Source organism: Hydrogenophaga sp. IBVHS1, from assembly GCF_002127265.1.
GTDB lineage: Bacteria > Pseudomonadota > Gammaproteobacteria > Burkholderiales > Burkholderiaceae_C > Hydrogenophaga.
Window position 1 is genome coordinate 616,062 of sequence record NZ_NFUU01000003.1, and the last position, 56,640, is coordinate 672,701.

Genomic DNA, 56,640 nt, shown 5'->3' on the forward strand with positions numbered 1-56,640 from the left:
GCACGTAACCGCGCCGCTGCAGATCGCCGAGCAGGCGGTGGCAGGCGCTCAAGGGCATGTCGAGTTCTGACGCCATCGACGCCAGCGGCAGGCCGTCCGGGTGGGCGGCCAGGTGTTCGAGCAGGGTCAGTCCACGATCGAGTGCAAGGCTCATGAGGCAATTAATTTCATATAAAGGAATGTCTTTCCAATTCGGAAACACTTTCCTTGTGGAGATCAAGAATTCACGCGGTTGGCGGACCTGATCGGGCGAGCCGCGATGAAAACACGGAGACGGCGGTTTGCGCAAGCCCCGACCCGGCGATGGCCGGATTCGTCGTTGCCCGCTGGCCCCCTCTTTCCCTCCCAAGGATGCTTTTTTCCATGACCGACACCGTCTACGTTCTCAACGGACCCAACTTGAACCTGCTGGGCGTGCGCGAGCCGCACCTGTACGGCAGCACCACGCTGGCCCAGGTCGAGCAACTGTGCCGCCGGGTCACGACCGAGCTGGGCCTGGGCTGCGAGTTCCGCCAGTCCAACCACGAGGGCGTGCTGGTGGATTGGGTGCAGGAAGCGCGGGAGAAAAGCGTCGCACTGGTCTTCAACCCGGCCGGGCTGTCTTTTCGTTCGATTCCGTTGCTGGACGCCATCAAGACGCTGGAGCAGCCCGTCGCCGAAGTCCACATCACCAACATTCACCGCCGCGACCCGCTTTATCAGCACTCCCTGATCTCGCAGGGCGCCACCGGCGTCATCTGCGGCTTCGGCCCCTATGGCTACGAGATGGCGCTGCGGGCGGTGGCCCAGCGCCTGGCTGCGGCCGCATGATCTTCCTCAAGACCCCGTTCACCCCCAACCACACAGGAGACATCACCATGAACAGCTCACCCAACCGCCGCTCGGTGCTGTGCGCAGGCGCCACCCTTGCCGCCACCATGGCCCTGCCGGCCTGGGCACAGACGCAGCCGACCTTGCGCTTTGCCGCCGTGTTCTCGGACAAGGACATCCGCGCCGACATGATGAAGATGTTCGCCAAAGACATTGAGTCCGACTTCAAGGTCGAGGTGTTCCTGAACTCCACCCTGTTCCGCCAGGGCACCGAGCTGGTGGCCCTGCAGCGCGACAACCTGGAGATGGGCAACATCGGCCCGCAGGACATCTCCAAGCAGATCCCGGCCTGGTCGCTGCTCACCTCGGCCTACCTGTTCCGCGATGCCAACCACCTCACGCAGTTCTTCGCCAGCGACATGGGCGTGCAGATGAAGAAGATGGTGGAAGACCAGCTCAAGGTGAAGATCCTCGGCCCGACCTTCTTCGGCACCCGTCAGGTGGGCCTGAAGCCCAAGAAGAAGATCAATGTGCCAGCCGATCTGGCGGGCGTGAAGCTGCGCATGCCACCCGGAGACAGCTGGCAACTGCTGGGCCGCTCGATCGGCGCCAACCCCACACCGATGGCCTACGCCGAAACCTACACCGGCCTTCAGACCGGATCGATCGACGGGCAGGACAACCCGCTGCCCAACGTGCAGAACATGAAGTTCTTCGAAGTGATGTCGCAGATCGTCATGACCTCGCACCTGGTCGGTTACGACCTGCTCACCGTCAACATGAAAACCTGGCAAAGCATGTCGCCCGCGAAGCAGCAGGCGTTTCAGGCCGCCGCCGACAAGGCCATCGCCTGGAGCACGGCAGAGCACCTGAAGCGCGAGGCCGAGCTGGCCGAAGGCTTCAAGCGCCAGGGGCTGGACGTTTACACCCCCAACGTGGCGGCCTTCCGTGAACATGCGCAGAAGATCTACCTGGCGTCGGAGGAAGCGAAAAGCTGGCCAGCCGGCATGCTCGACAAGATCAACGTCATGAAGTGAAGCGGTTGATGTTCGGCACCCTCGCGTCGGCCCTGCGCCGGTTCGCCAATGGGGTGGCCGCTGGCTTGCTGGCGGTCATCTTCGTGGCCTTCATGCTGCAGATCGTCCTGCGCTACGTCTTCAACTGGCCGGTGGGATGGACGACGGAGATCTCGCTGCTGGCCTGGCTCTGGCTGGTGCTGTGGGGCGCGGCCTTCGTGTTGCGAGACCAGGAAGAGATCCGCATCGATTTCATCACCGCCAACGTGAGACCGCGAGCGCGCATGGCGATGGGCATGGTCGGCTCGATCTGCGTGGTGGTGCTGTTCGGCATGCAATTGCCCGCGGCCTACGACTACGTGAGCTTCATGAAGGTCGAGAAGAGCTCCTACCTGAACACCCGGTTCGACGTGCTGTTCTCGATCTACATCGTCTTCTCGGTGGCGGTCATTGCCCGAAACCTCTGGAACATCGTGCAGCTGGCCCGTGGCAAGGACCCGGCCGCCGACGCACCCCTCACACCTGGCTCCGCACTGTGAACTTCACCAGTCCGTTTTCTCTTGCGCTCGGCACCATCCTGGCGCTCAGCCTGCTGGGCGTGCCCGTGGGACACGCCATGATCGGCGGCTCGGTCCTGTACCTGTACCTCAAGGGCATGGACATGGGCACGGTGGCCGAGCAATTGCTCAACGGCACCTACCAGAGCTTTTTGCTGCTGGCGATCCCGCTGTTCATTCTGGCCGCCACCATCATGAGTTCGGGCAGCGTGCTCGACCGCCTCATGCGTTTCTGCAATGCCATCGTCGGGCGCTTTCCCGGCGGCCTTGCCCAGGTGAACGTGTTGCAGAGCATCGTGTTCGCCAGCATGTCGGGCTCGGCGCTCGCCGATGCGGCGGGCTCAGGCAAGCTGATGCAAGTGATGATGACCAAGGACGGCAAGTACACCCGAGGCTTCGCCGCCGCGCTCACCGCCGCTTCATCGGTCATCGGTCCCATCCTGCCGCCGTCCATTCCCATGGTGCTCTACGCCCTGGTGTCGGGCACGTCCATCGGCTACCTGTTCATTGCGGGCGTGCTGCCCGGGCTTCTGCTCGGCGGCGTGCTCATGGGGTTGATCTATTTCCTCGCCAAGCACCGGAAGTTTCCGGTGGAAGACAAGGTGCCACTGCGCGAGATGCCGCGCATCACGCGCGAAGCCCTGCCGGCCTTGATGTTGCCGGTGGTGTTGCTGGGGTGCCTCTACACCGGCATCACCACACCCACCGAAGCGGCGGGCCTGGCGGCGGCCTACGCGCTGATCATCTCCGTGGTGCTCTACCGCAGCATCGGCTGGGGCGACATCTACGAATCCCTCATCTCCAGTGCGCGGGTGAGCATCTCCATCGGCATGCTGATCGCGGGCGCGCTGGTGTTCAACTACGTGATCACGGTGGAAAACATTCCCGCCACCCTCAGCACGGTGCTGAAGGGCCTGGAACTCTCCCCGCTGGGTTTCCTGCTGCTGGTGAACCTGATCCTTCTGCTGCTGGGGTGCTTTCTCGAAGGCTCCACCATCATTCTGGTGATCTTGCCGGTGCTGCTGCCCACGGCAGTGGCGCTGGGTGTGGACCCCGTGCACTTTGGCGTGGTCGCCGTGCTCAACATCATGATCGGTCTGGTGACACCACCCTACGGCCTGCTGCTGTTCATGATGACCAAGATCGCCGACATCTCATTGACCGAACTGGTGCGCGAGATGGTGCCCTTCCTGGTGGTCATGATCGGCGCGCTGGCGCTCGTCACGCTGTGGCCGGACATGGTGCTGTTCCTGCCGAGGCTGGCGGGTTACTCGGGCTAGCCTCTCATCGGTACTGTGCGGCCGAGATGAACTCCTTGAAGGTTTCGCACCACACCACCACGGTGTTGTAGGCCGCCAGGTCCACGCCGGGGGGCAGCGGCACAACGAAGTTCTCGAACGTCTTCACGTCGCCCACGCGCAGCATCTGGTTTTTCAGCGGCAGGAACTCGGCCTCGGTCTGCACGAAGGTGGGCGAGAGATACAGCTTGTAGTCCGGTCCCGGCGCCAGTCGCCCCATGAGCGAAACCGCCTCCGGCCCGACCGACACCGTGCCTTCGCCCCAGTGCAGGGCATCGCTGCCGGTGAGGTCGCGCCGGAACTGGGCGGTGAAGCGCGCTTTGCTGGCGAGTTCGCTGACCACAGCCACCTCGGGCGCTGGCGGCGCAATGAGGATGGGCAACAGGTAGACCCCCGCCGCAAATCCTGCGAGAGCCACCAGAGCATGCGATGCGAGCAGAAGCAGGGCTTTTTTCATGTGCGGTTTGTACACCAGGCTGGCGCGCGCTGCGCAGGCGCGGCTTCTAGAATGACGCGTTTTTCATCAGGCTTTCCATGCTGCGCTACCTCACCGTTCCCGTCACCGCCTTTGCCCAGAACTGCTCGCTCGTGTGGTGCGATGAAACCAAGGACGCTGCCGTGATCGATCCCGGTGGTGAGCTCGATCGTCTGCTGGCCGAAGTGCAACGCCTGGGCCTGAACCTCAAGGCCATCTGGCAGACGCATGCACACATCGACCACGCGGGCGGCACCGCCGAACTCGCGCGCCGCCTGAGCCTTCCCATCATCGGCCCGCACCCCGGCGACCAGTTCTGGATCACTGGCTTGCCGCAGCAGGGCGCGATGTTCGGATTTCCGCCCGCCGAAGCCTTCACGCCCACGCGCTGGCTGGCCGACCGCGACACGGTGCAGATCGGGCGCTGTGCGCTGGATGTGCGGCACTGCCCGGGTCATACACCCGGGCATGTGGTGTTCCATTCAGCGGAGGCGAAGCGCGCTTTTGTGGGCGACGTGCTGTTTGCCGGCAGCATTGGCCGCACCGACTTTCCGCAGGGCAATCACCAGCAGTTGCTCGACAGCATCAAGGAGCGCCTCTGGCCGATGGGCGACGACACGGTGTTCATTCCTGGCCATGGGCCGGAGAGCACGTTTGGTGAGGAACGGCGCAGCAACCCCTATGTCAGGGATTGAGCTCCGCCGCTTCGCGGGTCGCTGCCCCCCGAGGGGGCTGATCCGGCTTGGGGCGGCCCGGCGCCGGATCTCAGCTCTTGCGGGCCTGTTCGTACAGGCCCTGCACGCGTGGCACGTTGCTTTCGAGTTCGCGGATGCGGTCGGGGCCGCTGGGGTGGGTGGAGAGAAAGCTGGCGTTCGAGCCGCCGCTGTTGGCCGCCATCTTCTGCCACAGCGTCACGCTGGCGCGGGGCTGGTAGCCCGAGCGGGCGGCGAGTTCCAGGCCCACCAGGTCGGCCTCGGTCTCGTCCTCGCGGCTGAACTTCAGCGTGAGCAGCTGCGTGCCCAGGTTGGCCGCAATGTCGCCGAGCTGCCCCAGACCGAACAACTGCGCGGCGATGGACAAACCGATGCCGGTGGCGTTGCTCTTGGCCACACGGGCACGCGCGTGTTCGCGCAGCGCGTGCGCCATTTCGTGGCCCATGATCATCGCGGTCTCGTCGTCGGTGAGCTTGAGCTTTTCGAGAATGCCGGTGTAGAAGGCGATCTTGCCGCCCGGCATGCAGAAGGCATTGACCTGTTCGCTCTGGATCAGGTTGACTTCCCAGCGCCAGGAGGTAGCGCGCTTGTTCCATTGCGGCGAATGCGGAATGAGGCGGCGCGCAATGTTGCGCAGCCGTTGCACCTGCGGATTGCCGTCGGGCACGAGCAGCTTCTTGGCGTTGGCCTCGCCCATCATTTGCGAATACTGCTTGCCCGCTGCGCTTTCCAGCTCCTCGGCCGGCACCAGGTTGCGCAGCGCCGACGCCTGACCCACGTCCACCTGCGCAGCGGCGGGCAAGGCGGCGCCGGCGGCCGCAGCGCCACCCGCCAGCAGAAAGGCGCGTCGGGCCGACCACAGGTGGTCAGGGCGGTCCGGGGACGCGTGGGAAGTTTTGAAGTCGCAGATAAAGCACATGCGTGAATAATAGTCAAAGCCGGGCGGTTGCGCCCGCCCGAGCAAACCCTCTCCCTGCCGACCGCCCATCCATGCCTTCAACCTCCACCGGCCAAGCCGCTGCCGACACCGAACCGACGCCGGCTCGGCCCACCTGGGGCGAGACCCTGCGCGTGTACCTGGAGCCCGCCAGTCTGCGCATGTTCGCGCTGGGGTTCTCGGCCGGTCTGCCGCTGCTGCTGGTGCTGGGCACGCTGAGTTTTCGCCTGCGCGAGGCCGGGCTGGACCGCACCACCATTGGCTACCTGAGCTGGGTGGGCCTGGCCTATGGCTTCAAGTGGTGCTGGGCACCGCTGGTTGACCGCCTCCCCATCCCCTTGCTCACGCGCTGGATGGGGCGCCGTCGCAGCTGGCTGCTGTTGTCGCAGGTGTTGATCATGGTCTCGCTCGTGGGCATGGCCATGACCGACCCGCGCACCGAGCTCACGCTGGTGGTGTGGTGCGCGCTGGCGGTGGCCTTCGCATCCGCCACGCAGGACATTGCGCTGGACGCCTACCGCATCGAGTCGGCCGACATGCGCCACCAGGGCGCACTGGCCGCCACCTACCAGACGGGCTACCGCCTGGCCATGATCTGGGCCGGTGCTGGCGTGCTGTGGATCGCTGCCCGTGCCGAGGTGGCGCCCGTGAGCACTGCGGGCGCCGGGCCCGGGGTCCTGTACCAGCAAGCGGCGTGGAGCACGGCCTACCTGGTGATGGCCGCGAGCATGCTCGTGGGCGTGCTCACGGTGCTGTTCTCGCGCGAGCCCGTGCGGGTGGCGCTGCCGCCCGCACGCAACGCCGCCGAGTGGCTGCAGAGCGCGCTGGTGGAGCCCTTCGCCGATTTCCTCAAGCGTTATGGCAAGCAGGCGCTGCTGATCCTGGCGCTGATCGGCGTCTACCGGATCAGCGATGTGGTGATGGGCATCATGGCCAACCCGTTTTATGTGGACATGGGCTACACCAAGGACGAGGTGGCCGCCGTGACCAAGATCTACGGCGTGATCATGACGCTGGTGGGTGCCTTCATTGGCGGCGCGCTGTCGCTCAAGCTCGGTGTGATGCGCGTGCTCATGCTGGGCGCCATTCTCTCCGCCGCGAGCAACCTGCTGTTTGCCTGGCTGGCGGGGCATGGACACGACGTGGTGGCGCTGATCTTCGTGATCTCCGCCGACAACCTGAGCGCCGGGGTGGCCTCGGCCGCGTTCATCGCCTACCTGTCAGGGCTCACGAACGTGCAGTACTCGGCCACGCAATACGCCCTGTTCAGTTCCATGATGCTGCTCGCACCCAAGTGGCTGGCAGGATACTCAGGCGCTTTTGTTGACACGTACGACTACCCCACCTTCTTCGTCGCCACGGCGTGCCTGGGGGCGCCGGTGCTGTTGCTGATCTGGCTGGCCACGCGCTTGGCGCCGGTGCAAAAACCGCCCGGGCGCTGATCAACCGGCGAGGGCTTTCAGCAGGGCCTTCAACTCGGGTTTCTGCACTTTCCCCAACGCGGTCTTGGGCAGGGCATCGACCCTTTGCCAGCGGCGCGGCCACTTGTAGCGCGCCAGTCGCCCGTCCAGGAAGGCCTGCAACGCAGGCATCCATTCTTGCTGCGCCGGATCTCGCAGCACCACCACGGCCACCACCACTTCCCCCCAGCGAGCGTCGTCCTGGCCGACCACCGCGCACTCGGCCACCAGCGGGTGTTGCACCAGCAGGTTCTCGATCTCGGCCGGGTAGATGTTCTCGCCACCGGAGATCACCATGTCCTTGGCGCGGCCGACCACGGTGTAGCTGCCGTCCGGCGATTGCAGGGCCAGGTCGCCGGAATGGAAGAAGCCGTCGGCGTCGCAGGCTGGCAGGTCCGGCCAGTAGTGCTCGACCACGTTGGCCCCGCGCACCAGGATCTCGCCCACCTCGCCTGGCCGCACGGCGCGACCTTGCAGGTCGTGCAGACGAACCTCCACGCCCGGTGCGGCCCAGCCGCAGGAACCCAGGTGATCGAAGGCGTGCGCGCTGGGCAGGGCGATGGAAAAGGGACCGGTCTCGGTGCTGCCGTACACGTTGCACATGGGCACGCTGCGCGCATGGCAGGCCTCGATCAGTGTGGCGGGCAGCAGGCTGGAGCCGGCCCAGATGGCGCGCAGGCAGGAAAGGTCGGCCTCGGCCCATGCGGGTTGAGCCGTCAACGCCTGCAGCGTGGCGGGCACCTGCAAGGTGAGCGTGGGCCGTTCCAGGCGGATGCATTCCAGCGTGGCCTGGGGATCGAAACGTGTGAACAGCAGCACTTGCGCGCCCACCGACAGTGCCGGCAGCGTCTGGATGCACAGGCCACCCACATGGAACAGCGGCAACGCGCTGAGCACCGTGTCGGCGGGCGTCATGTCCTGCACCTGGGCTGCGATCGCCATGTTGGCCAGCAGGTTGCGCTGTGTGTGCACGGCGCCTTTGGGGCGGCCGGTGGTGCCCGAGGTGTAGACGAGCAACACGGGCCTGCTGGCCGCGTCGGCGATCTCGGCAATGGTCACGCTTGCCTCTTGTGCGTCCAGTGCGCGCACAGAGCGCGTGGGCAGCGCCAGCGCTTGCGCGGCTTGGGCGAAGTGCTGGTCGTGCACCAGCAAGGCAGGGCGGCAGTCGTCGAGCAGCGACTCCCACTCTGCGGGCGACAGCCGGTGGTTCATGGGAACCAGCACGCCCCCGAGCCGCGCCAGCGCCATCAGCAGCGCGATCTGGGCCGGGTGGTTCAAGCCGAGCCAGGCGATGCGGTCGCCGGCTTGCACCCCGACCTGGGTCAGGCGGGCCGCAAGCGTGTGCACACGCCGAACCAGCGCGGGCCCGCTCAGGCTGCCCCAACGCGAATCAGCCACCGGGCCACCGGGCTCGAACCAGCGCAACAGCGGCCGCTCGGAGGGCTGCAAGGCCAGCTGGTCCAGCAAGGCGTTGAACGATGCGGCGGGTAGGGGCGTCATTCACATTACTTTACGTGACTCCCCAGCAGCGTTCACACGCGGCTGTCAGCATGTCAGGTCCCCATGGACACCGCTACACTGAAACCATGACCTCTCCCCTGCTGATGATTGAAGACGACGCGCGCCTGGCGCAGATGGTGATCGAGTACCTCGGCCAGTCGGGTTTCGAAGTCACCCACGCCAACGACGGCGAACAAGGCCTGGAACAGTTGCAGCTCATCCAGCCCGAGCTGGTGATTCTCGATCTCATGATGCCCGGCATCGACGGCCTGGAAGTCTGCCGGCGCATTCGCGCGCTGCCGGGTCAGGCAGCGCGCGTGCCGGTGCTGATGCTCACCGCCAAGGGCGATCCGATGGACCGGGTGATCGGCCTGGAGATAGGGGCCGACGATTACCTGCCCAAGCCGTTCGAGCCGCGTGAACTGCTCGCACGCGTGCGCGCCGTGCTGCGCCGGCGCAGCGACCCCGGCCAGGCCAGCGCCTCTCGCACCACGCCGGTGTTGCGTTTCGGTTCGCTCGACATCGACCGCGATGCCCGCACTGTGCAGGTGGCCGGGAAGTCGTGCGAGCTCACGTCCTACCAGTTTGATCTGCTGGTCGCCATGGCCGAGCGAGCCGGGCGTGTGCTCACGCGCGACCAGATCATGGAGGCGGTGCGCGGACGCGAGCTGGAGGCTTTTGATCGCTCGATCGATGTGCACATCGGCCGCATCCGCAACGCGATAGAGGTCGACAGCAAGGACCCCAAACGGATACTGACGGTGCGTGGCGTGGGCTACGTGTTCGCCAAGCAACAGGACTGAGACGGATGGGAAGCCTTTTCGGCTCCAGGCTGTACGTCCGCATCTGGCTGGCGGTGGTGTCTGCCGTGACGGTGCTCACGCTGGTCGTGGGCTGGCTGTGGCAGCAGGCGCTGGAGCAGGACCGGGCCGAGCGCGATGCGCGCGTGATGCGCACGGTGGTGGTGCGGGACGGCGCGCGCGACGTGGTGGGCGAGGCGCCGGCGCGCGCTGTGCGCATTCCTGGCGAGGGCTGGGAGTTCGAGGTGCTCATGAAGGACGGGCGCACGCTGTATGTGCTGATTCCACGTTCCAACCAGGCACAGAACAATCCGGGACGGCGGGCGCCCGAATGGCTGCAGACGCCCACCGGTTTTGCGTGGTTGCTGGGGCTGGTGGCGCTGGCGGTGGCGCTGGGCGCCTATCCCATCGTGCGGCGCCTGACCAAGCGCCTCGAAATTCTGCAGAAGGGCGTGGAGCGCTGGGGCGCGGGCGATCTCTCCACCCGCCTGCCGGTGCAGGGCCAGGACGAAGTGGCTTTCCTCGCCAGCCGCTTCAATGCTGCGGCTGAGCGGGTTCAGACGCTGCTGCAGTCGCACAAGAGTTTGCTGGCCAACGCCTCGCACGAGCTGCGCTCTCCGCTGGCCCGCATCCGCATGGGTCTGGAACTGCTCGGGCGGGGCAGTGACAACCCGACACAACGCGCAGAGATCGCGCGCAGCATCGACGAACTGGACCAGTTGATCGACGAAATTCTTCTGGCCAGTCGGCTCGACCTGCGCGACGCCAGCGACGCTTCGGCCCTGGGCCCGAAGGAAGAAGTCGACCTGGTGGGACTGGCGGCCGAAGAGTGCGCTCGCACCGGGGCCGATCTGGACATGGCTCCGGGTGCCTCGTCGGCGCTGGTGCAGGGGCACGCCCGGCTGCTGCGTCGCGTGCTGCGCAATCTGCTGGAGAACGCCCGGCGCTACGGCAAGCCCGTGGCGATGGACCACAGTGATGAGCCCGAAGTGCGCCTGTGCATCGCCGCGCCCGATGCCGCGAGGCCCGGGCGTGTGGTGCTCTGGGTGGAGGACCGTGGCCCGGGTGTGCCTGCCGCCCAGCGCGAGCGCATCTTCGAGCCGTTCTACCGGCTGCCGGGTGCGAGCGAACGCGAAGGCGGCGTTGGGCTGGGCCTGGCATTGGTCAAAACGATCGTGGAGCGCCACGGTGGCGAGGTGCGCTGCGAAGACCGGCCAGGTGGCGGCGCCCGGTTCGTGGTGGAACTCCCCGTTTGAGCTGCGCACCGCCCATCTGCGGAAATCCGCCGCTTGCCGAATCGCTTCACCGCCGCTTGAATACTTCAGATTGATGAATTCATTGGGTTTTTTTGGGTTTTATTACCCAGGCGAAATGGATGCATTCCCCCAAATGGGGGATGTGCGAAACGCATGCGGCAGCGCACAATCACGCCGTTGCTGTCACAACTTTCAATCAACGACAGGGTAGATGGGCCGAGCGCCACGCCCCGCGTTGAAACCAGGTCTCCCAACGACGTCCCTTCAAGGACTTTCCAAAGCCACCGCAAGGTGGCTTTTTTTTGGTCAGGAGGTAGCGTGTTCGCGCAAGGGCGCGGGCGAGGAAGCCACCCAGTTGGCCCCATCGCCAGCGGGCTCGTAGCCGTGAACATGCGCCTGGAGCATGGCTCGCAGCGCGGTCACGTCGTTGGCCGTCATGGCCTGATCGAGTGCGCTGAGTACGTCCTGCAATTCGGCCCAGGGAAGGCAGTCTTCCAGCGCCCGCATGATGCGCGCATGCTCGGTGGGCTGGGCGTTGTCGCCAATCAGCAGTTCTTCGTAGAGCTTCTCGCCAGGTCGAAGCCCGGTGATCTGGATCTCGATATCGCCATTGGGGTTCTGCTCGTTTTTCTCCCTCAGCCCCGAAAGTTCGACCATGCGCCGTGCCAGGTCGATGATGCGCACCGGCTCGCCCATGTCGAGCACGAAAACATCGCCGCCCTGGGCCATCGCGCCCGCCTGGATCACCAGCTGCGCGGCCTCGGGAATCGTCATGAAGTAACGGTTGATGTCCGGATGCGTGAGCGTGATAGGCCCGCCGTTGCTGATCTGCTCCCGGAACAGCGGCACCACCGAGCCGCTGGAGCCCAGCACGTTGCCGAACCGCACCATGGCAAAAGTGGTGCTCTGGCCCGGCTCGGCCGACAAGGCTTGCAGCACCATCTCGGCAAGGCGCTTGCTGGCCCCCATCACGTTGGTGGGGCGGACCGCCTTGTCGGTGCTGATCAGCACGAAGTGGCTGGTGCCCGCGGCCTGCGCGGCGCGGGCACACACCCAGGTGCCCCAGACGTTGTTGCGCAAGCCCTGCACCGGGTTGTGTTCGACCAGGGGCACGTGTTTGTACGCGGCGGCGTGGTAGACCGTATCGGGTTTCCACGCCTGCATGAGTTGCGTCATGCGAGCCTCGTCCTGAACGGAGGCGAGCAGCGGGAGCAGGGTGATGGACGGGAGGGCGGTCTCCAGCTCCCGATGAATCTGGTACAGCGCGAACTCGGAGTTCTCCACCAGCAGCAACGTGCGGGGCTGGCAGTTCGCGATCTGGCGGCAGAGTTCGCTGCCGATGCTGCCGCCAGCGCCAGTGACCATCACCACCTTGTCGCGGATCAGGCGATGAAGCAGCGTCTCGTCGGGTGACACCGCATCGCGGCCCAGCAGGTCCTCGATGTCGAGCTCACGCACATCGCTCATGGTCACGCGTCCAGCGGCCAGATCGGACATGCCGGGCAGCGTGCGCACATGCACCGGCATGTGGCTCAGCCCGGCGAGAATTTCCTTGCGCTGGTCTCGGGTGATCGAGGGCAAGGCCAGCAACACATCCGTCACGCCCAGTTCCTGGATGAGGTATTCCAGCTCGCCGGGTGAGTACACCGTGCGGCCATCCAGGCTGTTGCCTTGCAGTTGCACGTCGTCATCCAGGAAACCCAGCAAGCGGTATTCGCTGCTGCGCGACAGGGCAGCAGCCAGTTGCCGGCCTGCCTGGCCGCCACCGTAAATCAGCACGCCGGGCATGCGCGATTTCTGCAGGATGGTTCGGTACAGGCCGCCGAGCCAGTAGCGCACGGCCACGCGCGTGAGGCCGATGCTGACCAGCAGCAGCATCGGTTGAATCAGCCCCACGGTGCGCGGAATCCCCGGCACGCTCACCACGGTGAAGATGGTGGCGTAGAAGATGGTGTACAGCGCCATGGCTTGCGCCAGGCTCACCATGGCGTTCCAGCCGGAAAAACGGAAGATCGCGCGGTACATGCCGAAGCGCACGAAAAGTGGCAATGCAATGGCAATGGCGCCCAGCACCGCCCACCAATGTGCAGGCTCGAGTTGCACCCAGTGTTCAAGGCGCAGGCACAGCGCCAGCCACACCGTGAGCACGCACAAGGCGATGTCGACCACCAAGGCCATCAAGCGCTTGGCCTCGCGCGGCATGTCCAGCAGCGTGACAGCTGCAATCCCCCGGGATTCCCTTTGGTTCATTTTTTTTAATGGGCCACGCCATCGCGGCGCAGCACTTTGGCCAATGTCATGCAGAGTATGCGCACGTCAAAAGCGAGACTTTGTTTCCGAATGTATTCAGCGTCGAGCGCCACTTTTTGTGGAATCGGAAGCTCATCGCGCCCGTTGACCTGTGCCCAACCGGTGAGACCCGGCACCAACTCGTGCACGCCCAGCTCGGTGCGCAGCGCCACCAGATCGTCCTGATTGAACAAGGCTGGACGTGGACCGACGAAGCTCATGTCACCCCGCAGGATGCTCCAGAGCTGAGGTAGTTCGTCCAGACTGCTTTTGCGCAGAAAGGGCCCGATGGGCGTGAGGTACTTGCCCGGCTCCTTCAGCAAGTGCGTGGCCACGGCTGGTGTTTCCAATCGCATGGTGCGGAACTTGGGCATGCGGAAGATGCGGTTGTGGCGACCAACGCGATCGCTCCAGTACAGGGCCGGGCCCCGGGAGGAGAGCCGCACGGCCAGCGCGATGAGCAGGATGGGCGCGAGCAACGCCAGGCTTGCGAGAAGGGCAAGTGCCAGATCGAACAGCCGCTTCATGTAGCCATCCCCTCAACCGCGCGCTTCAGGCCCACGTCAACAGAGATGGGCGGTGTCCATCCCAGCGTCTGGCGGGTGTGGGTGATGTCGACCTGAAGGTTGCCGAGAAGGCGTCGCGCAACATCGCTTTTGCCCAGCACCGTCGCTCCCATCATCAGCCAGCCCGGCGGCACCGGGAGCAGCCGCGCGGGCTTTCCCATGGCAAGACCCATGCGGCGCAGCAAATGGGTGGTGGAAAGGTCCTCGTCGTCGCTCACCAGAAAAGTCTGGTTCGCTGCGGCCGGATGCTCAACGCAGGCGATGAGCAGATCGACCAGATTGTCCAGTGCCACCAGACTGCGGCGGTTGTCCGTCACGCTGCCCAGTGGCAGGGGCACGCCACGCCGTAGCACGCGCAGCAGGCTGGCAAAGTTTGCCTTGACGCCCGGGCCATACACAAGTGGAGGGCGAACCGTCACGATGTCCAGACCAGTCTGGGCGGCCAGGCGCTGCAGGCCCAGTTCGGCCTCCAGTTTGGAGGTGCCGTATGGATCCACAGGCGCTGGCGTGTCTTTTGCCATGAAGGGGTGGTTTGCCAGGGTGACTTCGCCGTTGACTTTGATCGAGCTGACGTACACGAAGCGACGCACCCCAGCTGCGGCGGCCTGCCGCGCCAGTTCCAGTGTGCCTTCCACGTTGATGCGGCGGAACTCGGTCAGTGGGTCTTCTGCGGTTTCCGACATGACATGAACACGCGCTGCGGTGTGGACCACGGCCTGGCAACCCGCCAGCGCCTGCGTCCAGTCGGTCTGGCTGCTCAACGGGGCAACGACGACAGTGTCCCAGCCCTCGGGTTGGGCACCGGGCTGACGCTGCGCGCCGCGCACGGACCGGCCCATCGCTGCCATCTGGCGGCAAACGGCGCGACCGACGAAACCGCTCGATCCTGTGACGAGAACGGTCATTTAGGGGAACCCTTGTGTGAATGCAGGCGGACAGCTTCAGCCAGATATTGCTCCAACCTATCCATGAGCGTGTTCCTGTCGAATTCGTTCTCGGCGAACGTTCGGCCCCGCGCGCCCATGGCGGCCCGTTCTTCAGGCGGCATCGCTGCCATGCGCTGCACCGCTGCAGCGAGGCCTGCGCCATCGCCGGCGCCACAGGCAATGCCTGCATTGGCCGTGCGGATGATATCGGCGCCTTCACCATCCAGCATGCCAAGAACTGGAATGCCCGACATGAGGTAGGACTGCACCTTGCCTGGAATGGTCAGGCTGAACACCGGGTCTTTCTTCAGTGAAACGAGGAGGGCGTCGGCGTGTGCATAGAAGGAGGGCATGCGCTCGACGGGGTGGCGTCCCAGCAGCAGCACCTGGCAGTCCAGACCGCGACCCTTCACCTCGGCCTCCAGCCACGCCGATTTGCGGCCGTCGCCGACGATCAGCCAGCGCACGTGCGCCTGATCGCGCAGTCGTTCGGCGGCATCGAGCACCGCAGGCAGGTCCTGCGCCTCGCCCACATTGCCAGCGAACAGCACGCTGAAAGTGCCTGGCACAGATGGCACCTCCGGTGCGGGTACGGCATCTGATTCGGCAAACACATCCTCCGACCAACTCGGAAAGTAGCGAATCTTGCTTGGGTCCTGGCAGTACTTCGCGATGCTGGTTCCGAAACCGCGAGACTGTCCCAGCACCAGCGTACAGCGGTTGTAGATGAAAGACACCAAGCGACCCACCCAACCCAGGATGCGCGGCGACCGAACCACGCCGATCGCAGACAAGGTTTCTGGCCAAAGGTCCAGCACCCAGAGCACCACTGGCGCGTGTTTCATGCGGCCCGTCAGGATCGCGGGCAAACCGACCGTGATGGGGGAGGGTTCGAAGACGAAGATCGCGTCGACCCCAATGCCGCGGAGCCGCCAAGGACCGACCAGGCAAGCGCCGGCGACAAAACTGGCGTAGTTCAGCATCAATCTCAGCGCGCCCTGCGCTCTAGCCAGCATGGGGACACGCACCACCCGTGCGCCTTGGTATTGATCGAAGCTTGAGGGATCGCTCAGGAATTCGGGAAAGAGGCTGCCCGATGGGTAGTTGGGTTTGCCCGTGAGGATCGTGACTTCATGGCCCCGCTGCCTCCACTCCTGCACCAGGTCGTTGATGCGGAAGTTCTCGGGCCAGAAGTACTGGCTGACGACAAGGATGCGCAAGGCGGGCTCAGGCTTACTTTTTCCAGACCACGCGATTCACGTAGTCGGTGTAGCTGTGGAGGATGCGAACGACCTTGTCGGACACGTTGGGCATGCTGTAGTCGGCTACCCGGCGCAACAGGCGTTGCGGGCCTCGCGGCTGACCCTCCAGGATCGCCAGCGCCTGCATCACGCGGATTTGTTCCAGCCCCACCATCATGACGGCCGCTTCTTCCATGCCTTCTGGGCGCTCGTGCGCTTCGCGCAGATTGAGCGCCGGAAAGTTGAGGATGGAGGATTCTTCATTGATGGTGCCGCTGTCGGACAGCACGGCCTTGGCCTTGATCTGCAGTTGGTTGTAGTCTGTGAAACCCAATGGCTTGAGGAGACGCACCAGGGGATGAAAGGCCACGCCCTTGTTGTCGACCCGCTTCTGGGTGCGCGGGTGCGTCGAGACGATCACCGGTAGCTGGTAGTGGCTCGCCAGCTGGTTCAGCACCTCCACCAGTTTCGAGAACTGAACGTCGGAATCGATGTTCTCCTCGCGGTGCGCACTGACCACGAAGAACCGGCCTTCCTGCAGGCCCAGTCTTTCGAGCACATCGGACGCTTCGATTCGACCCCGGTAGTGCGCCAGCACCTCCGCCATGGGACTGCCAGTCTTGATGACCATGTCCGGGGGAAGACCTTCGCGCAACAGGTATTCGCGCGCAATGCTGCTGTAGGTGAGATTGATGTCGGCTGTGTGGTCAACGATGCGACGGTTGATCTCTTCGGGGACCCGCATGTCGAAGCAGCGATTACCGGCTTCCATGTGGAAGATGGGCACCTTGCGACGCTTCGCAGGAATCACCGACAGGCAGCTGTTCGTGTCGCCAAGCACCAGCAGCGCATCGGGTTTTTCGGTAGCAAGAACCCCGTCCACGGCCGCAATGATCTTGCCGATCGTTTCAGCCGCGTTCGCTCCGACGGCATTGAGGAAATGGTCTGGCTTGCGAATGTCCAGGTCGTCAAAGAAGATTTGGTTGAGCTCGTAGTCGTAGTTCTGGCCGGTGTGCACCAGGATGTGTTCGCAGTGTTCATCCAGGCGCGCCAAGACGCGCGACAGCCGAATGATCTCCGGCCTGGTGCCTACCACCGTCATCACCTTGAGTTTTTTCATGACGGAGCCTTTCAGACTGGACAAGCGAATGTATCCGGGCGTTCGCGATCGAAGATTTCGTTGGCCCAGAGCATGACCACCAAGTCTCGCTCGCCCGTGTTGGTGATGTCGTGCGTCCAGCCGGGCACGGTCTCCACCACCTGGGGAGCATCCGAATCCGTGTGCAATTCATGGGTTTCGCCTGTGAGCATCTGCCGGAAGCGGAATCTGGCCTGGCCCTGGATCACCAGGAATTTCTCGGTTTTGCTGTGGTGGTAGTGGCCGCCGCGCGTGACGCCTGGCAGCGCCGTGAAGAACGAGAACTGACCGCAGTCCGGGGTTTTGAGCATCTCGACAAAGACACCTCGTGCATCTGCGTGTCGGGGCACGGCATAGGCAAAGTCCGTGGGTGGCAGATAGCTCACATAAGTCGAGTACAACGCTCGCGTGAAGCCGGTGCCCACGCGATCCGTCAACAACGTGAGGCGGCTCCCCTTGAAGTTTGCAATCATGTCGGCCACGTCACCAACGGTGGTGCTGTATTGCGGCGCAAGGGTGGCGAATCCTTGGGCGTCGATCGACGCCTGGGCACCATCCATCAGTTGAACGAACCGGGCGATGACATCGTCGACATACACCAGGGTCAGTATGGCAGCGGGGTCGTTCACCTGGATCGGCAACTCACGGGCGGTGTTGTGGCAGAAGGTCGCGACTGCCGAGTTGTAGTTGGGCCGGCACCATTTGCCGAACACATTGGGCAGGCGGAATACGTGCACGGCCGTGCCGTGCTGGCGTTGGAGGTCGAACAGCGCAATTTCTGCTGCGCGCTTGCTGCGGCCATACGGGTTGTCGTTTGCGGCCTGGGTCGAGGACGTGTGGATCACCGTAATGCGCCGTTCACCGGCGCGCTGCGCGATCGCCTGGCACAGCGCGCGTGTCAGGTCTGCGTTCCCGGCAGCGAATTCTTCGGGGTTCTGGGGACGATTGATGCCGGCGAGGTGGAACACCACGTCCACGTCTTCGAGCAGGTCAGGCAGATCCGCGGCCTGCTGGTCTCTCGTGAACGTGACCACCCCCACGTCCTTGCGCTCGGCGAGGTGCAGCAAGAGGTTCTTGCCGATGAAACCCTGGGCTCCGGTGATCAAGACCTTCATCGCCTCACTCCTCGGCCACCGCCGCTTCGCCTCGGACTATGCGTGACATGAAGTCCAGCTTCAGCAGCAGGGCCTTCATGCCTTCCACATCGAGCCGCGTGGTGTTGTGCGAGTGGTATTCGTCCGCATGCAGGGCCTGCGTCAAGCGCTCCTCGCCTTCGTCCACATATTTCGCGTAGTTCAGATCTCGCCCGTCTGCGGGGACGCGGTAGTAGTCGCCCTTATCCTGCGCACACGCCATTTCCTCGCGACTGAGCAAGGCTTCATACAGCTTTTCTCCATGCCGGCTGCCGATCACACGCACCGGGTGATCGGGCTTGCCCAGGAGCTGCAGCAGCGCCTGGGTCAGCACCTCCACCGTGGCTGCAGGTGCTTTCTGCACAAAGATGTCGCCGTTGTTGCCATGCTCGAATGCATAGAGCACCAGGTCCACAGCATCGGACAGGGTCATCATGAAGCGCGTCATGGCAGGGTCGGTCACGGTGATGGGCTTGTCGCCGCGCACCTGGTCGACGAACAGCGGGATGACCGATCCCCGCGAAGCCATCACGTTGCCATAGCGGGTGCCGCAGATCACCGTGTGGGTACCTTCGAGATTCCGACTGGCAGCAACCATCACTTTCTCCATCATGGCCTTGCTGATTCCCATGGCGTTGATCGGGTAGACGGCTTTGTCGGTGCTCAGGCAGACCACGCGCCGAACGCCGGCTGATATCGCCGCCTCAAGCACGTTTTCCGTGCCCATCACATTGGTGCGAACTGCCTCCATTGGATGGAACTCGCACGAAGGCACCTGTTTGAGTGCCGCAGCATGGAACACATGGTCAACGCCCCGCATGGCGGTAGCCACACTGCGAATGTCGCGCACGTCGCCAATGTAGAACTTGAGCTTGGGGTGGTTGAAATGCTTGCGCATGTCATCCTGCTTTTTCTCGTCGCGGCTGAAGACGCGGATCTCGCGCAGGTCGGAATTCAGAAAGCGGCGCAGAACGGCGTTGCCGAAACTGCCGGTCCCCCCTGTAATCAGAAGCGTTTTGTCTTTGAACATCGGAGTCTTGTCACCTTGATGCATGTGCGGCGAGGCCCGCGCGGTAGATGCCTTCTCGTTGGGCGGGATGAGGATAGTTGATCAGAACCGCGCGGTATGGCCCCTTAAAGACGAAGAGGCTGCCTGCTGAAGCACCCACCACACCGCAGGCCCCGAACAATGCCTCGATGTCCTGGTGGGAGCCCGCGCCACCCAGAAAAGTGAGCGGAACCTGAACGGTCTGTCGAATCTTCACTGCCAGTGTGAGGTCATAGCCTTTCATCTGACCATCGCGGTCCACCGAATTGATCACGATCTCGCCCGCTCCGGCCGCTTGAAGCTGTTGAGCCAGTTCGAAAGGTTCTTGCTTGTGCACCCGGGTGGCATTGCGCGTGACCACTTCGTAGCCCTTGGCGAACAACCCGGACTTCTTGCGCACGTCCAGCACCGCCACCACGCTTTGCCTGCCGACCGCTTCGGCCATTCGCGTCAACAGGGTGGCATCTTCGACTGCCGCAGCGCTAACGGCGACCTTCTCCACCCCCAGGCCAATGATCTTGCGCGCTTGTTCAGGCGTTTGAACGCCACCGCCATAGCACAGCGGCATTCGGCACTCGGCAGCCAGGTGGGCAATCATGCGGTAGTCCGGCTCGGCGCCATTGACGGTGGCGTCGATGTCCAGCACCACCAGTTCGTCGGCCTCTTTCTCGTTGAAGATCTTGACCGCGTTGATGGGGTCTCCCACGTATTTGGCGTCGCGGAACTCGACGGTTTTCACCAATCCACCCTGGTGAACCAGCAGGCACGGCGTGATGCGGGGTCGCAACATTTCAAAGCTCCGCGAAGTTCTTCAGAAGTGCGGCACCCCAATGGTGGCTCTTCTCGGGATGGAACTGGACGCCTGACACATGATCACGCTGCACCACGCAGGCAAATTCGAGGCCGTAGTCGGTCATGGCCACCGTGTCGGCTGCCTCTGCGGGCTCGAAATAGTAGGAGTGCAGGAAATAGAAGCGAGCATCGTTCTCGAGTCCCCTCAGGAGGGCGCCTGGCGAGCCAGCCAGCGGGGCGACGTCGTTCCAGCCCATGTGGGGCATCGGCAAGGCCGCCGAAGCAGGATTGCTTGCAAAGCTTCGTACGCGTCCCTTCACCCATCCCAAGCCTGTCGCAGTACCTTCATCGCTGCCGTCAGCCAGCATCTGCATGCCAACGCAGATGCCTAGCACCGGCACACCTTGCTGCAGCACCATCTGGTCCAGTGGCTCGCGCATGCCGGAAGCATTGAGCAAATCCATCGCGTGGTCGAACGCGCCCACGCCAGGCAGAATAACTTTTTTCGCGGCCAGCAAGTCATGGGCATTGGCCGCTCTTGTGGCTTCAATGCCCAGGCGCTTGTACATGTTGACGAACGCCTGCACGTTGCCCACGCCATAGTCGACGATATGGATCACCGGAACAACCTTCTTTCCAGGCCCAGCATCCGCATCGCGCTTGCGCCGATGCCAATGGCCCACCGCTTGTTCCTGTAGTCACGGTACGTTTTGTTCTCGCCTTCAAAGATGGTCTGGAGCTCGTCCACGGAGAGCCCCAGCTTGTTGGACACGAACTCGAACTCCTGCTTCAGGAAGTGCTCGTCCATCTCGGGTCGCGACAACCGTTCCAGGGCCGCTTCGCGTGTCAACTGACCGGTGAGGATGAGGCTGGAGAAGTGCGCGCGCCGTTTGTGGTAGCCGAACTTGCGCGGCATCCAGTAGTCTTCATAGAACCGCGTGAACCTCGATTCGTGGTGCTTGTGCTGAAACTTCTGCCAGCCAAACCGGCGCTCCAGTTCGGCCTCCGCGTCTTTCTTGATGTAGGGAACAAGGTTCAGGGGCTTGACGATTTCCATGCCGAGGATCTTCTGGTAGTAAAGCTTGTAAACCAGAATGTCGACCAGCGGAAATGTCTTCAACTCACGTTGTCCATAGCGACGGTGGATATCCTGGAAGAGCGTTTTGTCTATGCCGGGATAGCCACCCCATTCCTCGGGTTCACGGCAGCACTCGGTCGAAAAATTGGAACCGGTCAACACGTACTTGATGCGGTTCTTGCGCGCGAACTTGTACAGGGCAGAAAAAAAGGCAGCATCCTGTGGCAGGTCCTGGTCGGCAATCTGGGCACGCAGGAAAGCGACTTGCAGGTCTTTCATTTCCTGCCAGTTGATCACCTCCGTGTACAGGTCCAAGCCCAAACCGTCCACGAGCTTTTCAATGTTGCCCACTGCCTGGTCGGTGTTCCAGCCCGCGTCTACGTGAAAAAGCAGAGGGCGCAAGCCCATTCTCTCTTTGGCGATGAATGCCGCGTAAGAGCTGTCCAGTCCGCCGCTCAGGCCGATGATGCAGTCGAAAGGTTGATCCTTGCCTCTGGCACGAATCCGTTCCGAAAGCGCCTCCAGAGCTGCGCCGCCTGCGGCGCCCGTATCCCAATTGGGCTGAATGACCTTGTCGAAGTTGTTGCAGTAATCGCAAACGCCGTCAGCGTCGAAAGAGATGCTCGGGTCCGATGTGTCCATGATGCAGCGCAGGCACATCTGGGGCTCTCGTTTGATCATGATAGAAGGCATTGTTTATTGTATCTTTTGAGCCACTTGACGATGGCGAGAAAAGAAGAAGAAAAAGAGCCAGAACAGCCCGCCAAAAGACATCATGGCCGTGAAGAATGGGCCATTGATCAGGACCAAACCCAAGGGAATTGCAATCAGGACTGGGAAGAGGGGTTCGAATCCACGAGACAACTTGTCCAATGCAATGAGCCACAGGGTCAAAAGCACGCTCATGAAAAGAATGCCCCATGCGCCTGCACCTGCTACGCCATCGTATGCAAACAGGTTGGCATTGGAGTTGATATCCAGATCCAGGAGGTGCTTGGCGACAATTCGTCCCAATTCCGGCCAATGCTCATCGCCATCCAATGCGCCGGGCGATGAAACAAATGAAGAAATGCCGCGAACATGGCTCCAGAACGTGTAGCCGTACTCGCTGAAAACTTCTTGATACTGCCAGAGCATGGCTCCGGGGACAGAGAAAGTTCTGAAGACAAGATAAAGCGCCAAAAGATTGGCGAACGTGCTGGTGCTCCGAAACGTGATTGACAGCGCAAAAAGCATGGAAATGGCCGCCAGCGTGATGAGCATCCATGTCGCGTGTGATATTCGGGACCGAAATACCAAGAATGCCAGGATCATCACCACCGGAAGCAGAAACACGGTTCTCTCCGCCGTGATGGAGTACATCAGAAAAAAGCCGCCCAGCGCCAGCACTACGGAGAGGGGATTCTTTCGGATCAGGCCGATGGACAGCAGTGCGGGTGCGAAGACGAAAGCCAGATAGGTTTGTGTATATGCTTCAAGCAGATTGCTGCTTCGACCCGCTTCGCGCTGCGCATAGGTGCCACTCAAGCCTACAAAATTGATGGAATCCCAGAAGGCGTACAACAGATATCCCGCGCAAATCAGCACCAAGGCTGCGAACACCAGGGCATGATTTTGCATTGCCTTGTCTTTCAATTCGTTTTCAGGGGCGCGTCCCGATTTTTGGGTGGCATGCAGCAGGATCAGATGGCCGGCGGTCAGGGCAGACAGACTGAGGCCGTATTTCTTGATTGGCGCTTCTTCCGTGGCCAGAGTGATCACCAGCGTGGGAATGAAGACGATCACATACATCATGAACAAAATGATGCCGGAGGGCCGCATGAAATTTGTCGGCAACGACCACGAAACCAGCAAAATTGAAATCACGATGAAAAGCCATTCCATTAACCCCATCGGAACATAGGGGAAACCCAGATAGGCGTGATCTGGATACAGATAGGCGGCGTGGGTTTTATGAATGACCACTGCGAAAATCATCGAAAAAATGAAGAGCCATAATTTCGGTGTCTTTGCGTACTGAGCAAATTGTGATGCGTTCAAAGAGGCAATCGATATCATGGGTGCAGTGCGAAGGCGGGCGCGGCGCGGGTAATGCGTTCGGCCAGGATCTGATAGTCCAGATACTCGCTGGCGAAGGCGTGGGAATGCGCGGACATGGTTGTTAGCTGGTGCGGTGATTGCGAGATCTCGGCAAGCACCGCATCAAGCGTGCGATCACCCCCAATCAGCCAGCCGTTTTCTTTCACATAACGCCGGTGGCTGGGTACGTCGTCCAGGATGACGGCACAGCGTAAACAAAGGCTCATCTGCATGGTGGCCGATTGCGTGCCAGGCTGCAGATATACGTCGGCCGCGCAAAGGATCGATTGCAGTTCAGCGGCAGATTTCCAGCCCGCGAAGACAATTCGGCGGTCGGCGTCGATGAGTTTCTTGGCCTCGACAGCGATGTCGCCCTGAAGATGTCCCACCACCAGAAATCGCAGCTCAGGGTCAGGCTGTCGGACGAAGGCTTTCAAAGACTGCAGCAACTTCTTGCTTGCATCCATCTTTCCGGATTGCACCAGCAATACGTGATGGTCAAGAATCCCATAGGACGCCCTGGTGGCGGCTCGTGCGGCGAAGTACGCGTGGTCCTGGAGCACCTTTCCTCCCAATGGAAAGAACTCGATGTTCCGAGCCGGCACCCGGTAAAAGTCCTGAACGAAACTGATGGTTTCGTCGGAAACACAAAGCACCTTGTCAATAGACCGAAGTGCGGCATGCAGAATGGTCCGGTAGTAGGCCCAGTGAAGCAGGTACCTGGACAAAAAAGAACGGGCGCTGTTGTTGAAATCTTCGTGGCTGTCGGCGAAGAGGCTCACTTCCGGATGCGCACGCTTGTACCGGCTCACCGTCAGCAGCTCCCATCCGCACAACCCGTGGAAAAGGATGGCATCGGGGCGCTCGGCAGATAGAAGGCGGTAGACATTCGGGTGCAATCGCAATTTGGGCGCCAGCATTCCCGGGATCCAGCGCCGGTAGGGGAGCCTGATGACCCTGGCGCCATCCGTCCCCATGTAGCTGCCTGGTTGGACATGGGTGAGCGCTCCATCGGGACCGAAGGACTCGGTGGAGGCGATTACCACCACGTCGTGACCGTCCACGACGTGCTGCCGCACAAGCTCGTTCTCCTGGTACGAGAACCCATCTACGTAAAAGCAAGACAGGCAGAGATGGGCAATCTTCACAGATGGCCCTCTTGACGCAGCATGAGGCTGGGATCATTGAAATGGACCGCAACACGGCGCAGTTCGGCCTCAGGCAGATCCCACCAAGCCATTTTCATCAATGCGGCAATGACAGGGTCTTCGAAGCGCATTCGGATGAGTCTGGCGGGATTGCCGGCAACGATGGCGTACGGTGGCACATCCTTGGTCACCACGCTGCCCATGCCGACGATGGCGCCGTGTCCGATCTGAACGCCGGCCTTGACGAAGACGCCTTCTCCAATCCAGACGTCATTGCCGATGCGGGTTTTGAGTTCAGGCAGGAATGGATGGCGAGCAAACTTGGCCTTAACGCTGTCTTTGTGGGACAGGAATACGGGGCTTGTCGATACGAAATCTGCCGGATGAGCCACTCCACCAATGGAGACCCTGTTCCCGATTGAGCAAAACGAGCCAATCTCGCAGTTCAGTATCGAGCAGTCGTATCCGCAAAAGGAATGGCGGTCGACCTTTGAATGGTAAAGGGTGCTTCCTGATTCCACCTTCGAGGAGCGGTCAATCGAGGACCCTTTGATGGCACTGCCCCGAATCTTCTTGAGTACCCTGGAGTAGATCAGCTGGATGTTCATTTGGGGTCCGATTGAGGCCAATTTCAAAGCCAGGCCTTTCGCGAATGTGCCCGCTGACATTGCGCGCCTGGCAGCAATGCAGACAAACATTCAATCGGCGACGACGCGTTCGAGCAGCGCGCATCGCCAGGCGAGTTCGCTGAGGACATGAATGTTACCGCCGCTGGAGGTCCGATCGGGTGGTAGGAGGGTGGTTGTACACATCGGTAACCTCCCCGTTACCAAGTCAGAGGAGTACTGCCTCCGCTACAATCCTCCACCCAGGATCGACTACCCAACTGGGTGTCCTTTCGGCAGACGGCTCATATTACAACCACGAAATCGCAGCCAGCGCGGCGAGATCTGATGCTCTGGGGTGGCTGGGACTTCATCATTCCGTCACCACCCGATTTTCCATGCTGTTCGCCAGGTGCTGCGGCCTTAGCGCGACTCGCTGGCGGGTTGCTCCTTCCTCCAACTTTCCCGGCTTGAATTCCTTATGTATCGGAACAAAAAGGTCAGTGTTGTCGTACCAGCGTTCAATGAAGAAACCCAGATCGATCGGGTCATTGACACGATGCCGGAATGGGTGGACCAAATTGTCATCGTCAACGACCGCAGCAAGGATCGAACGTCCGAGGTGGTGCGCGCCAACGCGCACTTTTCGACGGGGCGCATTCAGTTGATCGAGCATGAGGTGAACCAGGGAGTGGGTGGGGCAATCGCAACAGGCTACATGTGGTCGCGCGACAACGGTATCGACGTGACTGTGGTGATGGCCGGCGACGGGCAGATGGACCCTGCCGACCTGCCGGCCATTCTGGACCCTGTCGTGGACGACGAGGCCGACTACACCAAGGGCAATCGACTGGTGACAGGTGAGGCCTTTCAGAAGATTCCCAAGATCCGGTTCTTTGGCAACTCCATCCTCTCGCTGCTCACCAAGATCGTGTCTGGCTACTGGCATGTGGCGGATTCCCAGACTGGTTACACCGCGATCAATGCTCAGGCCCTCGAGGCCATCGACTGGGACCGCATGTACAAGCGCTACGGTCAGCCCAACGATTTGCTGGTGAAGCTCAATGTCGAGGGCATGCGTGTCGTTGACGTGCCCATCGAGCCGGTGTACGACGTGGGTGAGAAATCGGGCATCCGCGTGCGCAAGGTGGTTTTCACCATTGGGTCGCTTCTCGTCAGGTTGTTCTTCTGGCGCCTGAAGGAAAAGTACGTCATTCGCAACTTCCACCCGCTCGTGTTTTTCTACGCCTTTGGCTTCTTCGGCGTGGCTTTGAGCGCCGTCATGTTCATCCGGTTGATCGCGCTGTGGATCAGTCTGGGTCAAATCCCCGAGATCACATTCCTCAGTTGGCTGTTCTCGTTCTCTCTTGGCTTCAACTCGTTGTTCTTTGCCATGTGGTTTGACTATGAGGAGAACAAGCACTTGAATCCCCCATTGCGCAGTCGGGATGTGAGGGCGCGCAAGCGCGCAGCCTGACTCGCATGGTGAAGGGGCTCGTCCAGGCCATTGCCACCAGCCTGCGGCAGCATAAGCTGTCGCAGGACATCGCATACAGCCTGTGCAGCTTTGCCGTCCTGGCTGTCAGTGGCATCGTCATCAACATCATCATCACGTCGGTTCGCGACGCTGCTGCCCTGGGCGTGTTCAATCTCGCGTATGCGGTGTACATAGTTGCATCGCAAGTGGCCACCTGGGGGTTGCACTATTCCGTTCTCCGTCATGGGGCCTATCACGCTGACGATCTGCGCGAGCGCACAGCGCTGGTGAGCACGGCAGGGCTGTGTGCGCTTGCGTTCGGGTGCGCCGCTTCCGGCGTGCTGTGGTGGGCAGAACCGCTGTTTGCCCGATTGTTCAGCAGCGAAGCAGCGGGGGCTGCCGTGGCCTTCAGCGCTGCGGGACTGGCGCTCTTTCCGCTTAACAAAGTGTTGTTGGCTTATCTGAACGCACTGCGCTGCATGCGCGCCCATGCCGTGCTGCAAGCGTTGCGCTACATCCTTGTGATGGTCGGCGTGGCATTCGTGGCTGCCTCCGACTGGCCTGCAGCGGCGGCCACGCTGTCTTTCGTGGTAGCCGAAGCGGTGACCTGCCTTTCGGTTCTCACGTTCATTGGCTGGACGCACTTGAGCCAGTGGCCTCGTTTCTCGATGGCGTGGTGTCGGCGCCACCTTGCGTTTGGCAGCAAGAGCCTGCCCGCCGGCATGTTTACCGAAGTGAACTCGCGCGTCGACGTGCTCATGATTGGTGTTTTCCTCACGGATCGGGCGGTGGGCATCTACAGCTTCGCCGCCATGCTGGTGGATGGGGCGTATCACGTGCTGGCAATGGTGCGTTTGAACTTCAATCCCGTGCTGGTCGCCGCGCTCAAGCAGGGCGATTGGAGCCGCCTGCGCAGCCTGCGTTTACTGTCGGCGCGATATGCGGTTCTTGCCACACTGACCTTGTCTCTGTGCCTCTTGGCAGCCTACTGGATTGCCGACGCGTGGATCGTTCCGGGTAAGGGCCTGGCCGAAGGGCTGCCCTCGCTGATCATCCTGCTGATTGGATTGAACCTGATCGCCACCTGGGTGCCATTCGACAACCTCATGCTGGTGTCAGGACACCCCGGTTATCAGACACTTCAGCAGCTGATCGCTGTTGGCGTCAATGTGGCCTGTGCTGCCTGGCTTCTGCCGTTGTGGGGGCTGGAAGGTGCTGCCATGGGCACGGCCTTGAGCTACGTGACTGGCATCGCCGTTCTGTTCATACTCGCCCGTCGCAAGCTCGGCTGGCACCTCGTTTCCAATACCTTTCGGGACTGACCATGTGTGGCATTTTTGGAGTTCTTCTTCAGCGGGGTGCGCCGATAGAGCGTGACGCTGTCGAGTCGTTGATGTCCCGTCTCTATGTGCTCTCGGAGAGTCGCGGAAAAGAGTCTGCGGGCCTGCACGCCTATCTGCCTTCCAAGAGGCTGGCGTGGACCGTCAAGGGAACTCAGTCTGCCGCCGATTTCCTCAAGACAGATTCTTTCCGGGACGCGATGGGGGCGGTGATGCTTGGGGCTTACGGCGTCGGCGCTGCGCCTCAGGAGCCTTTGGTGTTGCTGGCCCACTCCCGTCTCGTGACCAACGGCACGGCGGCCTTGCCGCAGAACAACCAACCGGTGCGTTCTGGTCGAGTCAGCGTGATTCACAACGGCATCGTGGTCAATGTGGATACGCTTTGGGCTGCTCACGCTGAACTCCAGCGCTTTGCCGAGGTGGACACCGAGGTGCTTGCTGCCATGCTGGATGCATCTCTGCGTGGCGGCGCAGGGTCGGCGCAGGCGACTCGGCGAATCTACGGGGCCCTCAAAGGCGCCGCCTCGATGGCCTGGGTCCACGATGGCCTGCCGCTCGTGACCCTGGCCACCAACACGGGCGACATCTACCTCGCCATGGACCGGCAGTCACAAATGTTGGTGTTCGCCTCTGAACGCTACATCCTGGAACAGGTTCTTCGCGCGGCTGGGCCGGAAGATCGCGTGCCGAAGGTCGATGCCATCGAGTGGCTGAGCGCCGGCAATGCACTGTGCTTCGACGTGGGAGGCGCAATGGCGCCGCAGCGCCATGTGCTGGCGCAGGAGGCGCTGCTTGCTGATGACCCGGCCCCCCCTTTGGCTGAGCCCGGCCTGTCGGCCGCAAGCACGGTGCACCACGACAGTTTCACCGGTCGCGTCGAAGCGATCGGTGTGCTGACCCGCCTGGCCGACGAGTCGCTGGTCCGATATGGAGAGGCCAGCGTCCGTGCCTTGCGCCGGTGCACTCGCTGCGTCTTGCCCGAGACCTTTCCCTTTATCGCTTTTGACCACGGAGGGGTCTGCAATTACTGTCGCAGCTATCGGCCACGCTATGGCGGCATGCACCCGGAAGAGACCCGCAAGAGTTTCATCGCGTCCCTGGAGCGTTATCGCCGCAACACGGCGGGTCCCGATGCGATCGTACCGTTCAGCGGTGGGCGCGACAGCAGTTACGGCCTGCATCTGATCAAGAAAGAGTTTGGCCTCAAGCCGGTCACTTTCACGTACGACTGGGGCATGGTGACGGATCTTGCGCGTCGGAACGTCGCCCGATTGTGTGGTCAGCTGGGTATTCAGAACATCCTTGTCTCGGCCGACATCAAAACCAAGCGCGACAACATCCGCAAGAATGTCAGCGCTTGGCTCAGGCAGCCTGATCTGGGCATGGTGCCGCTGTTCATGGCGGGCGACAAACACTTTTTTCGGGTCGTCAACGAACTCAAGCGTCAGACCGGCATCCAGCTCGATCTCTGGTGCGCCAATCCCTTGGAGAACACCGATTTCAAATCCGGCTTCTGCAATGTGTCGCCAGACTTCGACAAGAAGCGGCTGGACTATCTGACGTTGGGGCGCAAGGCGCGCCTGGCTGGCTATTACGCCTCCCGTTTCCTGAAGAATCCGCGCTACCTCAACAGCTCGCTGCAAGACACTTTTGGTGCTTTCCTTGCCTACTACGTGGAGCCCCGGCATGACTTCTATTTCATGTTTGATCACTTCATCTGGAACGAGGACGAGGTCAATCGCACCCTGTTGGGAGAGTACGAGTGGGAGCTTTCGCCAGACTCACCGAGCACCTGGCGTATTGGCGATGGCACCGCGCCGTTCTACAACTACAACTACATCTACATGACGGCGCGAGGATTCACCGAATTCGACACGTTCCGCAGCAACCAGATCCGAGAAGGGCAAATCACCCGTGAACAGGCGATGGAGTCGATCATGGTGGAGAACCGGCCCCGGGTTCCTTCGCTGCGTTGGTACCTGGACACCATCAATCTGGACTTCAACGACACCATCCGTCGTATCAACACACTCGACACCCTGGGACTGCATCGATGAGCAAAGTGGGCCTCGCCATGCATCGATGGAGTCTGCGTCGCGCCATCCTACTTTGCAGCGCCGTCCTGGTGACCACCCTCCTGGGGGCTTGCAGCGCCGATGCACCATCGCCGGCCGTGGTGGAGGCCGAACTCCGCAGGCTGGGGGCCGATCTGCACGGGCGCATCGATCCTGCCCATCCTGGCAGGGGCACGACGGACTATCCCGGCAACACGGCGGAGGATGTGCCCAAGTCGTATGCGATGGTGCTGCTGGCCGAACTCGATCGGAGGGACGCGGTCCTGAAGCCGGAGAACAAGAACATGGCGGCGGCAGCGGGTCGATGGCTGCTGGATCATGCAGATGAAAACGGCGATGGGGTGATCGGCTGGGGTGTGCCTGTGGCGTGGGACGCCTACGGCGACGGCTCTGTCAACCCCGCGAGCACCGAATACACGATCTCGACCGCGATTGTGGTCGATGCCCTGCTCACGTGGAGTGAGCGCGACGCCGATGCGCCCGCACGGGAAATCATGGACACGATCGATCGCGCGCTGCTGCCCTACCTGGACAGGGCGATGCGCTCGCCCAGTGGTCTGATCCCCTATTCCTTGCGGGTCTCCGACCGTCCCTACAACACCTTCAACCCGGCTGCCTATCTGGCGGGGCAATTGCAACGGTTCAGCCGCAAGACGCAGGATCCCATGCGTCAGATGCAGCTGCGCACTGTGGCTGACGACACGATGCGGGTGATGCTGGAACACCGCCAGGACTCGCCCTTGAAAGGGCGTTGGTACTGGAACTATTCCGTGCAAGAAGAGGTTGCAAATGACCTGCCACATGCGGGGTACATCATTGATGGCATTCGCACCTACATGGCCTTCGAGGGCCGGCTGGGAGAGCAGTTCGATCGCTTCGCCGTGCTCGACCACTTGCGGGATTTTCCCGTGGGAGGTGAGACGGTGCGTGCATGGCCATCGTTCCGGCGCGATGTGACCATGCCCGCCCGTTCCTATGACCTGGGCTTCGCGCTCCACCTGGTGTGCTCGGAGCCGTACGTTTCCGATCTGCGTGACACCATGCTGGCCATCCTGCCCAGGTACCGCAATGCTCAAGGCCAGTACACCAAGTACCCAGCGGGCACCGAGGGCCAGGAAGTTTTGTCGGTGGCGGAGTACGAGGCGTATCTTTATCGCGGCGTCATGACGTGTCTGAGTTCGCTGATGAAATCGGCTGTTGTGACGGCGGGCGCAGACCGACCGCTGCACGCGTCCGAGAATACCCGCCGGCTGGTGAATCGCGACGTGGCCGTGACCCATCGCGCTTCGGCGGCAGTACCTCTGCTGGGCGCGGCACTGGGGGCCGTGACCAGCGACGAGCGCGCAATGTCTGTGATCCACGCGCCCGCTGGAGGCATGCAGAAGTTTCCTGAGCCGGGCGTACCGCTGGCCTGGTTTGAATCGCCAACGTCTCGCCATGCCCTGTTCAGGCAGTTTCCTTCGGATCGGCTGCTGCTTCAGCGGTACGGTGCTGACGGTCGAGCCGAGTGCTCGGTGCCGGTGCAGCATGCGGGGCCTGCCCAAGCCAATCCGATCCTTCGCGCGGCCACAGTTCATGGCGAGCGACTGTATGTGGTCTATTACGACAATCCGGGTTCCGCCAACTGGCTGGTGAGCTGGCCGCTCGCGACGCTGTGCACCGCCAGAATGGCTGCCCCTATCAAGCTGCCTTCGCTGGAGGACCCCGCTGGATCGACGTACGAAATGATTCCAGCCCTGCGATTTCTCTCACAGGGTGACCGCCTGTACCTTGTGGGTGGAACCCTTGAAGCCCAGGTAGAGGGTACCGGACTGGTGACGCGGCGCGTGGAGGGATGCCGCCATGTGATCGAGTCTGCCATCACGCCCAGGGGCCCTGCACACCTTTGCGTTGCAGCTGAAACAGGTCCCTCGGGCGCACGAGGTTTCAAGGTGGTGGCCCCCGATGGTGTAGACCCACCCTCCGTTGACCCCGCGCTGGGCGTGCCTTGGGGTCTTTCATGGTCTGTACGTCGCCTGCAGATTGACCACGCACGGTCGCCCGAACAATTGGGCCAGCTGTTCGCTCGGGATTTTCTCGCCACGCAACACCGTGGGTGGTTCGAGTTCGCCATCAACAATGACGAGGGCCGTATTCCCTGGTCTCAGATCTACTACCTGAACGGATTGATGGATTTGATTGCCGTGGCGCGGCGCAGCGATGGCGCCCATCGCGTTTTCGGCCCGCTGATCGCGGACGTGCGACAAAGACTGGATATGGAGATCGCGCTGATCGATCAACATCAGGCCGCTGGCCGCTACCGCACGCGCGCTTTCACCGTGGACCGCAGTCAGGCGCTTTTTGCCGTGCAGACCGCTCGCCTTTTGCTTCTTTTCCAGCGGTACCGATCCGAGGTGCCGGGGGCGCTGCCTCTGGCGTCCTTTGAAAGCCTTGAGCGGGACGTGCTGAGCCTGAAGGATCACATCGAAGTCCTGTCGCGCGAGGGTGAAACCGAACAGTGGCTCGCGTCCGGGCGTGCCCATCTGCGGTGGCCCAAAGGCAGCAAGTTCTATTTCGATGGCCTGCCGGTGCCTTTCAATCACCAGAATGAGTGGGCGTATGCGGTGGCAGAGAGCGCAGACCCGGTGCGCGACGCCGCGCCACTGGCCGCAGCGCGTGAGATCGTCCAGCACTTCATGGACCGTGTGGCTCCCGGCGGGAAGTTGCCAGCGACAGGCGTCTGGGACTATTGGTGGGGGCGTGCGCACGATGGTTGGGCTGCGGCAGACCGGGTGTCTGACAACAAGCCGGCTTACCCCGGCGACAAGGGCAAGGCCTGGATATCCTTTCGCACCATCGACGCGATGGCCCTGTTGTCGGTGAGTCGGCAGGCAGACCCTGCCGCTCACGCCAATGCACTGGAATCCGCCGCGGACCTCACCAGCAAAGGCATGTTGTATCCCTTGGCCAACCAGGCACTGGCGGTGCACACCGGCCGCATCCACCTGCAGCCCGAAGTTGCTGGCGAATACGCGCGCTTGACCTCACCCTGGGAGTTGGCGAACGTGGTCTGGAGCCTGGCTCGGCTGGCACCGGACGGCCAAAGATGAGACCCGCTAGCGAGATGAGCGTGTCGACAGGCTCCTTGCGAGCGGACCAGAGGCCTCGATGAATCACCCTGTTGACTGGAGCATGTTGGCGCTGCTTGTGCTGGTGTCCACTTTTGTCGGGGACGGCATCGCACGCGCGGTGCCCTGGCGCAGCCCGAATCACGAGCACCGGCTGCGATGGCCGCTGGCGGCGGCATTGGCACCGTTTCTACTGGGGCTGGTGACCGTGGGCACCCTTCTGGTGGCCGATGGCGCTTCGTCCTCCGCTCACCTCGGGATCATCGGCGCTGTGCTGTCGCTGATCGGCGGGGTGCTGAGGTTCCGTGCCCCTCGAACCGTGCACGTGGTGGCAGCCGAATATTTTGGCCCTCGCGGCGTTCTTGGATGGTCGCTGGCGGTGATGCTGGCAATCTGCGTGTGCGCCCTTTTGTACCTGGCGCTGGCACTTCCCCTGACGGAAAACGACTCGCTTGAATACGGTCTGGTGGGGCGTGCCATCTACGAGTCGCACAGCTTGCGTGTCTATCCGCTGCTCGACCCCGACCAAGCAGCGTCAGGTTTTTTCGCACCATGGACCCACCCGCCGCTCTACACCAGCCTGATCTATCTGACCTACGTGCTGGAGGGAAGTGCGAAACATGCCCTGCTGATGAAGTTCCTGGCGCCATGGTTCATGCTGACGGCCGCCTGGGGCGTGTTTGCCCTGGGCCGCTTGCACGGGCGCAACTCCGCCTGGGTCGCGGCTTTGCTGTTCATGACCACGCCATTGCTGTCCGTGGGCGCGCAGACGGCAGCCATCGATGCCCTGCCCGTGGCGGGCATGGTGTTGATGATGCTGGCACTCATCGGTTTCGATCCGGAGCGAAGGAGCGCGCCGATCTACACCGGACTGCTGGTCGGCCTCGCCTTGTGGACGCATTCCCAGGCCATTCTGTACATCCCCATCCTGGTCGGAACGGTCATCATTTCGGGAGGTCTTCGCGCGTGGCGTTCGTCCACGGTGTTTGTTCTCATTGCCCTCTTGACCATCGCCTGCGTAGCCGCTTTTCCCTACGGCCGCAACCTGGCGATCTATGGCTCCGTGATCTCGGACAATCCGGTGGTGTTTGCTCTGCCGAGCCTGGACTGGGACAGCTATTTCAAGTACGCCCGCTCCATCTATGACTGGAGCACGCGCCTTCAGTACGGGGTTCTCAAAGGACTGCTCAGCCTGAGGAGTTTCGGACTGGTGTTCTGGATGGGGCTGGTGGCCATTGCATACCTGTTGTTCTCGGGCACATTGCGACGCTGGCTGTCCCAGCTCGTCAGTGCGCCGAGAAGTCAGTGGGAACCGATGGGCCCGACCCTGGTGTCCCTGTGCATCTGTGGCATCTACTTCGCCGGCGTGCTCCTTTCGCTGGCCGTAGGCACCGATCTGATGGTCAAGAACGACCGCTATCTCCTGGTGACGGTGCCAGCGGTGTCGGTGGTGGCGGCTTGCGGCTGGACGGATGTCTTCTCGCGGTTCTGGTCGGTTTGGATGGGCCCTCGGACCGGTGCAGGGAAGCGGCTCGTGACGAAGCTGACACTCTCACTGCCGCTGGCCTTTCATGCATCGGTATTCCTGCTGTTTGCCAATCTGGTGCAGTGGGGGCAGTTGTTCAACCTGAAGGGCCTGGCGGCCGACTTCATGCCCCGACAGGTTTACGGCATGGTGTTCGCTGGCGAATCACCGCGGACCCTCGCGCATCTCGGCGACCTGGTCATCGATGATCCAGCAGAGAACATTCCGGGCATCGGGATCGCCAGAAACCTGCATGCCGATGTGCCTTCTGACAAGAAGTTGCTGGCCATCCGTCCCGCCGACATGTTCTACACAGAACGGCGAATGGTCAGCTACCTCGACCCGAAAATGGTGCCGGTTTACGGTGAACGTGATCCAGCTCGATTCGTGTCGAAGCTCAAGGAGCTGGGCATCGAGTATGTCCAGGCCCCTAACTACTTCATACCACCGGTCTCCAACTCTGCCTTGATGGCCGTCCTGGCTCAACCCGACCTCTCCACCTTGGTGCGCGATGTGTATGCACACCAGCTGTATCGACTGACGCCCGATGACCATGCCGGCTCGCCCGGCGCGGGATCGCTGTCGATGGATCTCTCCCGCAGGACCTGGGTCGAATACCCCAGTGTGGGAACTGGGCGCCTTTCACTGGCCATCCGCAGTATGGGTCGACAGGTTGATGGCCTGCCCTATTCCAACCACTCTTCCTCGGTTTTTCTGCCTGCCAGCTACAGTCACACATTGGAACTGGGCGGAGGCCAGCCGCATGATCCCGCGGCAAACGAGCCGATCGCGGTTGAGCCGGGCGGGGAATACACATTCACTCTGGATGTGGAGGGCGATGGCTTCATTCGAATCTGGATCAGCCAGTTGAGTTCGCCGGATGTCGAACTCAGGCGAGGTGACCTGATGGGCGACTTTGCCCTATCTTCTGAGGTGCCTCATTTGAAATTCCAGCGCCGGTTTCGCGTCATGGAAGGAGCGCGCTATGTGCGAGTCGCCATTCAGCGTCTCGGTATCTCCCGGCTGACCGTCAAGCATGCAGACCTGCGGCTATTGAAGGGCCAGTCTGCTCGCTGAGGCTCGGTCGTCTAGGGCCGGAGCGTGGACACGAGGAGGCTCATGGCGGCCGCCAGCACGATCCATCCCAGGCATACAGGCACAGCATGGCGGCTCGATTCGAGAAAGCGCTTCCAGTCCAGGCCGGTGCGCCACAGGATGGTGAGCAGGTACAGCAGGTAGAACAGGAAGCCCGACACGGCATACCACTCCGATACGTGGAGCGGCGAAAGAGACGCTGCCAGCCAAACCATGCCAGCTCGAAGCGCCAGGCCGACTAGCTGAAGTGCAAACGCCAGTCGCTGATGCCCGGTGACGTGCAGCCCCATTGAGATAGGGGTACTGAGAAACTGCAGAATGAACCAGGGTGTCATCCAGGCCACCAGCACGCCGGCACGTTCCCAGCCTGCACCGAAGATGAGGCCGAAAATCGCAGGTGAGACGATGCCCACGGCAAGCAGCGGACCGATCCCGGTTTTCAGCAAACCGCCCAACACCTCTGCCGTGAATTCGCCCAGCTGCCCCTGGCGGTGCTTGTGGGCGGCGCCGGCAAGGTACACCTGTCCCACCGCCGCGCCTACCAGGGCCATAGGCGCCTGCATGACATAGGTGGCCAGCATGAGGTAGCCGGCTTCCGTTGGTGCGGCGAGAGCCGCGATCATGATCACTGGCAGGTGGATGGCAGCGCTGTTGCACAGCGCCTCGAAGGTGGAGTATTTGGGGAAGCGGTCGTAGCGCTGGAAGGTCAGGCGAAGCTCACGCCATGTCAGTCGCTTGAAGGCGGCACGGGTTGCGTGGTCAGCCAGCAGGCGGTAGCCCAGAAAAAGGCATGCTGCGCCGGTGTTCATCGTGTGCCCAAGCAGGAGGCCGCCCGGCCCCACCGCCAGCGCGCCCGAGGCAATCTGCGTGCTCGCGCTCGCGGTCGATTGCGCAACGCGGCTTTTGGCGATCAGCGCAAACGCCTTCTCGCGCACGAACCACATCTGCAGCGCGCTGTAGCCTCCCCCCAGCAGAACGCTGACGGGCAACAGCCACAGGTAGGCCTGGAGCCCGGACTGGTTGAGCCAGTGTGCGATCCGGCTGGGCGCTACCAGCACGGCAATCAGCACGACAAACGAGCAGGCGAGCGCCGTGCCGAGTGCCAGGGCAAGAAGCCTCAGCGCTTCCTCATCTTCTTCTGGCAGAGCGACAGCGACATCGAATCGCAGGCAGGCGACCACGGAAATGATGGACACCAGACCGGCGAAGACCGCTAGCAGGCTGAAGTCTGCCGGGGTGTAAAGGCGTGACAACACGGGCAACGCGGCAGCCGTGATGCCGTGTCCCAGCGCGGTGCCGCCCACCAATACCGCCACGGAGCGCAGGAAACTCATGCGAGTGGGCGGCGGTGGGCCGCTTTCTTCATGCGGCCTGAAGGGTCTGCAGGCAACCGGCAACGCGCTCCTGATCGGCTTGCGACAGGTGAGGCCCCATGGGCAGGCTGAGGACTTTCTCGGCCACGGCATCACCCACCGGCAACACGGCGCTCGGGTCGGCGACAGCGGGCTGCCGGTTCACCGGAATGGGATAGTGGACGGCCGTGGGAATACCCGATGCATTGAGGCGGGCTTGCACGTTGTCTCTATTCTTGACCTGCACGGTGTACTGTGCCCAGGCCGACACACTGTGCGGCTCCACCCAGGGTGTGATCAATTCGTTCGAAGGGGCCAGCAGCTGAGCGTAGCGCTGGGCCACCACTTGACGCTGAGCAATCTCGGCGTCCAGCACAGCGAGTTTGGGCAGCAACACGGCCGCCTGCAAGGTGTCAAGACGGCTGTTCACACCCACCCGGATATGGTGGTAACGGCGGTCCTGCCCATGGCGGGCGATCTGGCGCATCACCTTCGCCAGCTCATCGTCGTTCGTGAAAATGGCGCCGCCGTCGCCATAGCAACCCAGCGGTTTGCTGGGAAAGAAGCTGGCGCAGGCAATGGTCGTCAGGTTGCAGCTCTTGCGACCCTTGTAGGTCGCGCCAAAGCTCTGCGCCGCGTCCTCGATCACCGGGATGCCATGGCGCTCGGCGATCGCATTGATCGTGTCGTAGTCGGCGCACTGGCCGTACAGGCTCACCGGAATGATGGCCTTGGTGCGAGGCGTGATGGCGGCTTCCAGCAGAGTGGGATCGAGGTTGCAGGTCCGCGCGTCGACGTCCACATAGATCGGCCTGGCGCGCAGCAGTGCCACAGTCTCGGCGGTTGCGATGTAGGTGAAGCCGGGCGTGATCACTTCATCGCCGGGCCCGATACCCAGCGCCATCTGGGAGATCTGCAGCGCGTCGGTGCCGTTGGCAACCGTGATGCAATGCTTCGCGCCGGTGTAGGCAGCCAGGCGATCTTCGAGTTCACCCACTTCGGGGCCCAGAATGTACTGACCGTGGTCGAGCACGCGCTGGATGCCGGCATCAATGTCCGCCTTCAAGCGCTGGTACTGGGATTTGAGGTCGATGAAGTCCATGGCGTAATCGTGGTGTGAAGTTCAGGGTTCAAGCTGGCAGACGCCGTCCACCAAAAGGTAGCGTTGGCCGGTGTGCGGGCAGGTGGTGCTGGCGTTGCCATTCAAGGACAGGTCGAGTTGCTCGCCGTACTGGCTGCACCAGCCGATCTGGCGCGCAGGCACGCCGACCATCAACGCGTAGGCCGGCACGTCCTTGTTCACAACCGCCCCGGCTCCGATCAGCGCGAATTCTCCGACCGTCACTCCGCAAATGATGGTGCAATTTGCGCCCAGGGTGGCGCCCCGTCGCACCAGCGTCTCGCGGTACTCGTCCTTGCGCTCGATCAGCGCCCTGGGGTTGTAGACGTTGGTGAACACCATGCTGGGGCCGCAGAACACACCATCTTCCAGCGTGACGTTGTCGTACACGCTCACATTGTTCTGGATCTTGCAGCGATCGCCAATGAGTACCTTGTTGCCGACGAACACGTTTTGCCCCAAGGAGACACCGGCGCCGATGCGCGCGCCACTGCAGACGTGCACGAAGTGCCAGACGCGCGAACCTGCGCCGATGACAGCGCCGTCATCGACGATCGCGCTGGGGTGGACTGTGTAGCTCATGCTGGATCAACGCTGAAGGGACTTGGTTTGAAGGGTTGAATATATATCCGCAGCGAACAGGTGCCCGTATGTACTGGACCCGAGCTCGTTCAGGTGGTGATGGTCCATGTAGATCAATTGGTTGTTGTAGAACGGCTTGGCGCGAAAAAACTCCGCATCGCCATAGTCCAGGAAGCGGACATGGGGATAAGGCCGGGCTAGCTTCTGGATCACCATGTTGGCGGTCTCTGCGTCTGCGGACGAGCCAATGGAGGATTTCAGCCCCAGTTGGTTGAAGCGGACGGAACGAACCGGATTGCCCAGCAACATGGGGACCTGCGCCAGCACGATGACGGCTTGGTGCTGTCGGGCCGTGTCCTGAAAGAACGCGTCCAGGGCCTGGAGAAAGCGCGTGCTGCTCGCGTGCCGGGACCACATTCCGGCGACGATTACCGTGTGCACCGAGGGCCGCAGCGCGTTGATGAACTGGGCCTGGTTCTGGCAGGGTTGGCGGTCGTAGACGGGAATCCTGTCCAGGTCGAAGCCATTGATCGGCACGCAGTTGCTGGCCGAGACGACTTGAACGGCGAAACCCTTTTCTCGTCCCGCGATGTCAAAGGCTTGGTTGAGTTGTGCCGCGTGGCTGTCGCCCATGACCAAGGCCTGCGGCGCTGCACCGGGCACACCGCGCAGGCAGTCGCCCACCCTGCGTTCATGGCAGATCTGTGTGGGGTCGGCGTAGCGAAGGGTGGACGGCGTCATGGGATTGACGATGGACGCGTTCAAGCGATTGATCGTCATCAGCGGGAGTGCTACCAGGATTGCGACCAGCAGCAACCAGCGTGGCCAGCGCTGCCGACTGAACTGGAGTCGACGCGCGGGCGTCTCGATGAAAGACCACGAGAGCCAGGAGAGCAAAAGTGTGATGCCACTGAAACAGAGCCACAACACTGGGGTGAGTTCATAGGCCTGAGTGAGGTAACGCAAGAAGGCAAGCACGGGCCAGTGCCACAGGTAAAGGGAGAAAGACAGGCCACCCAGCCACACCATCGAGGGCGACATCAGCCATCTCGTTGCCCGCCCCTCTGCGCGACCCGCAATGACCAGCATGACACCCAGGCAAGGCCAAAGGCTCCACAGGCCCGGAAAACGCTGCTCAGAAATGAAAAACCATGAAGACACGATCAGGATCAGGCCGAAAAAGCTCGCGCTTGCGCGCTGTCGGGCGGTCCACGCGTTGCCGATGCCATGAAGCGCCACCAGGGAGCCCAGCAGGAATTCCGGTATTCGTGCGCTCAAGGAAAAATACGCTTCGCGCGAGCTCACCGGGTCGGCGAGTTGCCAGTGCGCAAACGCTAGACCTGCCACGATCAGCAGCAGGAACAGTGGCGTGAGCATGGGCCTGCGCAGCAGGACGAAGCACAACGGTAGCAGCAGATAGAACTGCATCTCGATGGCCAGCGACCAGGTGTGCAGCAACGCAAGTTCATGCGCTTCCGGCGCGAAATAGCCTTTGAAATTCGAGAAGAAGTGGTTGCTGGTGAACTTCAGCGATGAAGTCAGGCTGCGTTTGAACAGCGCGAAATCGGGCGGCAGAAACACAATGGCCGCCACCACCGCGCACACGAGCAGGGTGACCAAGTAGGCGGGCACGATTCGCTTGATGCGGCTCCAGTAGAACCCTGAGAGGGAGACCCTCCCTTCGTTTTTCAGCAGCAGGCTCGAGATGATGAAGCCCGAGATCACGAAAAACATGTCAACCCCCACAAATCCGCTCGGCAGCCAGGATTTGTCGAGGTGGAAAGCGATGACTGCCAGGACGGCGAGCGCGCGCAATCCCTGGATGTCCAGCCTGATGTCGTGCACGTTATGACTCGGCGGAGAGGCGGCCATGTGCTTGAACGACGGCCTGTCGCGTGCAATTCAGGCGAGTTGAAGCCGACTCAGGAAAGGATGGCCTTCGTCGCTGGCTGCGCGGACGGGAATGAACGTGCGGATGACGTCGACGGTTTCGATGCAGTGGCGCGCATCCTCCACGCCGTAACCACGACCAGCCAGGATCTCGCGGTAGCTGGTGGTGTGCAGATCGGTGAAGCCTTCGGAGAACTCCAGCTGCTCCCCGCTGATGTCGATGTTGCGGTAGGTCGTCTTCTTGCCCTTGACCTCATCCGGCAGATCGTTGGCGTCGATCGACAGGAACCAGCGGACCCGGGCGCGCTCGTATTCCAGATAGCCCGCGGCCTTGGCCTCACCACTGTGGTGAACGACGTTGCGCTGAAGTTTGCCGAAGATGAAGTGCAACATGTCGAAGAAGTGCACGCCGATGTTGGTGGCCACGCCGAAAGCCTTGCGTGGGTCGCCTTTCCAGCTTTCTCCATACCAACGTCCGCGCGAAGTGATGTAAGTGAGCTGGACATCGAACTTCGTGTTCGTTGGCGCAGCCGCCACTTTTTCCTTGAGCTTCAGGATGGCGTCGTGGTGGCGAAGCTGCAAGATGTTGAATACACGGCGTCCGGTCTCGCGTTCCAACAGGGCCAATTCATCAAGCAGCTCCGGCGTGGGCACCAGCGGCTTCTCGCAAATGACATCGCAGCCCAGCCGCAATCCTGCGGCGATGTGGGCATGGTGAAGGTAGTTGGGCGAGCAGATGGCCACGTAGTCCAGCGCCGTTTCAGGCTGCCGCTTGAGCTGGTTCGCGTACTCCTGGAACCGCTCGAATTCGGTGAAAAACTCGCTCTGCGGTGAGATGCTGTCAATGATGCCGACTGAATCGTTGATGTCGTAGGCGACGGCCAGATGGTGGCCCGTGTCCTTGATCGCGCGCATGTGGCGCGGTGCGATGTAGCCTGAAGCGCCGATGAGTGCGAAGTTCTTCATAGTGGTGCTTCAGAAGCGGAAAACATGGAAGCCCTGGGCGTCCAGGGCATGGCGGTCGTAGAGGCTCTTGAGATCTCCGATGACGGGAGCGTGGCTTTGCGAGCAAACTGAGCGCAAGGCGTGGGGGGCCAGCTCTCTGAACTGCTGGTGCCCCACGGCCACGATGAGGCTATCGACGGGACGGTCTGCGCCCAGCTTCTCCAATCGAATGCCGTACTCGCGAAACACCTCGGCCGGGTCCGCCCAAGGATCCTCCACCACGACCGTGACATTCCATCCCTGAAGCTCGCGCACCAGATCCACCACCTTGCTGTTGCGGATGTCCGGGCAGTTTTCCTTGAAGGTGATGCCCATCACGCCCACAGTGCTGCGTGCCACGTCGATACCGTTCTTCAGCATGCGGCGAATGATGCTGCGCGCCGCGTAGCGCGCCATGTTGTCATTGATGCGCCGTCCCGCGAGGATCACCTGCGGGTGGTAGCCAAGCTCTTCCGCCTTGTGCGTGAGGTAATAGGGATCCACGCCGATGCAATGCCCGCCCACCATGCCAGGCCTGAAGGGCAGAAAGTTCCACTTGCTCCCCGCCGCTTCGAGGACTTCAAGCGTGTCAATGCCGATGCGATCAAAGATAACGGAGAGCTCGTTGACGAAGGCAATGTTGAGGTCGCGCTGGCTGTTCTCGATGACCTTGGCCGCCTCGGCCACCTTCAGGCTGCTCGCCTTCCATGTTCCTGCCTTGATGATCTGCGAATAGAGGGCGTCGACCTCGGTCGCTACCTCCGGGGTGCTGCCGCTGACAATCTTTCGGATGGTGGTCAGGGTGTTGACCTTGTCGCCAGGGTTGATGCGCTCCGGGCTATAACCACAGAAGAAGTCCTTGTTGAACACAAGACCACTTTGGCTCTCCAGCACGGGGACGCAGACTTCTTCTGTGGCGCCAGGATAAACAGTGGATTCGTAGATCACCAGATCGCCGGCCTTGAGCGCGCGTCCCACCGTTTCACTGGCCTTTACAAGCGGCGTCATGTCAGGCCGATTGGCTTTGTCCACTGGGGTGGGCACCGTCACGATGAAAACCTGGGCGTCTCGAAGTTCTTCGGCATCGCAGCTGTAGAGCAGATGTTTGGCCAGGGCCAGCTCCTGTGGACTGCACTCAAGAGTGTGGTCACGGCCTTGCCGCAGCTCGTTCACGCGATGAGCGTCGATGTCAAAGCCCAGCACAGGGCGGTGCTTGGCGAACTCTACGGCCAATGGCAGGCCGACATAGCCCAAGCCGATCACAGCGATTTTCTTTTGATGCAGATTCATGTACAGATCGATGAGACGCAGAAGATTCAGATGTCGGACGCACTGAGAAATGCGCCCAGTTGGTCCTTGGGTGACAGCATCGGCTGCACACCTTCAGGCCACTTGATGCCGACGCCGGGGTCGTTCCACAAGATGCAGCGCTCATGCTGGGGCGCGTAGTAGTCGGTGGTTTTGTAGAGGAAGTCAGCCGTGTCGCTCAGTACCAGGAAGCCGTGGGCAAGTCCCGGAGGCACCCAGAGCTGGCGTTGATTGTCCTCGCTCAGTTCGCAGCCCACCCACTGTCCAAATGTTGGCGAGCCCTTGCGGATGTCGACCGCGACATCGAACACAGCGCCGCGCACCACGCGCACCAATTTGCCTTGCGGCTGCTGCACCTGGTAGTGCAGGCCGCGCAGCACCCCCCGGGTGCTGCGGCTGTGGTTGTCCTGCACGAAGCTCAAGTCCAGCCCCGTCGCTTCGTTGAACGCTCTCTGGTTGAAGCTCTCGAAAAAGAAGCCCCGCGCATCGCCGAACACTTTGGGTTCAATGATCAGCACGTCGGGAATTCGGGTGGGCGTGACGTTCATCGCAGCACCGGTTCATTCAGCAGCCGCAACAGATACTGCCCATACCCATTTTTGGCCAGAGGCTGCGCCAGCTTCTCGAGCTGCGCGCGGTCTATCCACCCGTTGCGCCAGGAGATCTCTTCGGGGCAGGCGATCTTCAGTCCCTGGCGGTGCTCCAGTGTGGCGATGAACTGGCTGGCCTCCAGCAGGCTGTCGTGCGTGCCGGTATCGAGCCAGGCGTAGCCGCGCTGCATGATCTGCACGCTCAGTTGGCCGCGATCCAGATAGGCCTGGTTCACCGCCGTGATCTCCAGTTCGCCTCGCGCACTGGGCTTGACGGCGCGTGCGATGTCGACCACCTGTTCGTCGTAGAAGTACAGGCCGGTCACAGCGTAGTTGCTTTGCGGCTTTGCAGGCTTTTCCTCGATGCTGCGTGCCTTGCCTGCGGCATCGAAAGCCACCACGCCGTAGCGTTCGGGATCGTTCACGTGGTAGGCGAACACGGTCGCGCCGCTGGGCTGGCGGTCGGCATCGGCCAGCAGCGTGGTGAAGTCGTGGCCGTAATAGATGTTGTCGCCCAGAACCAGGGCGCTGGGGTGATCGCCCAGAAAGTCGGCGCCAATGATGAAGGCCTGTGCCAGGCCATCCGGGCTGGGCTGCACCGCGTATTGCAGGCTCATCCCCCAGGCACTTCCGTCGCCCAGCAATTGCTGAAAGCGCGGGGTATCTTGTGGCGTGCTGATCACCAGCACCTCCCGGATGCCAGCCAGCATCAGGGTGGTCAGCGGGTAATAGATCATGGGCTTGTCGTACACCGGCAGCAGCTGCTTGCTGATGGCCAGCGTGGCCGGGTGCAGACGGGTGCCGGAGCCACCGGCGAGGATGATGCCTTTGCGCTGGAGGGTCATTTTTGTCCTGTGGGTCCGAGAATTTCGGCAAGCATACGCCGCACGCCCGTCTCCCAGCGCGGCAGACTGAGCCCGAAGGTCTGGCGCAGGCGGGTGGTGTCCAGTCGGGAGTTGAGTGGGCGCCGGGCGGCCGTGGGGTAGGCGCTGGTGGGAATGGGAAGAACCTCGCGCGCCCGCAGCGTCAGCTCGGGTTGCAGTTCGCGCGCCGTTTCGAGCACGAATCGGGCATAGCCATGCCAGGAGGTTTCGCCGGCGGCAGCCAGGTGGCAGGTGCCCAGGCAGGCAGGGTCGCGCACGGCCTGGCGAATGGCGTGGGCCGTCAAGTCGGCGATCAGGTCGGCGCCGGTGGGTGCACCGATCTGGTCGTCGATCACCTTGAGCTCTTCTCGTTCTTTGGCGAGGCGCAGCATGGTCCGGGCAAAGTTGCCGCCGCGCGCGGCATGGACCCAGCTGGTGCGCAGGATCAGGTGGCGGGCGCAGGCAGCCTGAATGCGTTGTTCGCCCTCCAGCTTGGTCTGCCCGTACACGCTGAGCGGGCCGGTCGTAGCGGTCTCCGAGCGCGGGGTATCACCGCTGCCATCGAACACGTAGTCTGTGGAAAAATGAACCATCAGGGCGCCGACCTCGTCGGCAGCCACGGCCAGCACGCCGGGGGCCAGGGCGTTGACGGCATGGGCGAGCTCGGGCTCGCTCTCGGCCTTGTCCACGGCGGTGTAGGCCGCTGCGTTCACCACCACGGCGGGGCGCAGCCGCAACACGGTTTCTCGCAGTTGATCGGGCTGGGAGAGGTCGGCATCGCGCCGATCCAGCGCCACCAGCTCACCCAGCGGGGCCAGGCTGCGTTGCAGCTCCCAGCCCACCTGGCCGTCCTTGCCGAGCAACAGAATCTTCATGCGGTGGCGGGCGTGCCGTACTGCGCCTGCACCCATTGGCGGTAAGCACCGCTCTGCACGCGTTCCACCCACCCAGGATGCTCCAAGTACCACTGCACCGTCTTGCGGATGCCGGTGGCAAAGGTTTCGGCGGGTTTCCAGCCCAGCTCGCGCTCGATCTTGCGCGCGTCGATGGCGTAGCGCCGGTCGTGGCCCGGGCGGTCCTTCACGTAGGTGATCTGGGTGGTGTACGAAGCGCCATCGGCGCGTGGGCGCAGCTCGTCGAGCAGGCTGCAGACGATGCGCACGATCTCGATGTTGGGCTGCTCGTTCCAGCCGCCCACGTTGTAGGTCTCACCCAGCCGGCCCCCCTTCAGCACGCAGCGGATGGCGCTGCAGTGGTCTTTCACGTAGAGCCAGTCGCGCACCTGCATGCCGTCGCCGTACACCGGCAGGGGTTTGCCCGCGAGGGCGTTCACGATCATCAGCGGGATGAGCTTTTCCGGGAAATGGTAGGGGCCGTAGTTGTTGCTGCAGTTGGTGGTGAGCACCGGCAGGCCATGGGTGTGATGCCAGGCGCGCACCAGGTGGTCGCTGGCGGCCTTGCTCGCTGAATAGGGGCTGTTGGGCTCGAAGCCATGCGTTTCGGTGAAGGCGGGCGCGTCGGGCGCCAGGCTGCCATACACCTCGTCGGTGCTGACATGCAGGAAGCGGAAGGCCGCACGGTCTGCTTCGGGCAGCGCGCCCCAGTAGGCGCGCACGGCCTCCAGCAGCCGGAAGGTGCCCAGAATATTGGTCTGGATGAAATCCTCGGCGCCGTGGATGGAGCGGTCGACATGGCTCTCGGCCGCGAAGTGCACCACCGCGCGCGGCCGGTGGGTGGCCAGCAGGCCAGACACCAGTGCGCTGTCGCCGATGTCGCCCTGCACGAACACATGGCGCGCGTCGCCCTGCAGGCTGGAGAGGCTCTCGAGGTTGCCGGCATAGGTCAGCTTGTCGAGGTTGACGACGGGCTCGTCATCCTGCGCAAGCCAGTCGAGCACGAAGTTGGCGCCGATGAAGCCGGCGCCACCAGTGACCAGAATCATGAGTCTTCCCTGTATTTGCGTGGGGGTGGATGCCCGACCGAGTATCCACCGCGCATTATCTTCGCTCCGTCGCCCGGTCCGGCGGCGGGGCTGTCACATTCAGTGACCGTGTGAAACCGTCTCGCCGGCCTTGAGGCGGTACACGGTGCCGCAATACGGGCACTTCGCCTGCCCTGTGGCGGCGACGTCCAGGTAGACCTTGGGATGGCTGTTCCACAGCTTCATGTCGGCCAGCGGGCTGGGGCAGAACACCCCGCCGTGGGCGTTGAGGTCGGTGGCCTTGAGTTCGATGGGGGCGGCTTGGCTCATGGCGTGTTCCTCAGACCTTGGACAACCAGGCGGCGTACTTGGGATTGCGGCCGTTCACGATGTCGAAAAACGCGCTCTGGATCTTTTCGGTGATGGGGCCGCGGCTGCCAGCGTAGTCGCCCTTGCCGAGCTCGATGCGGTCGAGTTCGCGGATAGGGGTGACTTCGGCGGCGGTACCGGTGAAGAAAGCTTCATCGGCAATGTAGACCTCGTCGCGCGTGATGCGTTTCTGCACGATCTCCAGGCCCAGGTCCTTGGCAATGTGGAACACCGTGTTGCGGGTGATGCCGTTGAGCGCGCCAGCGGAAAGGTCGGGCGTGTAGATCACACCGTTCTTCACCACGAAGATGTTCTCGCCGGCGCCTTCGCTCACAAAGCCAGAGGCGTCGAGCAGCAGGGCTTCGTCGTAGCCTTCGTCGGTCACTTCCATGTTGGCCAGGATGCTGTTGGTGTAGTTGCTCACCGCCTTGGCCTGCGTCATGGTGATGTTGACGTGGTGACGCGTGTAGCTGCTGGTCTTTACTCGAATGCCGCGCTTGAGCCCTTCTTCACCCAGGTAGGCGCCCCACGCCCACGCCGCCACCATCAGGTGGATGGTGTTGCCCTTCGGGGAAACGCCCAGCTTCTTGTCGCCGATCCAGGTCAGCGGGCGGATGTAGCAGCTCTCCAGCTTGTTCTCGCGCACCACGGCCTTCTGGGCTTCCATGGCCTCTTCCATGGAGAAAGGCAGCTTCATGCGCAGGATCTTGGCGCTGTTGAACAGGCGCTCGGTGTGCTCTTCCAGGCGAAAGATCGCGGTGCCACCCACCGCGTTGTAGGCCCGGACCCCTTCGAAAGCGCCGCAGCCGTAGTGCAGCGTGTGGGTCAGCACATGGATCTTGGCGTCGCGCCAGTCGACCATCTGGCCGTCCATCCAGATCTTGCCGTCGCGGTCGGACATCGAGGGAACGATGGGGCTCATGGGGGTCCTTTGGGTGGTTTTCAACGGCAGGCCGGCTGCCAAACCCAGGATTTTACGGCGCCGACGCGCCTTCTCCGTTCACGGACGCTTCCTCGGGCGAGGGTCGGTCCAGCTTCCAGCGCAACAGCCTGCCGCCCTGGAAATCGGCGGTCACGGTCGATCCGCCGTTGTCGGTCCAGCGGTACACCTCGGGCTCCACACCTTCTTCCGAGAGTCGCTCGCCCAGCGATTTTGTCTGGGCCGTCACATGCAGCAGGGTCAGGCCCGGGCGCATTCTGGCGTTGAGCATCACGGCGCTGGCCACATAGCCCAGCGGCTGGTTGGCTGCGCGTTTGAGCACCGTCATGAGGCGCGTCACATGCAGCAGCAGCCACATCATCAGGCCGCCACCGGCGGCGGCGAGGCCTGGCCAGCCATAGGCGCGGTGCGCCATGTACAGCAGCGCACCGGCCGCCAGGATCACGAGGGGTTTCTGTAGCTTCTGCATGGCCGACATTTTGTCAGCCCAAACCTCGGGCCACTTCCATGGCTTCTTCGATGCGTTCCACGCCGTGCACGGTCAGGCCCTCAAAAGCCTTGTCGCCCTTGCGGGGCAGGTTGGCCTTGGGCACCACAGCCACCGAGAAACCGAGTTTGGCGGCTTCCTTCAGGCGTTCCTGTCCGCGCGGGGCAGGGCGCACCTCGCCCGCCAGACCCACCTCGCCAAAGGCGATGAAGCCTTTGGGCAGCGCCCGACCGCGCAGGCTGGAGGTGATGGCGAGCATGACAGCCAGATCGGCCGCAGGCTCGCTGATGCGCACGCCACCCACCGCGTTGACGAACACGTCCTGGTCCATGCAGGCCACACCCGCGTGGCGGTGGAGCACCGCCAGCAGCATGGCCAGGCGGTCGCGGTCCAGGCCCACGGAGAGGCGGCGCGGGCTCGGGCCACCGCTGTCCACCAGCGCCTGAATTTCCACCAGCATGGGGCGTGTGCCTTCCAGCGTCACCATCACGCAACTGCCGGGCACGGGCTCTGAATGCTGCGAAAGAAAGATCGCGCTCGGGTTGCTCACCCCCTTCAGACCCTTCTCCGTCATGGCGAACACGCCGATCTCGTTGACCGCACCAAAGCGGTTCTTGATCGCGCGGATCAGCCGGAAGCTGCTGTGCGTGTCGCCCTCAAAATACAGCACCGTGTCCACCATGTGCTCCAGCACGCGCGGGCCAGCCAGCGCGCCTTCCTTGGTGACGTGGCCCACCAGCACGATGGCCGTGCCGCTGGCCTTGGCCGCCCGCGTCAGGTGCGCCGCGCATTCGCGCACCTGTGCCACCGAACCCGGCGCCGAGGTGAGCTGCTCGGAGTACACCGTCTGGATCGAGTCGATCACCGCGATCGTCGGTTGAGTGGCCTGCAACGTGGTCAGGATCTTCTCGAGCTGAATTTCGGCCAGCACGCTCACCTGAGACCCATCCAGACCGAGCCGGCGCGAACGCAGCGCCACTTGCGCACCGCTTTCCTCCCCGGTCACATAGAGCGTCTTCGAGCCGGCGCGCTGCAATGAATCCAGCGCCTGCAGCAGCAGCGTGGATTTGCCGATGCCCGGGTCGCCACCGATCAGCACCACGCCACCTTCCACGATACCGCCGCCCAGCACCCGGTCCAGCTCATCGTGGCCGGTCGGCGTGCGCTGCACATCGGTGGCGTCGATGTCGGCAAGGGTGGTGACCTCGGCGGTCTTCGCCAGCGAAGCGAAGCGGTTCTTCGATGGCGTGGTGGATTCCGGCACCGATTCGATGAGCGTGTTCCAGGCGTTGCAGTGCGGGCATTTGCCCAGCCACTTCGGGCTGCTGCCACCGCACTCGGTGCAGGTGTATTGGGTTTTGTCTTTGGCCATGTTGATGGGCAATATAGTCGAGTGCTCATGTTTGAATCCGCCCCAGATGTCGCCGCCCTGCGCGTGCTGCCACCCACCTCGCAACCGCTCTCAGCGGCCGCTCGTGCCTACAACCTGCAGCTCACCCGCATCGACAAGCTCAAGAGCCAGCTCGCCGAGCTCGATGCACTGGGTCAGTGCCACCGGCTGGCGCTGCACGAGGCGGTGGCGCCGCTGCGTGGCGACGTGGCGCAACGGCAGCGTGAGCTGGCGCTGGCGCTGGACGTGCACCTGCAGGGCAAGCTGCTGAGCGAGGGCCAGACAGTGACCGCACGCACCGAGCTGTGCCGTCTGGCGCGCACCCTGGCCGAAGAGGGTGACGCTGCCATGCGCGAACTGCACGATCGGCACAGCCCGCGCTCCCTGGCCCAACTGCGGCAGGACCACGCGGACGCCATGCGCGAACGACTCGAAGCCGTGCTGGGGGAGCCGCTCGACGACGACGGACAAGACCTCAGCGCCGAACAACTGGTGCGCGCCGGGCTCGAACGTCTGCGGCGCTCTCAGGAGGCCGCACAGGATCGGCGCCGCGAAGCCGCACACGCGAAGCGCTCGCGCAAAAAGCCCGGCGCGGAGCAGCGAGACACCGAACAGCACCATGCCGACACGCTGTTGCGCCGCCTGTTCCGCCAGCTCGCCAGCGCGCTGCATCCCGATCGCGAATCCGATCCCGCCGCTCGCCTGCGCAAGACCGCACTCATGAGCGAGGCCAACGCCGCCTATGAAAAGCGCGACCTCGTCACGCTGCTGCAGATCCAGTCCCGCGCCGAGCTGGCTGACCCCGCAGCGGTGCACCGCCTGCCCGATGAACGCCTGGCCGCACTCACGCTGCTCCTGAAGGCGCAAGTGGCGGGGCTGGAGCGCGAACGCGCTGCCCGCCAGGCGCCGCTGGCCCACGAGTTCGCTCTGCCCGAGGGTGTCTCACCCAACGCCAACACCTTGTTGCAGCAACGCATCGATCAGGTGCAGGCGCTGGAGTCCGAGCTTTCGGGACTGTCCCAAGACCTCGACGCGGTGAGCGACGACCGCCGGCTCAAGCGCTGGCTCAACGCCCGCCGCTGAAGCCCGGCAACAGATCGCGCGTGATCTCTGCCGCCGGCAGCTCGCGGCAGCCGCTGGGGTTCTGTCCCGACCACAGGGGTGAAAAATCACCACTGCCGTGCGCTTCCCAGTGGGCCCGCAGCGGCGCCATGGCCGCCGTGGCCAGTGGAAATGCCGGTGCGGCCGGGTTCATCGGGCCGAGTTCACGCATGACGCGGTTGACAATGCCGCGCGCGGGGCGACCGGTGAACACGTGTGTCAGCGCCGTGTGGTGCGCCGCTTCGGTGTGCAGCGCGGCGCGGTGCACGGCGCTCGTGGTGGCTTCCGCGCTGCAGAGGTAGGCCGTGCCCACCTGCACGCCCGAGGCGCCCAGCGCCATGGCGGCGGCCACGCCCGCTGCATCGGCAATACCGCCGGCAGCGATCACCGGCACGCTCACCGCGGCCACGATCTGCGGCAGCAGCGCCATCGTGCCGATCTGCGTCGTCAGGTCGTCGGTGAGGAACATGCCCCGGTGGCCGCCGGCTTCCACGCCCTGGGCGATCACCGCATCCACGCCGAACGCTTCCAGCCAGCGCGCTTCTTCGATCGTGGTGGCCGATGAAATCACCACGCTGCCCCAACTTTTCACGCGTTCCAGCAAGTCGATGTCGGGCAGTCCGAAATGAAAGCTCACCACCTTGGGGCGAAACCGCTCCAGGATGTCGGCCGCTGCGCGGTTGAACGGCACACGGCCCGGGCCACGAGGGACATCGTTGATATCCAGCCCCGCTTCTTCGTAGTAGGACGCCAGCCAGAAGAGCCAGGCCGCTTCGCGCGCGTCGTCGGGCTCGGGTTGCGTGTGGCAGAAGAAGTTGACGTTGTAAGGCCGCGTGGTGCCAGCCGCGATGGCGCTGAGCTCGCGCTCCATGGTCTCGGGCGTGAGCATGGCGCAGGGCAATGAGCCCAGCGCGCCCGCGTTGCACACCGCCACCGCCAGCGCCGCTCCCTGCACGCCCGCCATCGGCGCCTGGATCAAGGGATGTTCGGTGCCGAGCAGTTGGGTGAGGGCGTTCATGCACGGCATTCTCGCCGGGGTATTCGGGCGGGTAAACCCTGAATGTGTTTCCAAAAAAATCATTTAACATATTAAATAAATGAGCGATGCCAACACCCCCTTCATCCACCGCAACCTGCCCCGCCTGTTGCTCGAAGCGCGCGAGGCCGTGATGCTGCACACCCGCCCCAGCCTGCGCGAGCACGGCCTGTCGGACCAGCAATGGCGTGTGCTGCGCGTGCTGGGCGAGCACGCACAAACGCCCGGCGGCGTGGAAACCGGGCGCGTGGCGCGCGAAGCCTTTCTGCTCGGCCCCAGCCTCACCGGTGTGCTCACGCGCATGGAGCGTGATGGCCTGATCGAGCGCAGCCGCTGCCCTCAGGACGCCCGCCGCACCGTGGTGCGCGCCACCGCCGCCGGCCTGAAACTCGTCAGCGCCTTGTCCGGCACCATCGAATCGCACTACGCGTGGATGGAACAGCGCCTGGGCAAAGCGCGGCTCGAACAGCTCTACACCCTGCTCGACGAGGTGATCGCGCTGGAGCAACCCATGGAAGCCGAGGTGCTTGAAGCATGAACACCACCTCATCTCCCGCCCCGACCTGGTTGCCCGAAGGCACGGTGTATGGCGCACTGCTGAACTTCCAGCACGAACACACCCTGTGGGCGCCGCAAATGAGCCAGCCGCCGTACAAGGCGCCACCTCAGGCCCCGGTTCTTTATGTCAAAACCGCCAACACCTTCACCGTGTGCGGTCAGCCGATCGCGTTGCCTGCGGGCGCTTCGGTGGAGGTGGCCGCCTCGCTGGGGCTGGTGATGGGAGCCGGTGGTGTGGCGGGCATCGTGTTGTTCAACGACGTGGCCATTGCGCACGAAAGTTACTACCGTCCTCCGGTGAAGACGCGTTGCGTCGATGGCTTCCTCGGCCTCGGCCCCGAGTGCGTGCCGCTGGATGAACTGGGCGGGCTCGATGCGCTTCGTGAACTGGAGATCGAACTGCACCGCAACGGCGTGCACAAGCAGACCACCCGGCTGGCCGAGTGGGTGCGCGATGCCATCACGCTGCTGACCGATGTGCGCGAATTCATGTCCCTTCGTCCTGGCGATGTGTTGATGACGGGCACCGACTGCCTGCCCGAAGGGGGACGCGAACTCGTGCACGCGGGCGACACCGTGGAGATCACGGCGCCCGGGTTCAAACCGGTGGTGCACAGCTTCGTGGCGGAGGAAACCACATGAAGCACGCCCGCATTCAATGGAATGGCAAGGTTCACGACGCCATCGAGGCCGAAGGCCAGCTGGAACTCACCTCGGGCGATCACCAGGGCCGCCGGCTCTCGTTCGATGAAGTGGTGTGGCTGCCACCGCTGGCGCCCATGCCGCCGAACCGCCCACGCACCGTGCTCGCGCTGGGGCTGAACTACGCCGACCACGCCAGGGAACTCGCCTTCAAGGCTCCCGAGGAGCCGCTGGCCTTCGTCAAGGGCGAGGCCACGCTGATTGGCCATCGCCAGTTCACACTGCGGCCCGCTGGTGTGAACTTCATGCACTACGAATGCGAGCTGGCGGTGGTGATCGGCCGCACGGCCAGGCGCGTGGCGAAGGACGACGCGCTGGACTTCGTGGCCGGCTACACCGTGGCCAACGACTACGCGATCCGCGACTACCTGGAAAACTGGTACCGGCCCAACCTGCGCGTGAAGAACCGCGACACCTGCACGCCCATCGGCCCCTGGCTGGTGGACGCGGCCGACGTGCCTGATCCGATGAACCTGGCGCTGCGCACCACGGTGAACAGCCAGATCACGCAGGAGGGCAACACGCGCGACATGATCTTCGACGTGCCCACGCTGATCGAATATTTCAGCAGTTTCATGACGCTGCAACCCGGCGACCTCATCCTCACCGGTACGCCGGATGGCGTGGTCGACTGCCAGCCGGGCGACGTGATCGTCACGTCCATCGAAGGCGTCGGCGATCTCGTCAACACCATCCAGCAACACCTCCCCGCATCCTCATGACGATCCAGCACCTCATCAACGGCCAGGCCGTCTCGGGCCCCGCCACGTTCGAAACCATCAACCCCGCCACGCAGGAGGTGCTGGCCGAGGTGTGCACCGGTGGCGAAGCGGAAGTGAACGCCGCCGTGGCGGCGGCCAAGGCCGCGTTCCCGAAGTGGGCCGGGCTGCCGGCCACCGAGCGCGCGAAGCTGATGCGAAAACTCGGAGAACTCATCGCGGCCCACGTGCCCGAGATCGCAAGCACTGAAACCAACGACAGTGGCCAGGTGATTTCGCAGACCGGCAAGCAGCTCATTCCGCGCGCAGCCGACAACTTCCAGTACTTCGCCGAGATGTGCACGCGCGTGGACGGCCACACCTACCCAACACCCACGCACCTGAACTACACGCTGTTCCACCCGGTGGGCGTTTGCGCGCTCATCAGCCCGTGGAATGTGCCCTTCATGACGGCGACCTGGAAAGTGGCGCCCTGCCTGGCCTTCGGGAACACGGCGGTGCTCAAGATGAGCGAGCTCAGCCCGCTCACGGCCGCGCGGCTGGGTGAGCTGGCGCTGGAGGCGGGCATTCCCGCCGGTGTGCTGAACGTGGTGCATGGCTACGGCAAGGAAGCAGGTGAGCCGCTGTGCGCGCACCCGGACGTGCGAGCTATCTCGTTCACCGGCTCTACCGCCACCGGCAACCGCATCGTTCAGAGCGCTGGGCTGAAGAAGTTCAGCATGGAGCTGGGCGGCAAGAGCCCGTTCGTGATCTTCGACGACGCCGACCTCGACCGCGCTCTCGACGCGGCACTGTTCATGATCTTCTCGAACAACGGCGAGCGCTGCACAGCGGGCAGCCGCATCCTGGTGCAGCAGAGCATCTATGCGGACTTCGTGCAGAAGTTCACCGAGCGCGCGAAACGCATCACGGTGGGCGACCCGCTGGACGAGAAAACCATCGTGGGCCCGATGATCAGCCAGGCGCATCTGTCCAAGGTGCGAAGCTACATCGAGCTGGGTCCGAAGGAGGGCGCCACGTTGCTTTGCGGTGGGCTTGATCGACCGTCGTACGCGCCTGAACTGCCCGGCCGCGTGGCCAAAGGCAACTATGTGTGGCCGACCGTCTTTGCCGATGTGGACAACCGAATGCGCATCGCGCAGGAGGAAATCTTCGGCCCGGTGGCCTGCCTGATTCCGTTCAAGGACGAGGCGCACGCGATCGAACTGGCGAACGACATCCAGTACGGTCTTTCAAGTTATGTGTGGTCGGAGAATCTGGGGCGAGCGCACCGGGTGGCGGCGTCGATCGAAGCGGGCATGTGTTTCGTGAATTCGCAGAACGTTCGCGATCTGCGTCAGCCCTTTGGTGGCACCAAGGCGAGTGGCACGGGGCGCGAAGGCGGCACCTGGAGTTATGAGGTGTTTCTGGAGCCCAAGAACGTCGCTGTGTCTCTGGGGTCGCACCATATTCCGCATTGGGGGGTTTGAGTGTTCATTTCGCTCCACCGGGTTGGCGGGATCGAGCGGGCACGGCGCTCTGCTCCGCGAATGTCCTCCGGCGGCTGGAGCCGCCTCCCCCTTTATTTCGCTGCGCAGAGCGCCGTGCCCGCTCGATCTGAAGTGGCGTGTTGGCGCCCCAAGGCTTCAAGCCACGGAGCAACCAACCAGCAACAAGGAAGATGACATGGGAAAACTAGCCCTGGTCGCCAAGATCACCCACGTCCCCTCGATGTACCTCAGTGAACTCGACGGACCCCGAAAAGGCACGAGGCAGGACGCCATCGATGGCCACAAGGAAATCAGCCGGCGTTGCCGTGAACTCGGGGTCGACACCATCGTCGTCTTCGACACCCACTGGCTCGTCAACGCCAGCTACCACCTCAATTGCGCGCCCCATTTCAAGGGCACGTACACCAGCAACGAACTGCCCCACTTCATCAGCAACATGGCCTTCGAGATCCCGGGCAACCCCGCGCTCGGCCAGTTGCTCGCCAAAGTGTGCAACGAGCACGGTGTGGAAACGCTCGCCCACCACGCCACCACCCTCGGCCCCGAATACGGCACCCTTGTGCCCATGCGCTACATGAACGAAGACCAGCACTTCAAAGCCATCTCCGTTTCCGCGCTGTGCCAGTCCCACTACCTCAACGACAGCGTGCGCCTCGGCTGGGCCATGCGCAAAGCGGTGGAAGACCACTACGACGGCACCGTCGCATTCTTCGCCAGCGGCTCGCTCAGCCACCGCTTCGCGCAGAACGGCCTCGCCCCCGAATTTGCCTTCAAGATCTGGAGTCCCTTCCTCGAAACGCTCGACCGGCGCGTCGTCGATATGTGGGAACACGGCGAATGGAAATCGTTCTGCGAGATGCTGCCCGAGTACGCCGCCAAAGGCCACGGCGAGGGCTTCATGCACGACACCGCCATGATGCTCGGCGCACTCGGCTGGAGCGACTACGCCGGCCGCGCCGAAGTCATCACGCCGTACTTTGGCGCCTCCGGCACCGGCCAGATCAACGCCGTGTTTCCCGTCACGCCGCAGACCGGAGCGGCCATCCCTGCTGCGCAAGCCTCGTCCGCCGCCGGCTACCAGGCCGTGAGCCGTCTCTGAGCCCGACCATGCCTCACCTCGTCATCCTCTACACGCCCAACCTCGACCGTCCCGCCGAGCAAGGCGGTGTCGACATGGGCGCGCTGTGCCGCGAACTGTGCGACGCCATGCTCGCCGTGCGCGACGAGTCCGACCGGCAGGTGTTCCCCACCGGCGGCACGCGCGTGCTTGCGTACCCGGCGGCGCACAGCGCGGTGGCCGACGGTGGCGCGGCGGGCATTGCTGCGGGCCTGGGCGACGACTACGCCTTCGTCTACATGAACGTGCGCATGGCCAAGGGCCGCAGTGTCGTGGTGCACCAGCGCGTGGGCGATGCGCTGCAAGCCGTGGTGAAGGCGCGTTTTGCCGCCCGGCTTGCCGCGCGGCCTATCGGCATCACGGTGCAGGTGGACGAAGGACACGAGGTGTTCGATGCCAAGACCAGCTCCCTGCACCCGCTCTTCAACCGGAACTGAACCCATGCTCGACGACGCCCTCATCCAGCAACTGGCTGCCGAGCTTGAGCAGTCGGAGCGGACCCGTGTGCCGCTGGAACATTTCTCGAAGCGCTTTCCTGCCATGACGATTGAAGACGGCTACCGCGTGGGCCGCGCCTGGGTGGCCTTGCAGATCGCCAGCGGCAAACGCGTCATCGGTCACAAGATCGGCCTCACCA

At 62.9% G+C, this 56,640-nt stretch carries 53 protein-coding genes (2 of these 53 running past the window's edge); 21 read left to right on the forward strand and 32 right to left on the reverse strand.

What is annotated here, in order from left to right:
• Positions 1-154 carry the beginning of an IclR family transcriptional regulator gene (locus tag CAP37_RS20800; protein WP_086126770.1) on the reverse strand. 641 nt of this gene lie to the left of the window's left edge, so the window shows 154 of its 795 coding nt (coding positions 1-154); it begins with the start codon at positions 152-154; its stop codon lies off the left edge, out of view.
• 209 nt (positions 155-363) lie between these two features.
• Between CAP37_RS20800 and CAP37_RS20805 the strand changes: the two genes are divergently transcribed.
• From CAP37_RS20805 to CAP37_RS20820, 4 genes are read left to right on the forward strand one after another with little or no spacing between them, the layout of a single operon-like run.
• Positions 364-810 (forward strand): type II 3-dehydroquinate dehydratase, encoded by a 447-nt coding sequence (locus CAP37_RS20805; protein WP_086127188.1) that lies wholly within the window; start codon positions 364-366, stop codon positions 808-810.
• A gap of 47 nt (positions 811-857) precedes the next feature.
• Positions 858-1,847: a TRAP transporter substrate-binding protein DctP gene (gene dctP / locus CAP37_RS20810; RefSeq protein WP_086127190.1), complete on the forward strand. Its 990-nt coding sequence runs from the start codon at positions 858-860 to the stop codon at positions 1,845-1,847.
• 8 nt (positions 1,848-1,855) lie between these two features.
• Entirely contained in the window at positions 1,856-2,365 is a 510-nt protein-coding gene (locus CAP37_RS20815; RefSeq protein WP_086126773.1) for a TRAP transporter small permease, read from the forward strand.
• Positions 2,362-3,663 (forward strand): TRAP transporter large permease, encoded by a 1,302-nt coding sequence (locus CAP37_RS20820; RefSeq protein WP_086126776.1) that lies wholly within the window; start codon positions 2,362-2,364, stop codon positions 3,661-3,663. Before CAP37_RS20815 ends, CAP37_RS20820 begins: the two co-directional genes overlap by 4 nt.
• Positions 3,664-3,667: 4 nt before the next feature.
• Here CAP37_RS20820 and CAP37_RS20825 read toward each other — a convergent pair whose 3' ends face one another.
• The gene (locus CAP37_RS20825) at positions 3,668-4,138 is read right to left on the reverse strand and encodes a DM13 domain-containing protein (protein WP_086126779.1); all 471 of its coding nucleotides are present in this window, start codon (positions 4,136-4,138) and stop codon (positions 3,668-3,670) included.
• Between the two features lie 77 nt (positions 4,139-4,215).
• Between CAP37_RS20825 and CAP37_RS20830 the strand changes: the two genes are divergently transcribed.
• The gene (locus CAP37_RS20830) at positions 4,216-4,851 is read left to right on the forward strand and encodes an MBL fold metallo-hydrolase (protein WP_086126782.1); all 636 of its coding nucleotides are present in this window, start codon (positions 4,216-4,218) and stop codon (positions 4,849-4,851) included.
• Positions 4,852-4,921: 70 nt separating this feature from the next.
• On the opposite strand, the gene CAP37_RS20835 is transcribed toward CAP37_RS20830, so the two are convergent.
• Positions 4,922-5,788 carry a M48 family metallopeptidase gene (locus CAP37_RS20835; RefSeq protein WP_086126784.1) on the reverse strand — a complete coding sequence of 289 codons (867 nt, stop codon included), beginning with the start codon at positions 5,786-5,788 and terminating at the stop codon, positions 4,922-4,924.
• Positions 5,789-5,859: 71 nt separating this feature from the next.
• Here CAP37_RS20835 and CAP37_RS20840 point away from each other — a divergent pair, with 71 nt between their 5' ends.
• The gene (locus CAP37_RS20840; RefSeq protein ID WP_143435997.1) at positions 5,860-7,248 is read left to right on the forward strand and encodes an MFS transporter; all 1,389 of its coding nucleotides are present in this window, start codon (positions 5,860-5,862) and stop codon (positions 7,246-7,248) included.
• Here the strand turns inward: CAP37_RS20840 and CAP37_RS20845 are convergent, their stop codons facing one another.
• Positions 7,249-8,766: a class I adenylate-forming enzyme family protein gene (locus tag CAP37_RS20845; protein ID WP_086126791.1), complete on the reverse strand. Its 1,518-nt coding sequence runs from the start codon at positions 8,764-8,766 to the stop codon at positions 7,249-7,251.
• Between the two features lie 86 nt (positions 8,767-8,852).
• Between CAP37_RS20845 and CAP37_RS20850 the strand changes: the two genes are divergently transcribed.
• Positions 8,853-9,569 carry a response regulator transcription factor gene (locus tag CAP37_RS20850; protein ID WP_086126794.1) on the forward strand — a complete coding sequence of 239 codons (717 nt, stop codon included), beginning with the start codon at positions 8,853-8,855 and terminating at the stop codon, positions 9,567-9,569.
• 5 nt (positions 9,570-9,574) lie between these two features.
• On the forward strand, positions 9,575-10,822 hold the full coding sequence (locus CAP37_RS20855) for a HAMP domain-containing sensor histidine kinase (RefSeq protein WP_086126797.1): 1,248 nt from the start codon (positions 9,575-9,577) through the stop codon (positions 10,820-10,822).
• A 306-nt stretch (positions 10,823-11,128) separates the two neighbouring features.
• Here CAP37_RS20855 and CAP37_RS20860 read toward each other — a convergent pair whose 3' ends face one another.
• From CAP37_RS20860 to CAP37_RS22145, 13 genes are read right to left on the reverse strand one after another with little or no spacing between them, the layout of a single operon-like run.
• A complete protein-coding gene (locus tag CAP37_RS20860; RefSeq protein ID WP_086126799.1) occupies positions 11,129-13,072 on the reverse strand; it encodes a nucleoside-diphosphate sugar epimerase/dehydratase in 1,944 nt (647 codons plus the stop codon).
• Between the two features lie 5 nt (positions 13,073-13,077).
• Positions 13,078-13,638: a sugar transferase gene (locus tag CAP37_RS20865; RefSeq protein WP_086126802.1), complete on the reverse strand. Its 561-nt coding sequence runs from the start codon at positions 13,636-13,638 to the stop codon at positions 13,078-13,080.
• Complete coding sequence (locus tag CAP37_RS20870) at positions 13,635-14,582, reverse strand: SDR family oxidoreductase (RefSeq protein ID WP_086126805.1); 948 nt, start codon at positions 14,580-14,582, stop codon at positions 13,635-13,637. The genes CAP37_RS20865 and CAP37_RS20870 overlap by 4 nt, the downstream gene beginning before the upstream one ends.
• Positions 14,579-15,823: a glycosyltransferase family 4 protein gene (locus CAP37_RS20875; protein WP_086126807.1), complete on the reverse strand. Its 1,245-nt coding sequence runs from the start codon at positions 15,821-15,823 to the stop codon at positions 14,579-14,581. Before CAP37_RS20875 ends, CAP37_RS20870 begins: the two co-directional genes overlap by 4 nt.
• Positions 15,824-15,836: 13 nt before the next feature.
• Positions 15,837-16,964 (reverse strand): non-hydrolyzing UDP-N-acetylglucosamine 2-epimerase, encoded by a 1,128-nt coding sequence (gene wecB, locus CAP37_RS20880; RefSeq protein WP_086126810.1) that lies wholly within the window; start codon positions 16,962-16,964, stop codon positions 15,837-15,839.
• Positions 16,965-16,975: 11 nt separating this feature from the next.
• Complete coding sequence (locus CAP37_RS20885) at positions 16,976-18,097, reverse strand: capsular polysaccharide biosynthesis protein CapF (RefSeq protein WP_086126813.1); 1,122 nt, start codon at positions 18,095-18,097, stop codon at positions 16,976-16,978.
• A gap of 4 nt (positions 18,098-18,101) precedes the next feature.
• Positions 18,102-19,145 carry a polysaccharide biosynthesis protein gene (locus CAP37_RS20890; protein ID WP_086126816.1) on the reverse strand — a complete coding sequence of 348 codons (1,044 nt, stop codon included), beginning with the start codon at positions 19,143-19,145 and terminating at the stop codon, positions 18,102-18,104.
• Positions 19,146-19,155: 10 nt separating this feature from the next.
• A complete protein-coding gene (locus CAP37_RS20895) occupies positions 19,156-19,953 on the reverse strand; it encodes an AglZ/HisF2 family acetamidino modification protein (RefSeq protein WP_086126819.1) in 798 nt (265 codons plus the stop codon).
• A 1-nt stretch (position 19,954) separates the two neighbouring features.
• Positions 19,955-20,575, reverse strand: coding sequence for an imidazole glycerol phosphate synthase subunit HisH (hisH, locus tag CAP37_RS20900; protein WP_086126822.1), 621 nt, complete (start codon positions 20,573-20,575; stop codon positions 19,955-19,957).
• Entirely contained in the window at positions 20,572-21,714 is a 1,143-nt protein-coding gene (locus CAP37_RS20905) for an N-acetyl sugar amidotransferase (protein ID WP_086126824.1), read from the reverse strand. Before CAP37_RS20905 ends, hisH begins: the two co-directional genes overlap by 4 nt.
• A gap of 15 nt (positions 21,715-21,729) precedes the next feature.
• Complete coding sequence (locus CAP37_RS20910) at positions 21,730-23,091, reverse strand: hypothetical protein (protein ID WP_143435998.1); 1,362 nt, start codon at positions 23,089-23,091, stop codon at positions 21,730-21,732.
• The gene (locus tag CAP37_RS20915) at positions 23,088-24,260 is read right to left on the reverse strand and encodes a glycosyltransferase family 4 protein (protein ID WP_086126829.1); all 1,173 of its coding nucleotides are present in this window, start codon (positions 24,258-24,260) and stop codon (positions 23,088-23,090) included. The genes CAP37_RS20910 and CAP37_RS20915 overlap by 4 nt, the downstream gene beginning before the upstream one ends.
• The gene (locus CAP37_RS22145) at positions 24,257-24,868 is read right to left on the reverse strand and encodes a CatB-related O-acetyltransferase (RefSeq protein ID WP_086126831.1); all 612 of its coding nucleotides are present in this window, start codon (positions 24,866-24,868) and stop codon (positions 24,257-24,259) included. The genes CAP37_RS20915 and CAP37_RS22145 overlap by 4 nt, the downstream gene beginning before the upstream one ends.
• 478 nt (positions 24,869-25,346) lie before the next feature.
• Between CAP37_RS22145 and CAP37_RS20925 the strand changes: the two genes are divergently transcribed.
• From CAP37_RS20925 to CAP37_RS20945, 5 genes are all read left to right on the forward strand, one after another.
• On the forward strand, positions 25,347-26,342 hold the full coding sequence (locus CAP37_RS20925; RefSeq protein ID WP_086126833.1) for a glycosyltransferase family 2 protein: 996 nt from the start codon (positions 25,347-25,349) through the stop codon (positions 26,340-26,342).
• 5 nt (positions 26,343-26,347) lie between these two features.
• Positions 26,348-27,664, forward strand: coding sequence for a lipopolysaccharide biosynthesis protein (locus tag CAP37_RS20930; RefSeq protein ID WP_086126836.1), 1,317 nt, complete (start codon positions 26,348-26,350; stop codon positions 27,662-27,664).
• 71 nt (positions 27,665-27,735) lie between these two features.
• Entirely contained in the window at positions 27,736-29,739 is a 2,004-nt protein-coding gene (locus CAP37_RS20935; RefSeq protein ID WP_179190311.1) for a hypothetical protein, read from the forward strand.
• A 68-nt stretch (positions 29,740-29,807) separates the two neighbouring features.
• Positions 29,808-32,846 (forward strand): hypothetical protein, encoded by a 3,039-nt coding sequence (locus tag CAP37_RS20940; RefSeq protein ID WP_143435999.1) that lies wholly within the window; start codon positions 29,808-29,810, stop codon positions 32,844-32,846.
• 58 nt (positions 32,847-32,904) lie between these two features.
• Complete coding sequence (locus CAP37_RS20945) at positions 32,905-35,466, forward strand: glycosyltransferase family 39 protein (protein WP_086126844.1); 2,562 nt, start codon at positions 32,905-32,907, stop codon at positions 35,464-35,466.
• A gap of 11 nt (positions 35,467-35,477) precedes the next feature.
• Here CAP37_RS20945 and CAP37_RS20950 read toward each other — a convergent pair whose 3' ends face one another.
• From CAP37_RS20950 to radA, 14 genes are all read right to left on the reverse strand, one after another.
• Positions 35,478-36,818, reverse strand: a complete 1,341-nt coding sequence (locus CAP37_RS20950; protein WP_086126847.1) for a lipopolysaccharide biosynthesis protein — start codon at positions 36,816-36,818, stop codon at positions 35,478-35,480.
• A 28-nt stretch (positions 36,819-36,846) separates the two neighbouring features.
• Positions 36,847-37,938: a DegT/DnrJ/EryC1/StrS aminotransferase family protein gene (locus CAP37_RS20955; RefSeq protein WP_086126850.1), complete on the reverse strand. Its 1,092-nt coding sequence runs from the start codon at positions 37,936-37,938 to the stop codon at positions 36,847-36,849.
• Positions 37,939-37,959: 21 nt separating this feature from the next.
• A complete protein-coding gene (locus CAP37_RS20960; RefSeq protein WP_086126852.1) occupies positions 37,960-38,538 on the reverse strand; it encodes an acyltransferase in 579 nt (192 codons plus the stop codon).
• 6 nt (positions 38,539-38,544) lie between these two features.
• A complete protein-coding gene (locus CAP37_RS20965) occupies positions 38,545-40,410 on the reverse strand; it encodes an acyltransferase family protein (RefSeq protein WP_086126855.1) in 1,866 nt (621 codons plus the stop codon).
• 30 nt (positions 40,411-40,440) lie between these two features.
• Positions 40,441-41,394, reverse strand: coding sequence for a Gfo/Idh/MocA family protein (locus CAP37_RS20970; protein ID WP_086126857.1), 954 nt, complete (start codon positions 41,392-41,394; stop codon positions 40,441-40,443).
• Between the two features lie 9 nt (positions 41,395-41,403).
• Positions 41,404-42,702 (reverse strand): nucleotide sugar dehydrogenase, encoded by a 1,299-nt coding sequence (locus tag CAP37_RS20975; RefSeq protein ID WP_086126859.1) that lies wholly within the window; start codon positions 42,700-42,702, stop codon positions 41,404-41,406.
• Positions 42,703-42,728: 26 nt separating this feature from the next.
• Positions 42,729-43,268 carry a dTDP-4-dehydrorhamnose 3,5-epimerase gene (gene rfbC, locus CAP37_RS20980; RefSeq protein WP_086126862.1) on the reverse strand — a complete coding sequence of 180 codons (540 nt, stop codon included), beginning with the start codon at positions 43,266-43,268 and terminating at the stop codon, positions 42,729-42,731.
• Positions 43,265-44,155, reverse strand: coding sequence for a glucose-1-phosphate thymidylyltransferase RfbA (gene rfbA, locus CAP37_RS20985; RefSeq protein WP_086126865.1), 891 nt, complete (start codon positions 44,153-44,155; stop codon positions 43,265-43,267). The genes rfbC and rfbA overlap by 4 nt, the downstream gene beginning before the upstream one ends.
• A complete protein-coding gene (rfbD, locus tag CAP37_RS20990; RefSeq protein WP_086127193.1) occupies positions 44,152-45,048 on the reverse strand; it encodes a dTDP-4-dehydrorhamnose reductase in 897 nt (298 codons plus the stop codon). Before rfbD ends, rfbA begins: the two co-directional genes overlap by 4 nt.
• Positions 45,045-46,115 (reverse strand): dTDP-glucose 4,6-dehydratase, encoded by a 1,071-nt coding sequence (gene rfbB / locus CAP37_RS20995; protein WP_086126867.1) that lies wholly within the window; start codon positions 46,113-46,115, stop codon positions 45,045-45,047. Before rfbB ends, rfbD begins: the two co-directional genes overlap by 4 nt.
• Positions 46,116-46,214: 99 nt before the next feature.
• Positions 46,215-46,424, reverse strand: a complete 210-nt coding sequence (locus tag CAP37_RS21000) for a zinc-finger domain-containing protein (protein ID WP_086126870.1) — start codon at positions 46,422-46,424, stop codon at positions 46,215-46,217.
• A 10-nt stretch (positions 46,425-46,434) separates the two neighbouring features.
• The gene (locus tag CAP37_RS21005) at positions 46,435-47,385 is read right to left on the reverse strand and encodes a branched-chain amino acid transaminase (protein WP_086126872.1); all 951 of its coding nucleotides are present in this window, start codon (positions 47,383-47,385) and stop codon (positions 46,435-46,437) included.
• Positions 47,386-47,437: 52 nt separating this feature from the next.
• Positions 47,438-47,872: a glycerate kinase gene (locus tag CAP37_RS21010; protein WP_086127195.1), complete on the reverse strand. Its 435-nt coding sequence runs from the start codon at positions 47,870-47,872 to the stop codon at positions 47,438-47,440.
• Positions 47,873-47,885: 13 nt separating this feature from the next.
• The gene (radA, locus tag CAP37_RS21015; RefSeq protein WP_086127197.1) at positions 47,886-49,262 is read right to left on the reverse strand and encodes a DNA repair protein RadA; all 1,377 of its coding nucleotides are present in this window, start codon (positions 49,260-49,262) and stop codon (positions 47,886-47,888) included.
• A gap of 27 nt (positions 49,263-49,289) precedes the next feature.
• Between radA and CAP37_RS21020 the strand changes: the two genes are divergently transcribed.
• Positions 49,290-50,363 carry a hypothetical protein gene (locus CAP37_RS21020; RefSeq protein WP_086126874.1) on the forward strand — a complete coding sequence of 358 codons (1,074 nt, stop codon included), beginning with the start codon at positions 49,290-49,292 and terminating at the stop codon, positions 50,361-50,363.
• Here the strand turns inward: CAP37_RS21020 and CAP37_RS21025 are convergent.
• Complete coding sequence (locus CAP37_RS21025; RefSeq protein ID WP_086126877.1) at positions 50,347-51,399, reverse strand: nitronate monooxygenase family protein; 1,053 nt, start codon at positions 51,397-51,399, stop codon at positions 50,347-50,349. The genes CAP37_RS21020 and CAP37_RS21025 overlap by 17 nt on opposite strands.
• Before the next feature lie 79 nt (positions 51,400-51,478).
• Here CAP37_RS21025 and hpaR point away from each other — a divergent pair, with 79 nt between their 5' ends.
• The 7 genes from hpaR to hpaH form a co-directional block, all read left to right on the forward strand.
• The gene (hpaR, locus tag CAP37_RS21030; protein ID WP_086126879.1) at positions 51,479-51,955 is read left to right on the forward strand and encodes a homoprotocatechuate degradation operon regulator HpaR; all 477 of its coding nucleotides are present in this window, start codon (positions 51,479-51,481) and stop codon (positions 51,953-51,955) included.
• Complete coding sequence (locus tag CAP37_RS21035; protein ID WP_086126881.1) at positions 51,952-52,617, forward strand: fumarylacetoacetate hydrolase family protein; 666 nt, start codon at positions 51,952-51,954, stop codon at positions 52,615-52,617. Before hpaR ends, CAP37_RS21035 begins: the two co-directional genes overlap by 4 nt.
• Entirely contained in the window at positions 52,614-53,399 is a 786-nt protein-coding gene (locus CAP37_RS21040) for a fumarylacetoacetate hydrolase family protein (RefSeq protein ID WP_086126883.1), read from the forward strand. The genes CAP37_RS21035 and CAP37_RS21040 overlap by 4 nt, the downstream gene beginning before the upstream one ends.
• On the forward strand, positions 53,396-54,865 hold the full coding sequence (gene hpaE, locus CAP37_RS21045) for a 5-carboxymethyl-2-hydroxymuconate semialdehyde dehydrogenase (RefSeq protein ID WP_086126885.1): 1,470 nt from the start codon (positions 53,396-53,398) through the stop codon (positions 54,863-54,865). The genes CAP37_RS21040 and hpaE overlap by 4 nt, the downstream gene beginning before the upstream one ends.
• Before the next feature lie 196 nt (positions 54,866-55,061).
• Positions 55,062-55,985: a 3,4-dihydroxyphenylacetate 2,3-dioxygenase gene (gene hpaD, locus CAP37_RS21050; protein WP_086126887.1), complete on the forward strand. Its 924-nt coding sequence runs from the start codon at positions 55,062-55,064 to the stop codon at positions 55,983-55,985.
• 8 nt (positions 55,986-55,993) lie between these two features.
• On the forward strand, positions 55,994-56,440 hold the full coding sequence (locus CAP37_RS21055) for a 5-carboxymethyl-2-hydroxymuconate isomerase (protein ID WP_086126889.1): 447 nt from the start codon (positions 55,994-55,996) through the stop codon (positions 56,438-56,440).
• Between the two features lie 4 nt (positions 56,441-56,444).
• Positions 56,445-56,640, forward strand: partial view of a 2-oxo-hept-4-ene-1,7-dioate hydratase gene (hpaH, locus tag CAP37_RS21060; RefSeq protein ID WP_086126891.1) — the 5' end (the start) only. It continues 632 nt past the right edge of the window; only the first 196 of its 828 coding nucleotides appear in the window; the start codon lies at positions 56,445-56,447; its stop codon lies off the right edge, out of view.

Bases quoted from the DNA above. Each gene is read 5' to 3' on its own strand.
- CAP37_RS20805 (WP_086127188.1), top strand. From the start codon at position 364: ATGACCGACACCGTCTACGTTCTCAACGGACCCAACTTGAACCTGCTG.
- dctP (WP_086127190.1), top strand. From the start codon at position 858: ATGAACAGCTCACCCAACCGCCGCTCGGTGCTGTGCGCAGGCGCCACC.
- CAP37_RS20815 (WP_086126773.1), top strand. From the start codon at position 1,856: ATGTTCGGCACCCTCGCGTCGGCCCTGCGCCGGTTCGCCAATGGGGTG.
- CAP37_RS20825 (WP_086126779.1), bottom strand. From the start codon at position 4,138: ATGAAAAAAGCCCTGCTTCTGCTCGCATCGCATGCTCTGGTGGCTCTC.
- CAP37_RS20830 (WP_086126782.1), top strand. From the start codon at position 4,216: ATGCTGCGCTACCTCACCGTTCCCGTCACCGCCTTTGCCCAGAACTGC.
- CAP37_RS20835 (WP_086126784.1), bottom strand. From the start codon at position 5,788: ATGTGCTTTATCTGCGACTTCAAAACTTCCCACGCGTCCCCGGACCGC.
- CAP37_RS20840 (WP_143435997.1), top strand. From the start codon at position 5,860: ATGCCTTCAACCTCCACCGGCCAAGCCGCTGCCGACACCGAACCGACG.
- CAP37_RS20845 (WP_086126791.1), bottom strand. From the start codon at position 8,766: ATGACGCCCCTACCCGCCGCATCGTTCAACGCCTTGCTGGACCAGCTG.
- CAP37_RS20850 (WP_086126794.1), top strand. From the start codon at position 8,853: ATGACCTCTCCCCTGCTGATGATTGAAGACGACGCGCGCCTGGCGCAG.
- CAP37_RS20855 (WP_086126797.1), top strand. From the start codon at position 9,575: ATGGGAAGCCTTTTCGGCTCCAGGCTGTACGTCCGCATCTGGCTGGCG.
- CAP37_RS20860 (WP_086126799.1), bottom strand. From the start codon at position 13,072: ATGAACCAAAGGGAATCCCGGGGGATTGCAGCTGTCACGCTGCTGGAC.
- CAP37_RS20865 (WP_086126802.1), bottom strand. From the start codon at position 13,638: ATGAAGCGGCTGTTCGATCTGGCACTTGCCCTTCTCGCAAGCCTGGCG.
- CAP37_RS20870 (WP_086126805.1), bottom strand. From the start codon at position 14,582: ATGACCGTTCTCGTCACAGGATCGAGCGGTTTCGTCGGTCGCGCCGTT.
- wecB (WP_086126810.1), bottom strand. From the start codon at position 16,964: ATGAAAAAACTCAAGGTGATGACGGTGGTAGGCACCAGGCCGGAGATC.
- CAP37_RS20885 (WP_086126813.1), bottom strand. From the start codon at position 18,097: ATGAAGGTCTTGATCACCGGAGCCCAGGGTTTCATCGGCAAGAACCTC.
- CAP37_RS20890 (WP_086126816.1), bottom strand. From the start codon at position 19,145: ATGTTCAAAGACAAAACGCTTCTGATTACAGGGGGGACCGGCAGTTTC.
- CAP37_RS20895 (WP_086126819.1), bottom strand. From the start codon at position 19,953: ATGTTGCGACCCCGCATCACGCCGTGCCTGCTGGTTCACCAGGGTGGA.
- CAP37_RS20905 (WP_086126824.1), bottom strand. From the start codon at position 21,714: ATGATCAAACGAGAGCCCCAGATGTGCCTGCGCTGCATCATGGACACA.
- CAP37_RS20910 (WP_143435998.1), bottom strand. From the start codon at position 23,091: ATGATATCGATTGCCTCTTTGAACGCATCACAATTTGCTCAGTACGCA.
- CAP37_RS22145 (WP_086126831.1), bottom strand. From the start codon at position 24,868: ATGAACATCCAGCTGATCTACTCCAGGGTACTCAAGAAGATTCGGGGC.
- CAP37_RS20925 (WP_086126833.1), top strand. From the start codon at position 25,347: ATGTATCGGAACAAAAAGGTCAGTGTTGTCGTACCAGCGTTCAATGAA.
- CAP37_RS20930 (WP_086126836.1), top strand. From the start codon at position 26,348: ATGGTGAAGGGGCTCGTCCAGGCCATTGCCACCAGCCTGCGGCAGCAT.
- CAP37_RS20935 (WP_179190311.1), top strand. From the start codon at position 27,736: ATGTCCCGTCTCTATGTGCTCTCGGAGAGTCGCGGAAAAGAGTCTGCG.
- CAP37_RS20945 (WP_086126844.1), top strand. From the start codon at position 32,905: ATGAATCACCCTGTTGACTGGAGCATGTTGGCGCTGCTTGTGCTGGTG.
- CAP37_RS20950 (WP_086126847.1), bottom strand. From the start codon at position 36,818: ATGAGTTTCCTGCGCTCCGTGGCGGTATTGGTGGGCGGCACCGCGCTG.
- CAP37_RS20955 (WP_086126850.1), bottom strand. From the start codon at position 37,938: ATGGACTTCATCGACCTCAAATCCCAGTACCAGCGCTTGAAGGCGGAC.
- CAP37_RS20960 (WP_086126852.1), bottom strand. From the start codon at position 38,538: ATGAGCTACACAGTCCACCCCAGCGCGATCGTCGATGACGGCGCTGTC.
- CAP37_RS20965 (WP_086126855.1), bottom strand. From the start codon at position 40,410: ATGGCCGCCTCTCCGCCGAGTCATAACGTGCACGACATCAGGCTGGAC.
- CAP37_RS20970 (WP_086126857.1), bottom strand. From the start codon at position 41,394: ATGAAGAACTTCGCACTCATCGGCGCTTCAGGCTACATCGCACCGCGC.
- CAP37_RS20975 (WP_086126859.1), bottom strand. From the start codon at position 42,702: ATGAATCTGCATCAAAAGAAAATCGCTGTGATCGGCTTGGGCTATGTC.
- rfbC (WP_086126862.1), bottom strand. From the start codon at position 43,268: ATGAACGTCACGCCCACCCGAATTCCCGACGTGCTGATCATTGAACCC.
- rfbA (WP_086126865.1), bottom strand. From the start codon at position 44,155: ATGACCCTCCAGCGCAAAGGCATCATCCTCGCCGGTGGCTCCGGCACC.
- rfbD (WP_086127193.1), bottom strand. From the start codon at position 45,048: ATGAAGATTCTGTTGCTCGGCAAGGACGGCCAGGTGGGCTGGGAGCTG.
- rfbB (WP_086126867.1), bottom strand. From the start codon at position 46,115: ATGATTCTGGTCACTGGTGGCGCCGGCTTCATCGGCGCCAACTTCGTG.
- CAP37_RS21000 (WP_086126870.1), bottom strand. From the start codon at position 46,424: ATGAGCCAAGCCGCCCCCATCGAACTCAAGGCCACCGACCTCAACGCC.
- CAP37_RS21005 (WP_086126872.1), bottom strand. From the start codon at position 47,385: ATGAGCCCCATCGTTCCCTCGATGTCCGACCGCGACGGCAAGATCTGG.
- CAP37_RS21010 (WP_086127195.1), bottom strand. From the start codon at position 47,872: ATGCAGAAGCTACAGAAACCCCTCGTGATCCTGGCGGCCGGTGCGCTG.
- radA (WP_086127197.1), bottom strand. From the start codon at position 49,262: ATGGCCAAAGACAAAACCCAATACACCTGCACCGAGTGCGGTGGCAGC.
- CAP37_RS21020 (WP_086126874.1), top strand. From the start codon at position 49,290: ATGTTTGAATCCGCCCCAGATGTCGCCGCCCTGCGCGTGCTGCCACCC.
- CAP37_RS21025 (WP_086126877.1), bottom strand. From the start codon at position 51,399: ATGAACGCCCTCACCCAACTGCTCGGCACCGAACATCCCTTGATCCAG.
- hpaR (WP_086126879.1), top strand. From the start codon at position 51,479: ATGAGCGATGCCAACACCCCCTTCATCCACCGCAACCTGCCCCGCCTG.
- CAP37_RS21035 (WP_086126881.1), top strand. From the start codon at position 51,952: ATGAACACCACCTCATCTCCCGCCCCGACCTGGTTGCCCGAAGGCACG.
- CAP37_RS21040 (WP_086126883.1), top strand. From the start codon at position 52,614: ATGAAGCACGCCCGCATTCAATGGAATGGCAAGGTTCACGACGCCATC.
- hpaE (WP_086126885.1), top strand. From the start codon at position 53,396: ATGACGATCCAGCACCTCATCAACGGCCAGGCCGTCTCGGGCCCCGCC.
- hpaD (WP_086126887.1), top strand. From the start codon at position 55,062: ATGGGAAAACTAGCCCTGGTCGCCAAGATCACCCACGTCCCCTCGATG.
- CAP37_RS21055 (WP_086126889.1), top strand. From the start codon at position 55,994: ATGCCTCACCTCGTCATCCTCTACACGCCCAACCTCGACCGTCCCGCC.